We start from the raw sequence: 57671 nt of genomic DNA on the forward strand, positions 1-57671 counted from the left end.
GCAGCTGCTGTCCGGTGTGGTCGTGCGTGCGTATGTCGCGCATGCCGTGCCTATCGTTGACAGTGTTGACAGTGTTGACGGAATTGACAGTGTTGGCGTCCGGCGTGGGTGAGGTCGGTCTGCCGCCTTGCTCGCCTGGCGTCGGTATGGGGTAGTCGGCGGCTGCCGAAGTGTCGAATGTCGGCTGCGATGACGCTGCTGCCGCTGCCGCTGGCGAGTGGCTGGCATAGGAATCGTAGTCATGCCGGATGCCGGTATGCGTATCGTCCGGAATTGCAGAGACGTGGCCAGCAGAGTGGTCAGCGCTGCGGTGCTCGGAAGTCGTGGCCTGGGAAGGCTGCGTCGGTGCAGGCTGCCCTTCGTTGGGCGATGCCGTGGCAGCCGATGCTGGCGCAGGCTCGCTGGGCGGGACGATTTTGAACGCCGGGAACATGTGCTGCCCGGAAACCATATGCAGGGCGGCGAGCAACGGTTCATTCAGATCGTTTTGCAATGCCTGCTGCGTGGAGCTGTTGGCCACGCATAGCACGATGGTGGTGCCGAAGACGGCCTCGGGAATCACGCCTTCAAGCCAACCTCTGTCACGAGGCGTGAGCGAAGCATTGTGACCCAGCACAGCTAGGGCGTCAGCCCATATGCGCGCGGCCTGGGAGGCCGGGTCGTTCTGCTCGTCCGCCATAGCGACCCTCCTTACCGTGTTACCGTGCGCTGCTGTCCGTCGATTGGCGTTAACCCTTAAGATTTTGCGCTAACCCTAAATAATAAATACAAGCGTTATGTTTACTCCGAATGTCGGAAGTTATCCACAGCCTTGCGTGTTGCAAACGCTCGAATGTGAATAACATCGATGTTATTTGTGGATAAGTGCGGCCGTGATGTGCCGGTGCGGATAGGCTGAATTACGCCGTTTTATGGTTACCTCACGTTCACTTCATGTTCATTCGCAAGCCTTGCCAATCGACGCAAATGTGAAAAATCTCGCTATATTTTGACGAAAGGTCGGGGGTGAGAGTACCTTGGTAGAGCTTGACTCATGAGGAGCCATACTTTTGCATGGCTGAAAACCGGGAGCTTATTTATGAAGAGGACATTCCAACCGAACAACCGTCGTCGCCACATGAAGCACGGATTCCGTGCCCGCATGCGCACACGCTCCGGCCGCGCGCTGATCAACCGTCGCCGTGGCAAGGGCCGCAAGTCCCTTTCCGCCTGAACCCTGACGGCGTACAGGACGTGGAGCGACTGAAAAGCCACAGTGACTTCGTCACCGTGCTCAAACGTCGCCGAAAAGTCGTCGCAAACGATATCGTCGTGCATTATCTGATGCGCGGCGATACTGCATCTTTGAACCATGTGGAGCATGCGAAAAGCGTAGGGCTTGCGGACAATTCAGGTGATGGTGTCGCGTCGAGCCGGCGGCTTGGGCTTGCCGTCTCAAAAGCGGTGGGCAATGCCGTGATGCGCAATGCCGTGAAGCGGCGATTCCGCGTCCTGGCGCGTACGCACGAGAGCAAGCTGCCGCCTGATTGCGATATCGTCATGCGTGCGAAGCCCAGTGCGGCTTCGGCTTCCTATCAGGCGCTTGATGCGCAGGTGTCGAGGCTGTTTCACGACATCAGCGCGAAAGTGAAGGCGAAGTCTGGAACGGCTTCGGCTACCGGCGCGAAAACCGGGAACGCTTCGGCAGGAGATCGCTTATGACCTCGCGCCTGGCTCAGGCCTGTCTGAACTCCATTCGCTGGTATCAGCGTACGATCTCCGCGAACACGGCACCGCATTGCCGGTACTATCCAACTTGCTCCATGTATGCTTATCAGGCGATTGAGCGCTATGGCGTGCTGCGTGGAGGATTGCTTGCTGCGCTGCGCTTGCTGCGCTGCCGCCCTTGGAGCCGAGGCGGAATCGACGATGTTCCGCAGCGCTACTCCGTATTCTATCGATTTTCATGGTCCAAGGCCCATGAAGAACCGCGTTTGACGCCACTGGCCAACGAGTCATAAGGAGACGGCCACACCATGTTTAGTACCATGAATCCAGATAAATTCCTCTTGGACAGCGGTTTCTTCGGCTGGGTGTACAAGATTCTGACCCCGATCGAATGGCTTATGTCACAGATCATGGTCCTGTTCCACAGGTTCCTCGTGCTGCTCGGCATGCCATCCGAGGGTGCCTCGTGGATTCTGTCCATCGTGTTTCTGGTGCTGGTGGTCCATGCCTGCATACTGCCGATTTTCGTTCGGCAGATCAAGTCGATGCGCAAGATGCAGGCGCTGCAGCCCCAGATGAAGCACATCCAGAACAAGTACAAGGGCAAGAAGGATCCGGCGAGCCGCGAGGCGCTGAGCCGCGAGATGTCCAAGCTCTACCAGGACAATGGCGCGAATCCGGCCGGATCGTGCCTGCCGATGCTCATTCAGGGCCCGGTGTTCATGTGCATGTTCTATATGCTGTCGGCGATTCAGTATATCGCCAACGGCGTGCGTAAGCCGCTCGGCGCCTTCGATAAGGCCACCGCGGCAGACTTTGCCCACACGAGCTTCCTCGGCGTCAAGATCACGAACAACTTCGGCATGGCCGCGACCTCCGGCAAGATCGTCATCGGCATCTTCGTCGCCCTGATGTGCGCGGCGATGTGGTTCATGCAGTTCAACAACATGCGCAAGAACCTGCCGCGTGAGCAGATGGAGGGCCAGCAGTACAAGATGCAGCAGGCCATGACTTGGGTCTTCCCGATCATGTACATCTTCTCAGGCTTCACCATGCCCTTTGCCGTGCTGATTTACTGGCTGACCAACAACATAGCCAACATGCTTCGCTCGCTGTGGCAGGTCTACACCTTCCCGACTCCTGGGTCTCCTGCGGCCGAGGAGAAGAAGGTACGTGACCATGCGCGTGAGAACGCGCGCAGGAAGCGTGCCGGCGAAATCTCGCTTGAGGAACAGGAGCTGGTCCAGGCCAAGGAGCAGGCCGAGCATCGCGAAGATCAGGGATTCCAGCGCCAGCAGCCCAAGCGCAAGAAGCGCAAGAAGTAGACTGTGCTGACTGCCTGATTGGGCATAGCGGGGCGGGTCCGGGCCACAGCGAGACGGGCATAGCGCGGCCGGGTAGAACTTGGTGTGGCTACTGGTTTTGCTGGTGGTGCTGGTGTTGCACGTACGTTTGTTTCGGTGTTTCACGTGAAACCGCCCGCAATCGGTAGTCGGCAGGCGCATCGCAGAGCTTCCGCGAGTACACTGGACAACCAGAAACTTGTCAGCCACAATGGCATACATAACGCATAACGGGACACATAAGGGCATATAAAGGAGTTCATATGGCTCAGGAAGAATCGAAGACGATCGAGCAGCTCAGCCAAGAGGCCGATATCGCCGCCGACTACCTCGAGGGTCTGCTTGACATCGCCGATTACGATGGGGACATCGAATTGGGCGTGCGCAACAACCGTCCTACGGTGCAAATCGTGGCCGATGACAGCGATGACATCAAGCATCTGATTGGGCACAACGGCGAAGTCGTGGACGCGCTGCAGCAGCTCGCCCGACTTGCTGTCCAGCAGAAGACCGGTGATCGCTCGCATCTGATTCTTGATGTCGATGGCTATCTCAAGCGTAAGCGCCAGCATCTGCGCGATCTCGCGCTTGATGCCATTGACGAGGCGAGGGAGACCGGCGACGCCGTCGACCTCAGGCCTATGAACTCCTTCGAGCGCAAGGTCGTGCATGACCTCGTGCGCGAGGAGGGATTCAAATCGCGTTCGCATGGCGAGGAACCGCATCGCTATGTCAGCATCTATCTGCGTGCCTCGGATCAGGATCTTGCGGATGATGAAGATGCGGATGATGAAGTCGTTGATGGAGCGGTTGTTGATGGAGTAGCTGGGACGACTGACGAGGCTGAAACGACCGATCTGAATGTTGTTGCGGATGAGGAAACGGATGAGATTGTCGAGGCCGATGAGGCTGACGATATCGACGAGGCTGAAGCTGTGACTGAGGATAGTGCCGATACGGAAGCTGAAGCGTAAGTAAGACTGCACTTGCATGGTTGAATCGGTTGGGCTGCAATTGGTCGGGCTGTAATCGCGCAGAATCAGGCGGGGCTGTTGTACTGATTCGGGCTGTTGCTCATCTGCTGGTGCATGTGTGGTGATGCACGTCTGATAGTACGGTGTGTGGTTGGCTGATGCGTGGTTGCGGCGTCTCAAGGTCTGTCATGTTGTGTTTGGCTTCTGACAACTAGGCCTTGCGGTGCCGTGGTTCCTGTCGTTTTGGCCTCTATTTGTTCGGGTTGTTGTGGTGACTGCAGGTTGTGCGGTGAGGCTTATGCATGGAATGGCAGTCTGGCGACTTTCGGTTTTCCTGGCAAAATTATGATTCGAGATGTATTTAGCTAGCTACTCGAACAAGACAGTCGTAAGGTCACGACAGTGATGGCGACTGTGCTGTTACTTCCTCGGTCTTTTACTGCCTGTGTTTGCACCCACTTGGTTTTCATTCCTTCGAAGATTGGTAGTGTTTTACACAAACACAATATCTATATGTATGTGTATTCTCTTCGCGCTACGAGGCATGGTGATTGGTCAGTAAGGTTTGCTGAAATTATTGTGATGGAATTGCTTATGATACTTAGCTTGATTTTGGTGCTCAGTCTGATTTCGTTGAATACTGTGAAGTATGATTATCATGTTTTGCTGAAACTTATATTGTTTACGTATCGTTGTGTTGCTGCACCACGGTATCGTGATGCCACATTATTGTGATGCCACGATATAGCGATGTTGTTGTGTTGCTGCGTGACATGGGACTCGAGTATTGCACCTGCTGATAAGTAGGATGTGAGTAGTGTGGCTGTGGTTTGATAGATGACAGAGTTTGTTGTGATAGAGGAGCAATGCATATGGAGTATGAGGTGAAAACGGATTCTGAAATAGAGGAATCGGGTATCGCGCAGCAGGTTTTGGGTGATGCCTTCGCCCCTTGCCAAATGTTTCACGTGAAACTTTCTGAGGAGGGAGAGCTCCGCGGACTGATAGGTCCTCGTGATGTCGACATCATTTGGGAGCGACATATCCTGAATTCTGCGGCTATCGTGCCGTTTATCACACAGGCGACAGCAGGGCAGCGGTACAAGACGGTTGCTGATGTCGGGAGTGGCGGTGGTTTTCCAGGGCTGGTTACTGCTGCGTGCCTTCCTGATCACGAATTTACTCTTATTGAGCCTATGGAGCGGCGGTGCGAATGGTTGAATGAATGCGTAGCGCTCATGGGGCTTCACAATGTTCATGTACTGCGTTCTCGTTCTGAGGACATCATCGTGCAAATGAAGAAGGATCGCACGATTCATCCCTTTGCAGTAGTCACCTGTCGAGCTGTGGCACCCATGCGTAAGCTCAGCGCCTGGACTTTGCCGTTGCTGAAACCGCAAGGTCAGCTCATTGCCCTTAAGGGCAAATCGGCGCAGGAAGAAATCGAAAGGGGTGCTGCATCGATAGCAAAAGCACATGGATTGCACCCTTATGTTGTGGAGGCAGCAGTGGCTCCTGGCTTAGAACCCACACACGTTGTGATAGTCGATAAGCGATAGTGCGTTTGGCTAATCGCTGTACATGATATTGTGTGCTTTGCAGTGCTCAACGATGATTGACACTGTGCGTTACCGCTGATAGTACATTGCACATATTTCATGCGGTTGTGATGTGTTTGCGGTTACAGTTGAACCCGCAGCCTTTCTCTACTGTGCTGATTTCCTACCGTGTTGATTCAAAATTTTAAAACATGATGGTACAACGTGTGTGCTGGTGAATGCATGCCTTATCGATACGGTATGCAAATATGAGACAGTGCTCTGATGTAATGCAGCATCATCTAGGTTTTTAAGGCGAATCGAAATGGTATTGCCGTCTTCTTGTCTTTATATGTCATCGAAATGCTAATGGCACAATGCGGTTGGTGTAATTGTTGCCGGAGTCAGTGGTTTGCTCACAGTTATGAATTATGCTTTCTTGAGGCATAGTTATAGGTGTCATTGGCATGCTTTAGATTTTTCTGAGTCATCAAGGTTGCAGGCATACGTGTATTAGTTGGTTCTAGCCATAGGCAAAACAAGACTTCAAAACAGCAATGTATGCGCGTATTTCTTTCAAAGTCTAGTTCGACGGCGAATATGTAAGGCTATATTGTCAGACCATCGTAGGGATTGTCGTCAGACATTGCGCGTGTAAACGCACAGAGTTCAAACAGATGCACTAACAATGAGTCCACGGAAATGTTTCACGTGAAACATTGATATAGCGGTGTATAAAAATAGTTATCCACATTCAAACACTAACGTAAAAGTTGTCCACAATGAATGTGGACAACCAAAGAATTCAGAGAAACGTTGTAATTATTGAGCATTGAGCTCCGAATGATAGTGTTATGCACAGCATAGGGATTATTTATCCACAGTTATCCACATTTGTTAACATGTCGCGAACACGTCAATCTGTCCACCCGCATGACGAAACTGGAACAACTGTCATATTGTAGATAGGTGCATCAACGGATGATAAATGACTGAACAGCATCGAGAAGGAGAAACGTTGCCATGGAATCTGCCGCAGATACGATCAAGCGCATTTTTGGCGATTCACAACGTTCTCTTGGCGCGGAGATGTCTGAAACGACGTCGCGCTACGAACGACTTCGTAATGCGAGTTTCCCTCAGCCTGCGTCGACTCGGTTCATCGCGGTTGCCAATCAAAAAGGCGGCGTAGGCAAGACCTCAACGACAGTCAATATAGCAGCGGCCTTGGCACAAGCCGGTTCACACGTGCTCGTCATCGACATGGATCCTCAGGGCAATGCATCGACAGCGTTCGGAATACGACACAGTTCCGGAGATTCTTCAGTCTACGACGTTTTGGAAGGTCGACTTGATATATCTGAGGTGAAGCAACCCTGCGAAGCCTTTGATGGTTTGGAAGTCGTGCCGTCATCCATTGATCTCAGCGGAGCGGAACTTGAAGTGGCCAGCATGGAGGAGAGAACCTACCTGCTGAAACATGCTTTGGAGCGTTTTCTTGCACGGAGTGACGAGCATTTCGATTATGTTTTTGTAGACTGTCCACCGAGCCTTGGATTGCTGGTCATCAACGCCATGTGCGCGGTGAACGAGATGCTGATTCCCATCCAAGCGGAATATTATGCATTGGAAGGCTTGGGACAATTAATCAATACTATCGGCCTCGTGCAGGAGCACTATAATCCCGATCTGCTGGTTTCAACGATGCTCGTTACCATGTTTGACCGAAGAACCTTGCTGAGTCGTGAAGTATTCGAGGAAGTCAAAAAGCATTATCCCAATATTGTTTTGGAGACAACCATCCCGAGAACAGTGAAGATATCCGAAGCACCAAGTTTTGGGCAAACGGTTATCGGATATGATCCACGGGGAATCGGGGCTGTGGCCTACGTGGAGGCGGCTCTTGAAATCGCGCGGCGGTCGCCGTCGGTTCTGGCCGCAATTGAGTCGAAGCAAGGAGAACACTGATTATGGCACGGAAATCACGGTTGGGCAAAGGGCTGGGCGCGCTGTTCCCTGATCTTCCCGGTGAAACTCCGACTGCTGCAACAGCAGAATCGCGAAACAACACGGTAATGACCACGCCGAAGGATTCGGCAACGTCGGGAGACGAATCAGCGGTCCCTACTCCTTCCACGACGAAAAAGAGCAAACAGGATATTACGGCAAAGGAAGCTGCTAAAAAATCGACAGCTAATAGTGATTCTGCTAAAGCCCATCGTGAGACTAAAAAGCCTTTGTCTCCATTAATAGGCAAGAATGAGGAAGTGCAGCAGACACTTGCTTCAGCAACGAATGTTTCACGTGAAACATCGAGAACGAAGAAAAAAAAGAGAGCGAGCATACCTACGCTTCATGAGATGACTCATCCGAGCGATATGTTCTTTGGGACCGACTCTGGCAAGCCATACATTCCAGCTGTATCTGACAATCACGAGCAGAATCATGCAGGAACGGCCGCGACTTCCAAACCAGCTGCTTCCACTACGAGCGCGCCAAAAACATCGTCTGCTGTCGAAAGCACTGGCGCTGGCAAGAAACTGCATGAAAGCTCCGTTGAACTTGCCCCTGTTCATGGCGGATATCTTGCCGAATTGAGGCTGTCTGATGTAGGACCCAATATCCATCAGCCGCGTACGGTGTTCGATGAGGATGAGCTGAAGGAACTTGCCGATTCCATCACAGAGGTCGGTGTGCTGCAGCCTATTGTCGTGCGCAAGCGCCCCGAGGACCAGATTGCCGCTTTCCACGCCTCTCAGAAGGCGAAAGCACAGTCGCAATCACAAAGCTCAGCATCAGCTAATGAGCGCAATGGCAATGCTGAATCCACGGCAGTGGCCCATCGTCGGGTTCAGGATTCGCTATCGTCCATTATCGGCACGCCGGCGCAGGACCGTTTGGACAGCGAATACGAGCTGATTATGGGTGAGCGCCGGTGGCGCGCCTCGCAAATGGCCGGACTCGATACGATACCGGCTATTGTGAAAACCACGGCGGATGACGACATGCTCCGTGATGCGCTGTTGGAGAATCTGCACCGCGTCAACCTCAATCCTTTGGAAGAGGCTGCGGCATACCAGCAGATGATCAAGGAATTTGGGTTGACTCAGGCTGAGTTGTCGCATTCGATTTCAAAATCGCGACCGCAGATAGCCAATACGCTTCGGTTGCTGAATCTTCCGGGGTCAGTGCAGAAGCGAGTAGCCGCCGGCGTGCTTTCCGCAGGCCATGCGCGTGCGCTGCTGGGGCTTTCGACTACTGAGGATATGGATAAGCTCGCGACGCGAATCATCGCAGAAGGCTTGTCCGTGCGCAGCACCGAAGAAATCGTAGCGCTGAAAACCTTAGGCGAAGAGCAGCCTAAGAAGACAAAGCAAATGCGTAACAACCCATGGGCTGATTCGCCGATTCAGCACAATTTGGAGAATCATTTTGATACCAAAGTCGCCATCAAAGGCAATCAGAAACATGGCAGAATCGAAATCGTGTTCTCTTCGCCTGAGGACATGGATCGTATCGTCAGTCTGCTGATGCCGGGCAATGCCTCATCCATCTCCACCACCAACGAATCGGGCTGGGTGTAAGGCGAAGCCAACGCTGATCGTGGTGCGTAGAGAGTAGCGTGTAGTTCCAACTATGTTCTACATAAACGTATTTACGCTATGGCGATACGACTATATGCAGCAATGATAAAGAATGGGGCTGCGAACGAATGTTTTCGTTCGCAGCCCCATTCTTTATCGCACATGCCTACTGAATCCTGCGTCGTAGGCGCCTAGCATCGTATCGGTACTCAACCGGCAGCACAACCAGCAATGACCGTTATTCCGGCATCACGCGCTGAGTTCGGTCAGGTACGCCTGCGCATCGAGCGCGGCGCGGCAGCCCATGCCAGCGGCGGAGATGGCCTGACGGTACACGCTGTCGACGCAATCGCCTGCTGCAAAGACTCCGGGCAGCGAAGTGCGCGTGGAGTCACCATCAGTGGTGATGTAGCCATGCTCATCGAGCGCCAGAGCGCCGTTGAGGAACGCGGTGGTGGGATTATGCCCGATGGCAACAAAGACGCCGTTAGCGGGGATCGTCGTAGTTTCGCCGGTGGTGACGTTCTTCACCGTGACCGATTCGGCTTCCTTGTCGTTGCCGTTGACCTGCTCGACGACGGAATCAAGCACGAAGGAGATCTTGCTATTGGCCTTGGCGCGGTCGACCATGATCTTGGAGGCACGGAACTCGCCACGGCGATGAATCAGCGTGACCGAGGAGCCAAAACGAGTGAGGAAGTCGGCGTCCTGGAAGGCGCTGTCGCCGCCGCCAACCACGACGATGGGCTTATCACGGAAGAAGAAGCCGTCGCACGTGGCACAATAGGAGACGCCGCGGCCTGAATACTCGACCTCGCCGGGCACCCCCAGCTTCCTGAAATCGGAGCCGGTGGTGACGAGCACCGCGCGGGCCTGATAGGTGTCGCCGCCGTCGCAGGTGACGCTTTTCACGCCCGCCGTCAGATCGACGGATACGACGTCATCAAAGACGATCTCCGCACCGAATTTCTCGGCCTGATGCTGCATCGCATCCATGAGATCCGGCCCGAGAATGCCGTCCGGGAAGCCCGGATAGTTCTCCACTTCGGTCGTGTTCACCAGCTGGCCGCCGGGGGTTATGGCTCCGGCGATAACCAAGGGCTGGTAGCCGGCGCGGGCGAGGTAAATCGCAGCCGTATAGCCGGCAGGGCCGGAACCGATAATCACTGCGTCGCGTATGTTTTCAGTCATGGGCACCACGGTACCATCACCGGTGCTTGCAACTGAGCCTTGAGCGCAATGGAATGGTAATGCCTAAGGCTTGGCTCAGCGACCCTCACAGCCCTCAGCGATGCGGCTGAGCGCGATCCTGGCGCAACACCGACTCTACAAGCTGCGAATACAGGTCGGCCAGGTCGTAGCCGGCGGCGACCGCAGCCTGCGGCAGCAGCGAGGTGTCGGTCATGCCCGGGGTGACATTCGACTCGAGGAACTGCGGGATGCCATCGGCGTCCACAATGAAGTCAGTGCGCGAGAGGTCACGCAGGCTTAGCGTCCTGTGCGCGGCCAAGGCGGCATCCTGCGTGGCTTTGAGCACTGCGGCGGGAAGGCGCGCGGGCACATAGAAGTCCGTGGGGCCAGGGGTGTAGCGGGCGTCGTAGTCGTACGTGCCGTTCGGCGTCACGATTTCCAGCGGCGGCAGCACCAGCGGCTCGCCATCGATATCCAGCACTGAGACGGATACTTCGGTGCCGCTGATGGCCCGCTCGACCAGCGCGACCTCGCCGTAGGCGAAGCAGCTGACCATAGCCTGCGGCAGCTGCTTCGCATCGGTCACGAGCGTGCAGCCGAGCGCGGAGCCGCCCATCGTAGGCTTGATGAACAGCGGCAGGCCGAGCGAATCGACCAGCAGATCGATGACCTTGCCCACGCCCAGCTCGCGGAACATCGATTCGGGCAGCGTAACGGAGTGCGAAGTGCTCAATCCCGCGAGCTTGCGCACGACGTTCTTCGCGATGGGCTTGCTCCACGCGGTGCGTGAGGCCTTGGCCCGCGAGCCGATGTAGGGCAGCCCTTCCATTTCGAGGATGTCGCGAATCGAGCCGTCCTCGCCGTTGGCTCCATGCAGCAACGGCCAGACGATATCAGGGCGTGTGGCGGGGTCAGAGAGATACTGCAGCAGCTCGCTGTCCATGTCGTGGTAGCGCACCTGCCAGCCGGCGTCCTCCAGGAAGCCGCCGACGCGATGGCCGGAGCTGATCGAGATATCGCGCTCGTGGCTCAGGCCTCCGCAGATGATCAGCACCGAGGTTTCGTTGCGCGGCCGCAGGGTGACCGAAGCCTTGCCGGCAGCCTTGCCTGTGCTGGTGCCGGTTTTGCCTGCCGCAACCTGCCCGGCATGTGCCTCGCCCTCGTCGCCGAGGGAATCAGAATCCGCTGTCGCTTCGCTGGGGGGATTGTCCTTGATCGTTGCCATGACATTCGCCTTTCTTGCAATGGTGCAATGTATTCGTTGCTGCCTGTTTTCGTTATGAGTCTGAAAGGATTGCGTGCGAGGCGAGTCGAGTATCGCACCGCCAAAGCCGCACGCAATCGCGCTGCTACGGTCTACTGCACCTGCGGGCCGGGGTATTCGGGGTCGCGCGGGTCGGCATCGGGCACGCCGCCGGTGCCGAAGAGCTCGGTCGTCTCGCGCTCGGCGTCGATGACGCTGGCGAGGCGGCGGATGCCCTCGTGAATGCGGTCAGGCGTGGGGTAGCAGAAGGACAGCCGCATATGGTCGCGGCCTTCGCCGTTATTGTAGAAGCCGGTTCCGGCCACGTAGGCGACCTTGGCGGTGACGGCGCGTGGCAGCATCGCGCGCGAATCGAGGCCTTCGGGGATCTTGAGCCAGATGTAGAAGCCGCCCTTGGGCTTGTTCCACGAACAGTAGGGCAGATACTCGTGCAGCGCGGCGTCCATCGTATCGCAGCGCTTCTTGTACATGCCGCGGTAGTCGTTGATCTGCTTCTTCCAATCGAAGTTGTCCAGATACGTGGCGATGGTGAACTGGCTCATATTCGGCGGGCACAGCACCGAGGCCTCGTTGGCCAGCACGAGCTTCTGGCGAATGCCGGGGGGCGCGACCATCCAGGCGATGCGCATGCCCGGGGCGATGATCTTCGAGAAGCTTGAGAGGTACACGACGTTCTGATTGTCCATCGAACGCATCGCAGGGTAGGTCTGCCCGTCGAAGCCGAGCAGACCGTAGGGATTGTCCTCGACGATGAGCACATGGTATTTGCGGGCGATTTCGAGGACGCGCGGGCGCCGCTCGACGCTCAGCGTCACGCCAGCCGGATTGTGGAAGTTCGGCACGGTGTAGAGGAACTTGACCTTCTTGCCCAGCTTGCGCTGCTCGACGATGGTCTGTTCGAGGGACTCGGGGATGAGCCCGTTTTCGTCAAGCATGACGTTGACGACCTCGACCTGGAAGGACTGGAACGCGCCGAGCGCGCCAACGTAATTCGGCGCCTCGGAAAGCACGACGTCGCCCGGGTCGCACATGATGCGCGTGATGAGGTCAAGCGCGTTCTGCGAGCCGTTGGTGATGACCACGTCGTCGGGCTGCGCGTCAGTGATGCCCTCAAGCTCCATGATCTGCAGCACATCCTCGCGCAGGTGCGGGTCGCCTTGGGCGGAGCCATACTGCCAGGCCACATCGCCCTTCTCGACCATCATCTTGGCGATGAGCTCGGAGAGCTCCTTGAACGGCATGTATTCGAGGTAGGGCATGCCACCGGCGAGCGAAACCACTTCCGGCCTCGATGCCACGGCGAACAACGCTCGGATCTCGGAGGCTCGCATGGCCTCCGCGCGGGCGGCATACGAGCCGTACCAAGGGTCGTTCCTGATGACCTTCGAGGATGGAGGAGTGTCGGTTTCGGACATGCTAGAGCCTTTCTTCACGATGCGCGCACGACGTGTCGAAGTCGTGATCCGCGAGAAGGCATGCTGGCCGTGCGTGCTAGGCATGGCCAGCTATCTCGCGGAATTCAACGTATAGAGAAACTCTAGTCGACCGGGTGTAACTGTCACCAGTCGCGTGAGAAATGTCACGACTTCGACACGCGAGCGGGCGTGCGGTGGCGGTGCTGGGTGGCGGTGCAGCTTAGCCATGCCGGGCATCGGGTAGGATGCCGTGATATGAGAATTCGCTCCATCGAGGCCGCCGATGATGCGGCCGTCGCCGCGATCGTCCGGACCAGTCTGCATGCGGCAGGACTCGACATTCCGGGGACCGCGTATTTCGACCCGCAGCTCGACCGGCTCGCCGAATACTATGGCGCGCAGGAGAACCGGCATTACTGGGTGGCCGAGGAAGACAGCCGGGTCGTCGGCGGCGTGGGTATTGCGCCCGTTGCGGGGGCAGAAGGCGTCTGCGAGCTGCAGAAGCTGTATGTCGATGCCGCGTACCGGGGCCGCGGCTATTCCAAGGCGCTGATCGACACGGCGCTGCCCTTCGCTGCACAGTATTTTGACCGCTGCTACCTTGAGACGCATAGCGTGCTTGGGGTCGCTGGAGAACTATATCGCAGTTACGGCTTTGCGTTCCTGGACGGTCCGCTGCCCGGCGGCGAGCACGGTGCCATGAACCGCTGGGCCATCAAAGATCTGGGTGATTTGCGCGTATAACGAGGCTTAGCGTCAGTTTTGTAGTGCTAGCCCCCGTCCAAGCAGCGTCCAACGGTTAGAAGAGCTGCACGGAATCGATGTAGAGCTGATTGCCGGGTAGGCTGTCGGCAGGGACCCAGAGCAGGAAGTCCTGCGCGTTGACTGGCTTGGTGAACTTCACGTTCGTGGTGCCGCTGGCGTCGAAGGAGAACTGGGCGACCTGCTGGCCCTGCGTGGGATTGTTGGCGGTGTTGGCACGCAGGTACGCGGTGCCGCCCGAGGAGCGGATCTTGATGACAAAACGGTAGGCGTTCTGCGGCTGGCTCAGATGCATGTAGTAAGCGTATCCGCGCTGCCCGCCGGGGTTGGTGAGGAACTCCTGCTTGTCGATGTCGAAGGGCGTGCTGTTTAGCGGCACCTTGGGTGCGGGTACCTGCCCAACGTTCCTGTCAGCGGTGATGATGCTGGGCTGGGCCGGCTTCTTCGCGGCTTCAGGGGCGTTCGTGGTGGCTTTGGGTGTGGTCTTGGGGCTGGCCGCGTCCTTGCCGGCACCGGCGCTGGCCTTGTTATCAGGGCTGCCGGTGTTGCCGCCGAAGGGCACATCGTTGAGATTGGTGGTGGGCCATTGGTTCGTCTGGGAGCCGCCGACGGCGGAGGAGCCGTGATTGAGCAGTCCGTGCATCGCTAGGCCGAGCGCGGTAATGACGATGACGGCCACAGCCACGATGGCGACGACCTTGGTCGTAATCTTGCCGAACAACGGTGCGTCGGCGATGTCTTCGTCATCGCCTGCGGAGGGTTTCGGCGAATTCGGCTGAACCGTCGGGTTCGCAGCTCCTGCCACGCCAGCCGCAGGATTGGCCGATTGCTCGGTGCCATAAGAGTGAGTGCCATGAGCATGAGCGGCAGGCGTGAAGCTCGGCGGCAGCGCGGCCGCCTCCCGCTGGGCCTGCTCGGCTGCAAGCGCGCGCTGGGACTCGGCTCCCGGGGCGAGCGCGTGGCCGTCGCTGTCGATGACGGGAATGCGTCCGGTCGCCTCGAAGGAACCGGTTGCCGGGCTTTCCTCGAAGCCCACGGGGTTCACCATCTGCGTGGAGAAGTCGAACTGCATGGGCCCGGTGCCGGTGCTGTCGCCCTGCTCCGCGTTGAAATCGAAGTTCGAGAACAGCGTGCCATAATCCGGTTCGTCCGGGGCGATGATTTCGGCCATCTCGCTGGCCGCCACGTCGCGGAAATCGGGCACGTCGCCGAGCTGTGCATCGGCTGCCTGCTCGGTTTGGCCGAGCGCGGATTTGCCCTTGCCCCAAAGGGATCTGAAGCCGGTGCCCAAGGCGGCGATTCCGCCTGCGGCCCCGGCAGCCGAAGCCGATGCGCCCGGTGCGGCAGACGTATCTGCAGTACCGGCGGCTGCGCTGGATGCAGTGTCATACGATGGGCGGGCGCTGGTGAAGATCGCGTCAGGAAGCTCCAGTAGACGCCTTCCGTTATCGGTGAGCAGCGGCACAAGCGTGATGGAGGCCGGGCCGTCCGACGCAGGCTTCGTGAGGTCCAACGGCGTCAGCTGATTCACTGGCTTCCAATCGCCCAGCAGCGCGGAGAACTCGCCCAGCGTCACCATCGGCACGGCATAGCTCTCGCCCTCGCCGTGCAGGTGAAGGGCGCGCTTGCAGATAAGCATGAATTCGTCGGGGGTGTCCTGCGGAATGCGGGCGGGGTCGAATCCGGCAATCTGGCCCGAAGGGGTTTCGGTGAGCATTGCGTACAGCACTGCTGCGAGCTGCCAGGTGGCGAGCTGCTCCCCATGAATGCCCTGCGGCGGTTTGACGGTGTCGGCCATAATCGGGCCGAAAGGCACATCGGCGAGCTGAATGCCCCGGGAGGTGATGCGGATGGTGTCGGTATCCAGCACGAGACGTTCCGTGCCCCCGGCAAGCAGCTGCTGGGCGGTCTGCGCCGCCTCGCCCAGAATCGAACGCATCGCGGCGAAGCCGAGCATGCGATCCGCGCGTCCTTGGCAGTATTCGCGCAACGCCGATCCGGCGTCCAGCTGCGTGACGACGATGGCCACGCCTTCGCGTTGCTGCAATTGCAGCACGGGGGTGACATGCGGATTCTTCGACAGCACCAGCGAGGAGGCGATGTCGTTGACCTGGTCGATGGCTTCGGCGTCATTGACGATGAACAACTGGCAATCGCGAGCCAGCGCGCGGTCGTTCGCCTTCCAGGCATGCAGCCCCGGCTCGTCACGCAGCAGCGACACCAAGGTATAGCGGTTGATGACAACATCTCCCAGTTCAGGCTTCATAATTCCTTCAACTCCGTGGCGCGGCTGCAGCGCTGGCATTTGCGGCGCTGTGGATATTCTACCGGTGGGGATGGCCGAAATCTGGGCCTTGGACGGGCCTGAATCGCGGCTGACCAGCTCATGGGTTTTGGGGTCGAACATCGGCGGCGGCACCACTGCGGAAGACGTTGTGGAAGACGTTGCGGCGGCTGGCGCGGTAGCGCTGACGACGCGAGTGCGGCCGGCTGGTTCGTCAGCATTCGACCGGCGTGCGGCGTGCGGCTGCTCAGTGCCATGTGCACGAGGGCTGGGAGAGCCAGCCGAGCCGGCCGAACTGGACGGAGCCGTGCGTACGCGGCGGGCAAGGCGAGCGACCATCGCCCCGACCATCGCCGTGAACTCCTCCGTGCGCGCCAGCCACAGCACGAGCGCATACAGCACGCTCACCAGCACACCAAGCAGGAAGCATGCCGCGACGGCCTGCAGCCAGCTCATGCTGCCATCAGCGCCGATCGCCCCGCCTGCCTTGCCCAGGCCCATGCCGCTCATATGCGCGCCGACCAGCGCGTAGACCGGTCGGCTCATCCGCCATCCGATCAGCACCGCCACGGCAGCGGCTACGAGCGCCTTGGCGTAGGTGCGCAGGATGCGCCGGCCGTCCATGAAGCCGCCGAAGCGCTTGCGCAGCATGCGGGCCAGCAGCGGGAAGGCCAGCAGGTAGGCGATGGAAATCGATGCGCCCAGCAGCATCGCCCAATGCACTGGCGAGAGCAGCAGCACGCCGGCAAGCAGCACGACAAGCTGCAGACCGGACTGCAGCGCGATGAAGAGGAAGGGATGCTTGCCGTCTTCGAAGGCGTAGAAGGTGCGCTGGATGATGAGATAGGCGCTCGCCATGGGCAGGTTGACGGCCAGCGCCACCAGAGGTCCTGCCATCAGCGCCGCCTCATGCACGCTTATGGAAGGCAGCAGCGCCAGCGTGATCGGCGTGGGCATCACGAGAAACACCGCGGTGAAGAAGCACATCATCAGCCCGACATTGCGCAGCGACTGGCTCAGGCTCGCGCGGGCCGACGCGATATCGGCCCCGGCGACGGCGCGTGAGATGCGCGGGAACATGGCCGTAGCCACCGAAACGGCGATAAGCGAATACGGCAGTATGTAAATCGTGTAGGCGTTCTGGTAGCTGGCGTTGCCGGCGACATCGAACTGGCTCAGCCCCAGCAGCCGCGCAGCCCTGTCGGGCGCGCTGGTGGTGACGTTGGTGTTGATAATCGTGGCGAGCTGCTCGACGGCCACGATGCCCACGCTCCAGGCGGCGACAGGCCCCATCGCGCGCAGCCCGATTCCCTTGAGTCCCCAGCTCGGGCGGTATCGGATGCCGGCCTTGCGCAGCGGCAGGAACAGCACCAGTGCCTGGAAGGCGACGCCCAGCGTCCACATACCTGCTGTCAGTCCGATCTTGCCGGTGGTCCAGAAACCGAGCGGCTGGCGGTCGGCCCGGCCGAACAGCGCGATGAACGCCACGAAGCCGACGCTGCTGATGACATTCGCGCCTACGGAGCTCCACGCATAGGTGCCGAAGTGGTCCTTGGCGGCCAGAATCTGCCCGACGACGGTGTACAGGCCGTAGAAGAAGATCTGCGGCATGCACCACAGCGTGAAGGCGTTGGTCAGGGCGAGCATGTCGGAGCCGCCGCCGACATAGAGCCGCGTGAGCAGCGGCGTGCCGGCGGTCATGAGCAGCGTGACGGCGAGCAGCAGCACGACCGCGAAGGTGATGAGCTTGTTGAGCCTGTCCTCGGCGTCCTTCTGCTGCAGCGTGCGCACGATCTGCGGCACGAGCACCGCGTTGAAGATGCCGCCGGAGACCAGCGTGAACACCACCTGGGGAATCATCGAACCGGCCTGGTAGGCGTTCGCCGCCAGACCCGTCGTGCCGATGGCGGCTGCGAGCAGGATCGTGCGGATCTGGCCGGTGAGGCGTGAGGCTGCGGTTCCGGTCGCCATGATCAGGGAGTTGCGGCCAACTGATGAGCTCATTCGTCGGGATCTTTCTTGCGGTGGAACTGGCGCCACAGGCCCAGCAGGCCGAGCGCGACGGCGACGGCGACGAATACGAAGCCGCTGGTGTCGCTGATTTGCAGGGTGCTGATGATCGGCGTGTACTTGGGGGCGGAGAACTGCTTGCCGTCGCGGTCGAGCAGGGTCAGCCGGGCGGTGGCGCTGCCGGTGGTCGAGACGCGGATGGTGAAGGTCGTCTGTGTGCTGCCGTGCGCCGGCACGTCGACATCGGAGAAGCGTGTGGTGACGATTTCCATCGAATCGGTTAATGACGAGATGCGCACGCGGACCGGATAAGGGTGGTTGTTGCTGACGGTGACGGGCATGCTGGCAGTTTCGCTCACCACGGTCACCCGTTCCGTCGGGGTGATGGCGACGCCTCCCATGAGCTTGGAAGCCAGGTCTCGCGCCCCTGCGGTCATGCGCTCACGCACGGGGGCGTTGCCGCCTAGGGCGCGCAGCGCGAGGCGGTCGTGCACGGCCATGACCTGTGATATCCAGCCGGTACTGTCCTGCTTGCCGCTGGTGTTGGCGTTCTGCTGGGCCAGGGCCTGCGGACTGCCTGCATCGCTTGCCGAAGGGGAGCCGCTGGCGGTGGGCTGGGGGGTTGCGGAGGCGAGAATCGAGGCGGCGAAGCGCGAAATGTCGCCTCGGGTGCTGCGCAGTGTGCGCAGCGTGTCATCGAGCGCTTTCATCCCCTGCTGCGCGATGCCGCTGTCGCTGGGTGCCAGCGATGCAGCGTCGCTGCCGGAGGCGTATGGTTCGGATGCGGACAGCGCGTCCAGCGAGGTGAGGCCAAGCCAAGGTGCCTGTTCGATCGCGCCCATAAGCGCGTTGGCATCGGCGGCCGAGGCGTTGGCAGACAGGCACACCAGCAGGTTGCGTGCCGTATAGGGCTGCTCCATCTGGTAGAAGGCGCTCTGCGCCATGAAGCGGGCGATGCGGCCGGCGGGACTGGATTCGCCGTTCGCGCTCGCATTCGACATATGACCGTTCGCCAGGCTGCTCAGCTCGCGCTGGGCGGAGAGCACTGTCACATCGCCATCCCCGGTCGGCACGATGTATTTGCCTGTATGCACGGTGGCGGCGTCCTGGTCGTCGAAGCCGCTGCTGGCGATAACGGTCGAGAAGCCCTGGCGTTTGGCCTGGTCAAGCGCCTGCACACTCCATTGCCCCGAACCCTGCCACGCATATGCGGGCTGGCTCGCCGACTGGTCGCCCAGCGCGTCGCGCAGCTGCACGGTGGCGGTGCTCGCATTCCAGGCATCGGTGTCTACGCCGGCATCCGCATAGGCCTGCGGGTTTCCCTTGGCCGTGTATCCGGTGATGTCGAAATATCCGGGCTGCATGATGCCGACACTGCGCGGCGGCAGCGACAGCGCCTTGAGATATGCCGGGTCGGCCACGGCCTGCAGCATCGGGTGCTGGGTGAGCAGTTGCTCGGTGTCATGGGGCAGCCTTGTGCCATTGCGCAGCGTTACGGCATCGTTCGGCGTGACCTTGGCGGCCGCATCGCCTGTGCCGGTCAGCAGCGTGCCGGCGGCGTTGTCGTCAAGCTGCCAACTGTCGCCGGTCAGCGGCATGGTGACCGTGAGCCCTATGGCAGGCGTGTCGGCCGTGTTCAGGCCGTCCTGCGAACGGGTGAGAAACGATGTGGTCTGCGTCTTTGTGCCGTCCGTGCTGCTGTAGCTCAGCAGCAGCGGCTTGGGCCCCCAGTTCACCATGGCCTTGAGCCGGTCCTGATTCGCGGGCACATCGATGCTCACCGTGGCGCTTGCGCCCGGATTCAGCGCCGCGACGTGCGCCTGCCCGAGCTGGTCGGGCGTAGGGATGGGTGCCTCGCCCTGCGCCCATTGCTGGATGTCGGTGCGTGAGACGAAGCCGTAGAAGATATTGGTCGATAAGGCGACGGTGCCTTCCGGCAGCGCGTGAGACGTGCCGTTCTTGAGCGTGGCCTTGAGATGATATCCGGAGCTGGCGGTCACCACCGCCGTTGCCGATGCGATGACTATCGACACGCTCGCCGCAGCCTGCCCCTGCCCTTGATCGCTGCCGTTGCCGGTGTCGGCGAATGCGGACGGCGTCACAAGGCAAGCCGTCAGCAATGTCAGCAATGTCATCATGGCGACGACGAGCACTGCAAACCGGCTCGCAAATCGGTGCGCATGGGGATGCGGGCGTGCTGCGCCACATGCATGTTTGGTCAAATCAGGCCTGCCTGTTCAGTTTTCGGGCATACAGCCACGCGATTTTACGCTCATTAGGATAGCTCAGCACATTGTCCAAATCATCGAATCGCACCCAGATGGCCTCCTCGGCCTCATGATCGGGGTCGCCCTCCACGCTCAGCTCGCCGCTGACACGCCTGAGCGCAAAGTGGTGGACGAGCTTGTGCACGCGCTGGTTGGTGCCGGTGAACCAATAATCGATCGTGGCGATGGAATCCACGACCTCGCCTAGGATCCCAGTTTCCTCGCACACCTCGCGCACGGCCGTCTGGCGCGGCGTCTCACCCTTCTCGATATGGCCCTTGGGCAGGCACCATTCGAGATGTCCGCTGCGCGAATGGCGCGCGATGATCGCCACGCGGTCGAGTTCGTCGAACACCAGCCCGCCGGCCGAGTATTCGCGCACCACCGGGAGCTCCTGCGCGTCCAGCGAAGCGAAGGTCGTAGGCCCTTCGGCGCTGCGGTGCGCGGGCATCATCGCGGGCGTCATCGCGGGTGCTGGAGCATCAGACTGCGCGTCGTTCGCTGTGATTGGCGGCATTGTGATTGACGATATGGGTATCGACGGCGCTGCGGCTGCCGCGTCCACGGCTGCGTCAGCGTTCGCGTGATTGGAATTCGCGTGGTCGAAATCCGCAGTGTCAAGCGGCGCAGCAGGCTCGGCGGACTGCGAGGTATAACGCAGTTGATCGGCGGGATTCGCGTTTTGGGCATGGTCATCCGCGGCATGGCTGAGCATGCGTATCAGATCCGCGGGTGTAATCATGTTCTCCACCATACTCAACGCTATGTGCAGGTGGGGTAACGGTATGCTGGGAACAGCACATGTAGGAATGAGGAGAAGGATGAGCGTGGAGTTCGAAGTATGGCCTGAGGCCGTTGAATTGGGGCGGCTGTTCGCGGCTCAGGGCTATGAGCTGTCGTTGGTGGGCGGCCCGGTTCGCGATATGCTGCTGCATCGGCGCTCGCATGACCTGGATTTCTGCACTTCGGCACGTCCTGAGCAGTTCGAGCCGATTCTGCGGCATTGGGGCCGTGACGGCTTTTGGGACATGGGCCGCAAATTCGGCACGCTGGGAGCGATGCGTCGGCGCGAAGACGGCACCGAGGTGCAGGCCGAGATAACGACATATCGCAGCGATACGTACGATTCGGATTCGCGCAAGCCCGAAGTCGATTACGGCGATTCGCTCGACGGCGACCTGTCGCGTCGTGATTTCACGGTGAACGCGATGGCGCTGCGCGTGCCCGAGCTGGAATTCGTGGACCCCTTCGGCGGCGCGGCCGACTTGGCCAAAGGGCTGCTGCGCACGCCGGTGGACCCGTACCAGTCCTTTGAAGACGATCCGCTGCGCATGATGCGGGCCGTGCGCTTCGTGGCGCAGCTCGGCTTCCGCATCGAGGCCGGCACCGCCGAGGCCATCAGCGACATGGTGGAGCGCATCGGCATCGTTTCGGCTGAGCGCGTGCGCGACGAGCTGGTCAAGCTCATGCTCTCCGACCGCCCGCGCGAAGGCGTCGAGGCGCTGGTGGACTCGGGGCTGGCCGATATCGTGCTGCCGGAAGTCCCGGCGCTGCGCCTCGAAATCGACGAGCATCACCGTCACAAGGACGTGTTCGAGCATTCCCTGGAAGTGCTCGACCGCGCGGTGAAGCTGGAAACCGGCCCCGACGGCCCGGTGCCCGCGCCCGATACGGTGCTGCGGCTGGCTGCGCTGCTGCACGATATCGGCAAGCCGCGCACCAGGCGCTATGAGCCGGGCGGCAAGGTCAGCTTCCATCATCATGACGCAGTAGGCGCGAAGATGACGCGCAAACGGCTCAAGGCGCTGCATTTCGACCGGCACACCATCGACGATGTGAGCGAGCTGGTCAATATGCATCTGCGCTTCCACGGCTATGTGGACGAACCATGGACCGACTCCGCTGTGCGGCGCTATGTGAAGGACTCCGGGCATCTGTACGAGCGGCTGAACCGCCTGACCCGCGCCGACGCGACCACGCAGAACAAGCGCAAGGCCATGCAGTTCTCCGCGGCGATGGACGAGATGGAGCAGCGCGTGCGCGAGCTCAAGGAGCGCGAGGACTTCGAGGCGATCCGGCCGGATGTGAATGGCAACGAGATCATCGAGATTCTGGGCATCAAGCCCGGCCCGCTGGTCGGCAAGGCCTACAAGCACATGCTCGAATATCGCCTGGATAACGGCCCGGTCGAGCATGAGACGGCTGTTGCGGAACTGCATCGGTGGTTTAGTGAACAAGCTGCTGAGTCGTTAGGCGGACAACGCAGTGCTGAACCGTTAAGCACGCAGCCCAGTGGGCTGCGGGTAGGTGAAGTGAGGCCCCGCTAAGGGGCCGAAGGACGGTGCGCAGCACCGTTCGCTCACAGACTGACTAGTGGATCGAAAAAGCCGCCGCGGTCCTTGCCGGAAACCTACTGTGCAGGGTCGTGCTGGATGGCCTGGGGCAGCTTGGTCATTTTGTCGGCCGGCACGCAGCCTGCGATGCTGGTGATGTTGCCACCGGCGACAGGAACCTTCTTCTGCGTCTTGAGATCGTTGAAGGTCGCGCCCAGCACCACGTCGATAAGATTGTCCTGGCGGTCGTCCATTTTCAGGATGGCATCAGTGAAGTTCGCGCCGACCGTATACGCCTGCGGGATGGCGCCCTTGCCGAAGTAGATGGTGGTGCGCTCCACATTCTGCCGATTGTAGGTCTGGATGGCGGTCACTTTGAAGTTGCGATTCGCCAAGGCGTCACCGACGGCTTTGGCGAATCCGGTGAATTTAGTGCCGTTCAGCAGCCGCACGCTCACGCTCGCATTGTCCGCGTACTTGCTGGCGTTGCCGTCCTGATCCTTCGGCGCACATGGCACCTGGACGCCGTAATTCGGCTGTGCCGCGGGCGACGTGCTGGCCGCCCGGCCCAGAATGTGCGTGTAGAAGAGCGTGGCGATGATCAGCGCGACGACCAGCACTGTGGCAACAATGCTGAATACGATGGTCTGACGGTGGCGAACGTACTCCTTGCGCGCCTCGCGCTCATCGAATGCTCCGGTCATATCCCTGATCCTCTTTGCTCCAAGCCAGTATCTGAATGCACAGTGGTTGCATGCACGGTTGCATGCACCATGTCTGGATTCACAGTACCGTCACTGGCTGACGCCTCGCAGGACCCCATGGCCCGGCTCAGCGTCGTGAATTCCTCGATGGTCAGCGTCTCGCCCCGCCGGGTCGGATCGATGCCGGCTCGGGCGTAGGCCTCGTCGGGCACCAGGCGGCGCAACGCGGCGTGCAGCGTCTTGCGACGCTGGCCGAACGCAGCATCGATCAAGCGGAACACCCGTTCGCGCTCGCCGGGCTCATGCGGTTCTTCGGTGTGGGTGGTGTGGATGGTGTGGGTGTTGGAATCAGCGGTGTTGTTGATGCCATCGGTACTGTCGGCACTGTCGCTGTTGTCAGCAGCGCCACCGTCGGGATGGCGGTCACTGCTGCGCGAGAAGGCCACCAGCGCCGAATCGACGTTGGGCGCTGGCCAGAATACGTTGCGCCCTACGAGTCCCACCCGTTCGGCGGTGCCGTACCACGCGAGCTTCACACTCGGCGTGCCGTAGACCTTGCCGCCGGGCGTCGCCGCCAACCGGTCGGCGACTTCCTTTTGCACCATGACGAGAAAGTGGTCGAGATTGTCGAATCGCTCCAGCAGCGTCAACACAATCGGCGTGGCCACGTTGTAGGGCAGGTTGGCGACGAGGGTGAAACGTTCGCACGATTCGAGTCTTGGCAGATCGCTCGGCTGCAGGGTCAGCGCGTCGCGTTGCAGCACGGCGAAGCTGCCTTGCGCCTGCGGCATGAACTGCGCCACGGTTCGCGGCAGCCGTGCGGCCAACTCCGGGTCGATCTCCACGGCGTCGACTACGGCGCCGGCTTCGAGCAGCGCCAAGGTCAGCGAGCCAAGCCCCGGGCCGATCTCAAGCACATGGTCGCCGGGCTGCACACCGGCTTCGCGCACGATGCGCCGCACGGTTCCCGGGTCGATGACGAAGTTCTGCCCGTATTTTTTCGTCGGGCTGATGCCGGCTTCGGCCGCGATGCGGCGGATGTCGGCCGCGCCGAGCAGATGCCCGCTTGCGTCAGCTGCGTTTGCGGCTCCGCTCGGTTCATCGACCGGTAGCGGCGCGTGCTGCCCCGCATGGGGCGGCGTGGACGCCATCAGTACCATCCATACTTGTTGGAATGCGCCCATGCTGCAGACGGGCTGCCGTAGACACCTGAGATGTAGTTCAGCCCCCAGTCAATCTGGATGGCGGCGTCATCGCGCCAATTGGCGCCAAACACAGCCATCTTGTTGCCGGGCAGCGACTGCGGGATGCCGTAGGCGCCAGAGGAGCTGTTCTCCGCGTACCATTGCCAGCTCGATTCCCGGTTCCACAGGCTGACGAGGTCGCTCCAATTCTGGCCGGTCCAGCCATATTGTGCGGCTGCTCCGGCCGCGTAGGCCTGAGCCTGGGCCGCAGAGGGATGCCATAGCCCGGTGGGCTGGGGAGCAGGCGCCGGTGCGGGTGCAGGGGCTGGTGCCGGAGCGGGTGCGGGCTTTGGTGCAGGTGCAGGCGCGGCAGACGTAGGCGCAGTCGTAGGAGTGACCGGCTGTGCAGGTGCGGGAGACGTCGATGGCGTGTCGCTCGGGCTCGGCGTGGAGCTCGGCTGCTGGCTTGGCGTCGCTGTGGCATCGCCACTGGCACTGCTGCTGGGGCTGCTTGTGCTGGAATCCGACTTGCTGTCCACTTTTGCCTTGCTGTCGTCCGTCGATGTGCTGGGCTTATCCGGCCCTACGGCGACGATGCGATCGATTGCGACCTTCGTGGTCGTCTGCGACTGCACGCTTTCGCTTTCCGCCTTGCCGTCGACGTAGGTGACGTCGATCACGTCCTGGCGCTCGCCGTCCACGCCCTGGCGTTGGATCACCGTCTGTCCCGGCTCAAGCGAGGGGTCGATGATGGTCTGGGTGCTGAAGGGGATGGCAACAGTGCGCGTCTGCTCGCCGTGGGTGACGCGCTGTACGCGCAGTATGGTTTCGGTGCCGTCCTTCTCAACGCTGATGCGGTCGTTCTTGCCGGGCACGATGCCTTTGGAATCCAGGATCGAGGCGGCGGGGAGGCGTCCATCCGGTGCCTGGGAGGTCTTGCCGTCCGCGATGACGGTGACTGGGCCGTTGGTGTTGATGACCAGACCGCCGGTTAGCTTGTTGTAGATATTGCCGATGTTGACGGTGATTTTGGAAGCCTGATGTTCGTTCTCAGCGAAGAAGCCCAGCAGCTGATTGGCGCTGGTGGCCACCGTCCAGAAAGGAACTTCCTTGCCGTTGATCGTAATCGTGGTCTGATAGGCGCTGCGCACCGTGACCACGGCATGGTCGGTGAGGCTCCTGCCCGACGTGGATTGCACGAAATCGTGTGTTTTGATGTCCACATGCTGCTCCTGCAGCAGCCTTGCCACGCTCGTCGCATAGGTGCTGACTGTCCGGGTATCGCCGTTGACGCTCAGCGCGACGGTTTTGCGTGCCGTGAGCCCAAAGGTGAGGCCGGAGGCCAGCACAAGGGATACCACGCAGCAGATGATGCGGATGCGCCGGAGCGTCACAAACCGCTGCGGTGTCCACCGATATGCCATATCGTCCTCATTCCTGCTTTGCCGATGCGAGGCACGGCTGCGCCCCGCACGGATGCTACGGCTTGCATTCTACCGTTTTCTGGCCTCGCGGTCAGCAAGGAGCACCAAGCGTCAGCTATTTCCTTACATTTGCGCCGAAGCTGCGAGGAAACTGTGGCATGGCTGCGTTGGAGCTGCGCCGGTGCTGTAGCGGTGCTGTAGCAGGACTGTGAGTTGGCTGTGCTGAGCTGTGACAGGGTTGCGCTGTCGGTAGCGCGAGGCAGTGTGCCGCAGGCATTGTCCGAATTTCCCGGGGAAGTGCATCATCGCAGTTCCCCGGAGAAGTAGTGGGGGGCGGAAGAGAAGGGGATTTTTCCGCCCCCCTTGAGATGACACCGGTTGGGGTGGTGCCATCTCGACGGTCAGAAGTCTCCAGTTGGGGGGTTAAGACTTCTGACACCTTACTCGAGGGTAAGTTTCTTTCAATCGTATGGAATACGTAGCTACCACTCTACGCCATCCCTCACGATTTCGAGCCTCCTGTCGGGATCGAACCGACGACCTGCCGCTTACAAGGCGGCCGCTCTGGCCATCTGAGCTAAGGAGGCCTGCCTCGCTCCTGCGCAGGTCGCCGCACAACCGGCGGTGGCGATTTACGGGAACGAATGACAAGCATAGCAGCCGCACACAAAGTACGATAGCGTATGTCGCGTGTTGCTGCCCCACAACTCGGAGCTTACGTTACTCCTTTATGCGACTGGCATATAGCCGGATGCCGCTCGCGCGTGTCAGCCGGGCTAGCCCAGGCTGACAGGCTTGCCGCTTGCGCCGATCGACGGCAGCTGGCCTTCCTTGCCGACCTGGCTCGATGTGAGTCCGATCGAGTTCAGCACGGCCGTCTTCAAGTCCATGCCAAGGCTGGAAACCTTGGTCATGTCCAGCGTTGTGCCGTTGAAGGTCACGGTCGGCGTGGTCATGGCGCCCTTGTTCTGGCCCTCCGTGTTCCACAGCTCGGGGCGCTTCGGCGTGTAGGTGTTGATCGCGCTGAGCCAGTCCTGGTACTCGCGGCCGAAGGCCTTGCTCGCCACCGACTCGGGCACGCCGGCCTTCAGCGCTTGCTCCTTGAGGGCGTCGTCGCTGACGGGCTTGTAATTCTGGCCCTCCTCGGGCTGGAAGTTCGCGGCGTAGATGCTGGCGATGAAGCTCACCAGGTGGTCCGGATTGTCGTCGTGGCCGGCGATATAGGCGATTGCGCCGGATGCGCGGCTGGAATATTGGTCGGTGGACGACCCGTCCAGGAAGGACATCGGATACAGCTCAAGATTGATCTGCCCGGCATCCATCAGGGACTTGAGGGTGGGGTCGACCTCGCGGTTGAAGTTCGCGCAGCCGGGGCACAGCGGGTCGAAGTACTCGCCCACCGTCGGCACGCCCGCCACCTTCTTGCCGTAGCCGTCCTTCGAGATCAGGAAGCCGCCCTTGTCGTTGGCACCCTTCGGCGTGCTCTTTACGTTTTGCAGCTGCGAGTAAGCGTCTTGGACGGTGAGATTCTTCGTGGCGTTGCTTTTGTGGACGTTGTGGTAGACCACGATGCCGATGACCGCGATAAGCACCACGACGATGGCAACGACCACTGCGCCGATGATCGTCTGCTGCCGGCGCTCCTTGGCCGCCTGCTCGGCCTGCGCCTGCTGCGCCGCCGCGGTCGCGGCCTGGCGATCGGCGCGCGCCTGGCGCTTGGCCGCCTTGTTCTTGTTGTCCTGACTGTTCGTGCCTGCCATGCCTGTCCTTCATGCTGTGATGAATGTTCATGCTATTCATACTGGTGGAGGCCGTGCCGCGTGTCCAACGCGGACTCTCCACGACCTTTCACACAATTACCGCCGCCCATCATAACGGATGACCCTGTATGTTCGGGCAATGGGGCGTAAAAGTTTGCTGGTGTTTGGTGGGGCAGGGGCTTGGCGTTTGTGGCTTAGTGCTTTGTGCTGAGATTCGGCGGCGTGAGTTGGCGGAGGCTGGGCACGTCTATGTGTTGCCTATGTGTACGGCCTACGCGTACGAGGCCAGGGCCATCAGCGGCTCCCAGGATATCGGCTGGTTGGCTGCCAGCACGGCCAGCGCCGCCAGCGTTACGAGTACCCAGAGCGCTGGCATGAGCACGCGTTTCCTGAGCAGGCTTGTGCCTGTGTTTGCGCGTGGCGGTTCGGTGCCGGTTTCGGTGCTGTTCGCTGGGAGCTGCTGCCGCGCTTCGCCTGCGTATCCACTGCCCGCATGCGCCTGGTCTGCGCCTGTTGCGGCTGCCTTGTCTGCGCGCGGTTTCGGCGGTGCGGTGAGCAGCGAGCCGGCTCCGAGCGTAAGATTCGCCGAGCGGATGACGAGCACTGCAAACAGCCAGCCAAAGCCGCCGGCCGCGCCCAGCGCTGCGGCGCTTGCCGACCAGGTGCCTCCGGGCGGCAACAGGAGGGGCACCGCCCAATTATGCAATTGCACGTACACTTTGGCGACCGGCAGCGGCACAACGAGTGCGGCCACAGCCGTAATCAGCGCCGACGATACCAGCAGCAGCGCCGCGTGGCCGAGGGCTGCTGGCAGGGCTTTGACGATATGCCAGGGCAGCGTGGCCAGGCGCAGCGCGGTGTCGCTGCCTTTGCGCACTCCCCCGCGCCTGGCCTCGCGATCCAGCTGTGCGGACTCGTTGAAGCCGGCGGCGAACAGCATCCACAGCAGCACGGTAACGGTGATTAGCGCTATGACGGGCATTCCGGCCATGAGCAGCCCCACGGGGATCGTGAGCATCCACAGTGCGATGCGGCCGCGTGCAAGCGTTTGGGCGCGCCTGATATCCGCAGGGTTGGGAGGCATGGCTTCCGGAGCCGTAACGACTGGCTGCTGAGTGCCTGCCGGGTCTGGCGTGGATGCCTGCGCTGCGGCTGGCACTGCAGTCGCCGGTGCTGTCGATGCGGGGACAAATCGGGGCGCGAACTCTGGCGTGGGAGCTGGTGTTGATGTAGGGAGGACTGAAGTTGGGGCGAATGCCTGTGCATCCGCATCGTTCGGATATGTTGCGGCAGACGGTGTCAGCGGGACCGTCAACGGCATAGTGGCCGATGATGTAGCGATTGATGGCGCTGCGGTCTGCGAATTGATGAACGTGGTATCTGATGACACGAACTGCGTGGCTGCTTCATCAGGTGCTGCGAAGGCGGTCGAGCGACCCGCCAGGCGTTGCAACGCCGGACGTGTAGCAGGGTCGATTGCCGTCGTAGGCATAGCGGCATCGGCGTTATCCGGATTGCTGCGGCTTGCAGCGCGCAGATTGACGGTTTCCTCGCCCTGCGGATTGGGTATGCGTGCGAAAGGTGTCGTGCCGTCTTGCCGCAGAGAGACTGTGGGCGCTGCTGCAGATTGCTGCAGCGACGTCGGCACGGTACGTGTTTCGCCGTCCTGATTCGCAGGCACCAGCATCGTCGGCGCTGCATTGCTGCGGCTTGCAGTTGGCGTGTCAGTATGCGGCAGCAGTTGCGTCCCGGCGTCGTCACGGGGCCACAGCGAGCGTGGATTGTCCGGATTGACGGTCAGCGACGGCATGGCGCGAGTTTCGGCCTCCGGGCCGAAATCGCCGGACTCAAAAGGGCGCATCGCCCCGTTTCCCTGTGGCTCGTGCCCTTGCAGTCCTTGCTGCCCCTGTGAATTGCCGCCGTTCGGGGCGAGCTGATTGGTCGAGTCGGCGGTCTGGCTGTTCAAGCCGTTCTGCCCGTTCAAGCCAGCCGAGCCAGCCTGCGCATCCTCCCACGCGAAGGGATTGAGTGCATCAAGCGAGATTGCGCGCAGCAGCTCATCCGGCGAATTGCGTCTGCGCGGATTCGGGTTCAGCGCCGTGCGCAGGGCGGCCATCGTGCCCGCTGGCAGCCCGGTGAGATTGGCATTGCCGGAGGCCTCGCGTTCCAGCACGGCCATCATCGGCTTCGTGCCGAACACCGGGTGACCGGTAGCCGAGAACGCCAGCACCGAGGCAAGCGACCACCAGTCGGTGGCCTCGTCGGATTCCGCGCCGTCGATGATTTCCGGAGCGATGAATCCGGGCGTGCCCATCACCAGCCCGGTGCGGGTCACATGGCTTTCGCCCTCCCCCATCGCGATGCCGAAATCCACCAGCACCGGCCCGCTCGCCGAGATCATCACATTGGTCGGCTTGATGTCGCGGTGCACGATGCCTGCGGCATGCACTGCCTTGACCGCGTCAATGAGCTTGCGCGCCAATCGTTCCAGATCGTCGCCGGTATACCGGCCGTTCGCGTCGACATCCTGACGCAGATTCTTGCCCTCGATCAACTCGGTGACGATGAAGGCCAGCGAATCGTCAAGCTCCATATCCACGATGCTGCACACACCCGGATGCCGCACCTTCTGCAGCGCCATCGCCTCGCGGCGCAGGCGCTCGCGGGCCGTGAGCTGGTCGCGCTCGCGCCCTTGCCTGCCGTCGTCGGAGCCATAGCCGTTGCCATTGGCTGTCTGATTGCCGCCGTTGCCTATTCCATCATCGCCCGGCCCGACTCCCATCCCGTCGTCCGGACCCTCCTCGGCAAACGAGTCGCGCAGTATCTTCATCGCATAGGTCTGCCCGCCCCCGTCGCTCACCCGCCAGACAGACCCCATGGCACCGCCGCCCAGCCGCGAGACCAGCTCGTAGCCGCCCACAACCTCGCCAGGCTCCAGATTCATCGCGTTCAGATCGCTCATGCCTCCCATCCTAGCCAGAGGTCGCGCTCAACGATCTCGCGCTCGGGCTGCACTCGCAACGCCTCCTAGGGTTGCGTGCCCCATCTGAGCTCGCTCACTCCTGCCCTTAGCGTCACAAAAGGGGCACTGCTCCATACCGACTGCCCCTTTCGTGACGCTAATTTGAGTTAAGCGTCACAAATGGGGCACTGCGTCAAAGATAATGCCCCTTTCGTGACGCAAACCCCCGGTCTAGCGTCACAAAAGGGGCATAACGCACCGGTACTTATCCACAACACGCCGAGAGACCAACCCTTCGACCACATTGCCGTGATTTCATATGCTGCGATGGCGGTTTTGGATAGCGTCATGGTATGAGACGTCATGATGTGGTTGAAAAGATTATTGCTCGGGCGGAGTCGCAGGGCCGATTCTTCTCAGGGGCTACCCCGGCAGAGCGCAGGGCCATGATGCGCCGCGTGCATGCAGGGGAATTGCTCTGCATATATCGCAATGTATATGCGCGGACGGAGCATGCGCGCACGCTTAACCCCACACAGCGTTCTGTGCATCTTGTACGAGCCTTGGCTCTCCTGCATCCTGACTGGGTATTCGCTGGCATAAGCGCTGCAGCCGTCCTTGGACTTGAGCACTCGTGGTCGCTCCATCGCGCCGGGTTTGTCTATATTGCTGCACCGCACTCAGTCAACACAAACCGTCATCCGAAATTGAGATGTATCCATGACCCCGTCGTCAGACCGTATCGGTGTGAGAATGTGCTGGTCACCTCTCCTGCGCAGACGCTGGTGCATTGTGCGGCTCGCTATCCGTTCGTGCATGCGATGCCCATGGTCGATTCCGCGCTGCGGCAAGGACTGACGAAGAAGGACGCGGTTGCGGCGGCGTGCGGTCAGGTTATGAACAGGAAAATCGTGGATGCGGCTGAGATGGACATGCTGCTGCGCTATGCCGATCCCTTGAGTGAGAACGGCGGCGAGTCATTTTGCCGAGCGGTGACTATCGAGGAGGGGTTCCCGGCACCGCAGCTGCAGCAGGAGTTCGTTGACCCGCGTAATCCGTCAGTCATATACCGCGTCGATTTCGTGTGGTATCTGCCCGACGGCCGCATCATCGTGCTGGAATACGACGGCGCGGGCAAATATTCCGATACGCAAATGACGCAAGGGCGCAGCATACGGTGGGTTGTACACGATGAGCGCGAGCGGGAGGCAGCATTGCGGCGCGCAGGTGTGCACACGATTATCAGGACGGATTTCGACGAGGTAAGCAAGCGAGTCGGGCTAATCGCCAAACTTGAGCAGGCGGGCGTGCCGAGGCTTGGTGTCGATGCGCGAATGGCTGCATCAGCGGCCGGACCTGCTGCATTTGACTTCGAGCGGGCTTGAAGTCGTAGTCTCGGGGCTATCGGGCCGGATAGGCCGGCTTCGCGGCGGAAGGATGTTGACATGGCTAAGAAACAGACGGCAGGGCGTGAGCGATTGGGCGCATTCGCACCGCAATTCGCGACGTTCAATGATGATGTGCTCTTCGGCGAAGTGTGGAGCCGCGAGAATGAAATGTCGGCGCACGACCGCTCGCTGATCACGATTGCCGCGCTTATCAGCACAGGCAACACCGAGCAGCTTGGCGACCACTTACGCATCGGCAAAGGCAACGGCATCACGCGCGAGGAAATCGTGGAGGAGATCACGCAGCTGGCGTTCTACACCGGCTGGCCCAAGGCCTGGTCGGCGTTCAACCGGGCCAAAGAGGTCTGGGGCGAGCCGGAAGAGCCGGGCGGTGAGACCAGCGGGGCTGAATAGGGCTGAGTTTTCCGCAACGCATGCGCAGAGCTCAACCAACACGGCAACCAGACGCAACCAGACGACAACCCACACAAAGGAACCATTATGAACAATCCCAGCGTATTCCCCATCGGCGAGCCGAACAACGCATACGCCCAGTATTTTGACGGGCAGAGCTATCTGGCGCCGCTCGCATCCGACAGCACCGTGCAGGTGAGCAACGTGACCTTCGAACCGGGCTGCACCAATCATTGGCACATTCACCACAAATCCTGCCAGATTCTGCTGGCAGTGGGCGGCCGCGGCTGGTACCAGCTCGAGGGCCAGCCGGCACGCGAGCTCAAACCCGGCGAAACGGCCTACATCCCGCCGGAAACAAAGCATTGGCATGGTGCATGCGCTGACGAGCCCTTCGCGCATATCGCCATCATGGCCCCGCAGGAAGGCGCGTGGAACGAATGGCTCGAACCGGTCGACGCCAAGGCATACGCCGAGCTTCGGTAGGAACTGCTGCGGGGCAAGCTGAGACCAGTTGGGCCGCATCGTGTCGCCTCGCCGCAGCGATCGGCAAGGGCAAACGCACACAATCACGCAGGATTGCAGATACGGGATTACAGATAAAAGGGCACGAAATAAAGGAGCAACTATGGAAACGGTAACGCTACGCAATGGCGTGGAGATGCCGGTGCTGGGCTACGGCGTGTATCAGGTGACGCAGGAGGAGTGCGAGCGCTGCGTGCTGGATGCGCTGGATTGCGGCTATCGGCTGATCGATACGGCGCAAAGCTATTTCAACGAGGAGCAGGTCGGCGCGGCGATTGCCAAGTCGGGCGTGCGGCGCGAGGACATCTTCCTGACGAGCAAGGTCTGGCTTGAGCATTATGGCTACGATGCCGCGAAAGCGTCGGTGGAGGAGTCCATGCGCAAACTGGGCACGGACTACCTCGATTTGATGCTGCTGCACCAGCCGTTTTCCGATGCCTACGGGGCGTGGCGTGCGCTGGAGGACCTGTATGACGCAGGCCGGATTCGCGCGATCGGCATCTCGAACTTCTATGCAGATCGTATGGTGGAGTTCGCGAACTTCAATCGCATCGTCCCGATGGTCAACCAGATGGAGACCAATCCGCTCAACCAGCAGAGCGAGCTGCTTGAGTGGGCCGGCAAGTACGGCATCCGGCTTGAGGCGTGGGCGCCGTTCGGCGAGGGGCGCGGCGGACTGTTCGAAAATGAGACGCTCACGAAAATCGGTGCCAAGTATGGCAAAAGCCCGGCGCAGGTGATGCTGCGCTGGAACATACAGCGCGGCGTGGTCGTGCTCCCCAAGTCCACGCACCGCGAACGCATGCAGGAGAACATCGACGTGTTTGATTTTGCGCTCAATGACGAGGACATGGCGGCGATTGCCGCGCTCGACACCAAGACGAGCCAGTTCTTCGACCACCGTGACCCGGCGATGGTCGAATGGTTCGCACGCATGGTCGAGGAGCGCAAGCGCAACCACGACAGCGCATCAGAAAAGAAGAGTTGGTAGGAGGAAGCCGCATGAAAGCTGTTTCGTTCGGCCTTACTTGGTGCTGCGCCTCCTCTGTCGGCTGACCTCCGATTGACTTCAAGTACTTGAAGTCAATACGCTTCACGGTATGACCATGACTGATGAGGGCACTGACGCGCACGCCGCTGAGAAAACAGCTAAGAGCAGCGCGGGCGGCAAGCCTGCCGATGCGATTTGCCCGGCAGACGCACATTGCCCTACGACGCAGGCATCAGGAGATGCCCGCTTCACGCGCTGGCACTCCATCCGCGAGGCCTCGGCGTATTCCGGGCTGCCGGAAAGCACGCTGCGCTATTACGAGCAAATCGGCCTCATTCCGCTCATCGCACGCGACCCGAGCTCTGGGCATCGTGCCTACACTGACGATAATCTGCAAGCGTTGTCGACTATCGCGTGCCTGAGCGCCACAGGCATGTCGTTGACGCAGATGCGCGATTACATGGCGAACCGGTCAAACGGCGACGAGGGCGCGGAACGTGAAATTGAGCTGCTTCGTGGGCAGCAGAAAAAGCTTGACGAGGAACGGCGATTTCTTGCGGTTCGTTCAGAGTACGTTGCCCTCAAAATCCGCTACTGGCAGGCGGTCAAGGCAGGTGACGCCGATCAGGCAGCACGCATCGGCAGCGAGGCGTCGGCGAAAATCGGCGCATTGCGGCAGCGGGGTAGCGCAACGACCCAGGTGGAATGACTCACATCAAATCGACCGACTGCATCGTATTGAGCGTGCATTGAGCGCATTCAACCAATCCATTCAACCAGTTCATCAGAACACCTATCAATTACAAGGAGCAAACATAATGTCGAACATGCTGAACGAAAGCTACACGCTGTCCAACGGTGTCACCATCCCCAAGCTTGGCCTGGGAACATGGCTTATCGATGACGACAAGGCGGCGCAGGCGGTGCGCGACGCGGTTGCGATCGGCTATCGCAACATCGACACCGCCGAGGCCTATGGCAACGAGCGCGGCGTGGGCGAGGGCATCCGCACTTGCGGCGTGGATCGCAAGGACATCTTCGTCTCCACGAAGCTTGCGGCGGAAATCAAGGACTACAACGGTGCTGCTGCGGCCATCGACGAGTCGCTGCGCAAGGCCGGACTGGACTACTTCGACCTCATGCTCATCCATGCGCCGCAGCCGTGGAATGACTTCCGCGGCGGCGACTACGCCGAAGGCAACCGCGCGGCTTGGCGAGCTCTCGAAGACGCCTATACGGCCGGCAAGCTGCGAGCAATCGGCGTCGCGAACTTCACCGAGGCGGACTTGGAAAGCATCTTCGCAACCGCCACTATCACTCCGCAGGTCAATCAAGTGCTGGCCCACGCGGGCAACACGCCATTGGATCTGATTGGCCACTGCCAGTCGCGCAATATTCTCGTGCAGGCATACTCGCCGATTGCGCATGGCGCGATTCTGCACAATCCGCAGCTCGCCGCAATGGCCGAACGGTACGGCGTGAGCGTCCCGCAGCTGTGCATCCGCTATACGCTGCAGCTCGGCACCCAATCGCTGCCCAAGACTGCGAATCCGGAGCACATGCGCGCCAATGCCCAGGTCGACTTCGCGATCAGCGGCGACGACATGGACGCGCTCAAAGCCCTCGATGCCAAGGACTACGGCGAGGACGCCGCATTCCCCGTGTTCAGCGGCAAGTAAGCGGTTTCGGCGGTTTAGGTGCTGGCCGTCGGCAGCACGCGCACCCGCCGTTTTGTGCAGGTCATGTGCCTCAGGGTGCAAATCAGGGATGTTCAGGGTCGCTAGCCAAGGTGGGAGTGCTATCTTAGCAAGCGGACAGGCAGACAGAGCCGGGCCGAGTGTTGCAGCAACACGTCTCATACCGAGTCCCGGAAACGGGGCGACGCAGAGGACGGGGGTTTCAGCCGGGCTTTGCATCCGCCGGATCTAGACAGACCTCGGGCAACACGTCGGCGCCCAGCGCGGCGAGACGGTCCGAGAACGTTCAGGATGGCATAGCGACCGGGGAGAGTATGCGGCAGAGCACGCGCAAGACAATCAGCTTCATTGTGCCGGCGTTCAATATGGACGAATATCTGGACCGCTGCGTCGGCTCGCTGGTCGCCGCGCAGTCGGTTGACGACATCGAGGTCATCATCGTCGACGATGGCTCGAGTGACGCCACGGCCCAGCTCGCAGATGCCTGGGCCGCGAAGATGCCTGGCATCGTATGCGCGATACACCAACCCAACAAGGGCCACGGCGGCGCAGTCAACACCGGCGTTACGCATGCTCGCGGAGCATACGTCAAAGTCGTGGACGCGGACGACTGGGTGGGGGCGGACGCCTTGGAACGCGTGCTTGAGGTGCTGCGCGGGCAGCAGGGCAGCGAGGATCCCGTCGATCTGCTCATCACCGACTACGTGTACGACAAGGTCGGCAAGCGGCACAAGCACGTCGTGCGCTTCGACAATGTGATGCAGCCCAACGCAAGGCTTACGTGGGACGACTTGGGCCGTTTCGGCGTCTCGCAATACTTGATCATGCACTCGATCACCTACCGCACGGACGTCTTGCGCCGCTCGGGGCTGCGGCTTCCGGAGCACACGTTCTACGTCGATTTCATTTACTCCTATCAGCCTTTCCCGCAGGTGCGGACGCTGATGTACCTCGATGTGCCGTTCTACCATTATTTCATCGGCCGCAGCGGTCAGTCCGTGCAGACCGACGTGATGATTCGCCGCGTCGATCAGCTGCAGCTGGTCAACCGTGCGATGGCCGAAGCCACGCCCGAGCCGGATATGGTGCCCGAGGGCCTGTATCGCTACATGATTCACTTCTTGTCGATCAACAGCGTCGTCACCAGCGCTTTCCTGATTCTTTCGCGGGACTCGCGCAACTATGCGGCCAAGACTCGGCTCTGGCAGCGCATCGACACGATGTCGCCAGCCATCGGCCACGACGTGCGCCACAAAGTCGTCTCCCGCGCCATCAACCTGCCCGGCAAAACCGGTCGCTTCATCGTCCGTCAAGGCTACCGCGTGGCCGAGCGCATCGTCGGCTTCAACTAAGCGGCAGCGCGTGCGGGCTGGCTTGTGCCGGGCGCGTTGACTGCATCATTTGTGCCAAATTACTAGCAGCATTTGTCGTGAATGATGCCATAGCCCGCGTGCCTAGGCTTGATGCTGGCTAGCGACCGATACCTCAGGCCTATATCCCGGCTCAACACCCAGCCCAATACCGTCCAAAACCAATGCCGCAAACCTCACAACAGATTATGTGAGCAATTGAGCAGTTTGTGAATGAGACGACATCTGCCTGCACGGGTCCAGCCACAATAGGTAGGTACATGAACACAACGGCATAATGAGGTGCCGCTGGTCATAGAAGAACAAGGAGGCTCAACTATGCTGTCGATCAATATGGCTGACGTCGTGGCAGTGCTGCGGTCGTTGATACCGTATCTGGTGGCTGCCGGGGTATTGCTGCTGTTGGCAATCATCATCACCATCGCGGTCAACAAGAAGACGGTGCAATCCGTCGGTGCTCGCAAGATGATTCATGCCCAGTCGTGGATCGTGGCGCTTATCGGCATCGTCGCGGCATTTTCCATGATGCTGACTGGCCCGATGTCGACGCTGCTCAATAATGCGACGATTACTAAATACCAGCTCTCGCAAAGCACGGTTGCCAAGGCGAACACGCTGGCCAAGGACGTGCAGACCGAAGCGGTCACGATGCTGAAGAACGACGACGCCAATCTTCCGCTGGCAAACAAGAAGGTCAACGTCTTCGGCTGGGGTTCCACGAACCCCGTGTATGGTGGCACCGGCTCAGGCTCGATGTCGGAGCAGTACAAGACGACTTCGCTGCTCGATGGCCTCAAGGAGAGCGGTTTCCAAGCCAATCCAAGCCTGACTAAGCTCTACACCGACTATCGCAAGGACCGCCCGGTGGTGGGCATGTTCGCTCAGGACTGGACTTTGCCCGAGGTTCCTGCCGCACAGTACAGCGACTCTCTGATGCAGTCCGCCAAGGACTATTCGAATGAGGCGGTCGTCGTCATCACCCGCGTGGGCGGCGAGGGTGCCGATCTGCCCGAGAATATGAGGGCCAAGGGCATCACCTACCACGACAATTCCAAGGATTACCCCGATTTCCAGGATGGTGAGCACTTCCTGCAGCTCAGCCAGACCGAGAAGGACATGCTCAACCTGGTCACGAAGAACTTCAACAAGGTAACGCTGGTGTACAACGGCGCGAACACCTTCCAGCTCGACTTCGTCAATTCCTATCCGCAGATTCGCTCCGTGCTGTGGTGCCCTCCGGCCGGCCAGACCGGCTTCACCTCGCTGGGCGGCGTGCTCGCTGGCAGCGTCAATCCTTCGGGAAAGACCTCAGACACCTTCATCAAGAATCTCAAGAAGTCGGTCAGCTACAACAACTTCGGATACTTCGCCTACAAGAACGCGGACGAGTTCGCGCAATCCGTCACCGGCTTCACCGGCAAGACCACCAACGTCACGCCTACCTTCGTGAACTACTCCGAAGGCATCTACGTGGGGTACAAGTTCTATGAGACCGCAGCAAAAGAGGGGTTGATCAACTATGCGGACACCGTCCTCTATCCCTTCGGCTACGGGTTGAGCTACACCAGTTTCGAGCAGAAAATGGGCGATATCACCCATGGCAATGGCAAGGTCTCCTTCGATGTGACCGTTACCAACACCGGCAAGTCTGCTGGCAAGGACGTCGTCGAAGTCTACTATGACCCGCCGTATACCGATGGCGGCATTGAGAAGGCTGCGACCAACCTCGTGACCTTCGAGAAGACTAAAGAGCTCAAACCCGGCGAGTCGCAGAGCCTATCCGTCGCTTTCAAGGACAGCGACATGGCATCCTACGACCAGAAGGGCGCGAAGGCATGGGTGCTTGAAAAGGGCGATTACGGCGTTTCCATCCAGTCCGATTCGCACACGGTACTTGATTCCAAGACGGTGACGGTTGCCGACACCATCACGTACAACACCAAAGACAACACGCACAACGGTGACAAGATACCTGCGACCAACGAGTTCGACAATGCACAAGGAGACGTTGATTATCTGTCCCGTGCCGGGCATTTCGCCAACTAAGCAACTGCGACGGCTGCTCCGACCAACTTCAACATGAGCGACAAGGCCAAGGCAGAGTTCACGAACAACGGCAACTACAAGGTCGCCGATCACAACAAGTCCTCGGATGCGATGCCGACGACCGGAGCTAAGAATGGCATCAGGCTCGCCGACATGCATGGCAAAAGCTATGACGACCCGCAGTGGAGCAAGCTGCTCGACCAGCTGACCTTCAAGGATATGGATACGCTGATCGCTATGGGCGGCTACGGCACTCAAGCCGTCAAGTCCATCGGCAAGGTGCAGCTCACCGATGCAGACGGCCCCGCCTCGCTGAACAACAACTTCACCGGCGTTGGCTCGATTGGCTTCCCTGCCTCCACGGCGTTTGCTTGCACGTGGAACCGGGATCTGGCCAAGCAGTTCGGCGAGATGATTGGGCAGATGGCTCACGATATGCATGTGGCCGGCTGGTATGCCCCAGCGCAGAACATCCACCGCAACGCCTTCTCAGGTCGCACCTTCGAATACTTCTCCGAAGATCCGCTGCTTTCGGGCGTAATGGCGTCGAGTCAGATAGCGGGAGCCAAGGAGAAGGGCGTCTACTCGTTCATGAAGCATTTCGCAATGAACGATCAGGAAACGAACCGAACCGAGATGCTGCTGACCTGGTCCAATGAGCAGGCCATCCGCGAAACCTACCTCAAGCCCTTCGAGATGAGTGTGAAGGAAGGCGGCGCGAGTGCCGTCATGAGCTCCTTCAACTACATCGGGCCGGTCTACTCTGGAGCCAATCCAGCGTTGCTCAAGAACGTGCTGCGTAATGAGTGGGGCTTCCGTGGTTTCGTGCTCACCGATTATTTCGCCGGCTACGGCTACCAGAACGGCGATCAGGAGATTCGCAACGGCAATGATTCGATGCTTGCCACCACCGATATCACCAATCATGTGAAGGACAAGTCTGCGACCTCGCTGCTTGCGATGCGTCAAGCCTCGAAGAACATCCTGTACACGACAGTGAACGGCTGGCAGTACGCCAACGGCGAGCCGAAGGTGGCCACGCCGGTATGGCGCACCGCGCTCTACGTGCTGTGGGGCATCACTGCGCTGCTGGTGCTTGGATTCGAGTACTTGGCGATTTCTCGATTCCTCAAGCGTCGGAAGACCGCCGAGTCGGCTGAGACTGGTGTGCCTGCTGAAACCTCTGCTTCTGCCGAGGTCTGATATCCGCTAACGCACTGGATGGATGCGCTATTCACCGGTATCGTCCAGCACTTGAACTGCTTGGTTTCCTAACTTCTGCCTAGGGAGGCGGGAAGCCAAGCAGTTCAACACCTGACAGTCCATAATGTCAAAAATGACAGAGTTCAAAATAGCGATTTTGTTCAAAATTGCAGAGTTCAAAATGGCCAATCTGTTCAAAATTGCAGAGTTCAAAAATTGCAGAGTTCAGAATTGCGTAGCCCGGAATTGCGTAGCCCGGAAAATTGCGCAGTCGAAATTGTACACAGGCTGCGAACGGAACCAATAACCGATTGCGCGACCGATTGTGCGGGCGAACGGACAGGTTGTGCGGGAGTGCGGTCGTATCGGCGGCGCTGCTGGACGATTGCAGACAGGAACGCGAAGGAGGAGCAATGAATCTCGAGAAGCTTTCAGTTGAGGAGCGGGCGACGCTGCTGTCGGGCGGCTCGGAGTGGGATTCGCGCGGCAATGAGCGGGCTGGGGTGCCGAGTTTTGTTATGAGCGACGGGCCGCATGGGGTGCGGCGTCAGCTCGGCGAGGGCGATCACCTCGGGCTTGGGGCTTCGAAGCCGGCGACCTGCTTCCCCACGGCCGGGACCGTGGCCAATTCCTGGGATCCTGATCTAGCCGAGGAGATGGGCCGTGCCTTGGGGCGCGAAGCGCATGACCTCGATGTGAATGTGCTACTTGGTCCGGGCATGAACATCAAGCGCAACCCCTTGTGCGGCCGCAATTTCGAATACTATTCCGAGGATCCGCAGGTGGCTGGGCGCATGGCGTCCGGGCTGATCAAGGGCATCCAGAGCAATGGCATCTCGGCCTGTCCGAAGCATTTCGCGGTCAACAGCCAGGAGCTGCGCAGACAGGCGTCCAATTCGGTGATTGACGAGCGCACGATGCGTGAGCTGTATCTGACGGCCTTCGAAATCGCGGTGCGCGAGGCCGCGCCGCACGCCATCATGACTTCCTACAATCAGATCAACGGCGTGTACGCGCATGAGAACAGGCACCTGCTGCAGGATATTCTGCGCGATGAGTGGGGCTTCGACGGCATGGTGGTTTCGGATTGGGGCGGCTCCAATTCGGCTGTTGCCGCAGCGAAAGCGGGCGGTTCGCTGGAAATGCCATCGCCCGGCTATACCTCTGTACGCGAGCTGATTGCCGCTGTGAAAGCCGGCGAGCTGCCTGAAACCGATCTCAACGCGCGTGCGGCCGAGGTCGCCAAGATTGCGCAGCTGACCCATTTTGAGGGTGTCGGGCGCGACGATCTGCTGCGCGATGATATCGCCGCTGCACACCACGACGTGGCCCGCACTGTCGCCGAGAACTCCTTGGTGCTGCTCAAGAACGACGCCGTGCTGCCGCTGCAGCCCGGAGTCCGTTTGGCTGTTATCGGCGACATGGCTTGCACGCCGAGGTTTCAGGGTTCCGGCTCGTCCAAGGTCAACGCCACGCGCGAGGAGAATCTGCTCGACGAGCTCAAGGCGTGCGCAGGCGTCACCGTGGCCGGTTATCGGCAAGGCTACGAGCGGCAGGGAGCGCACAATCCTGCGCTTGTCAACGATGCCGTTGCGCTGGCTGGCCGGGTCGATGTGGATGCCGTCATTGCGGTCGTCGGGCTCGATGAACGCAGCGAATCGGAGGGGTTGGACCGCGCCACCATGGACATGCCGCAGGCGCAGAACGAGCTTATCGCTGCGCTGAAAACCGCAGGCAAGCCGATTATCGTCGTGCTCGTCGCCGGTTCGCCGGTTGAGCTGCCGTGGCTTGACGACGGCATCAACGCGGTGCTGTATGTCGGGCTTTCTGGCCAGGCCGGGGCCTCGGCCGCTGTGCGAGTGCTCACCGGCGCGGTCAATCCGTCCGGGCATCTGGCGGAGACGTGGCCGCTGCGCTACAACGACTGCCCGAGCGCTGGGTGGTACCCCGAGACTGGCCGCGACGTGATTTACCGCGAGGGCCCCTTCGTCGGCTATCGCTATTACGAAACCGCGCACGTCCCGGTCCGCTTCCCCTTCGGCTACGGACTGAGCTACAGCGATTTCACTTACTCCGGCCTGAGTTTTGATGGGCACAGCATTGACGAGCACAGCGTTGATGGGTACGGTGCGGACGGGCGCGGCGTGAGCTTCGTGGTGACCAACGATTCCGACATCCCCGGTGCGACCGTCGCGCAGCTCTACGTTGCCGGTCCTGCTGGGCCCGAAGGCGGCGTGCTGCGGCCCGCCCGTGAACTCAAAGGCTTTAGGAAAATCCGCCTTGGCGCTCACGAAAGCAAGGTCGTGCACATCGCCTTCGACCGCTATACCTTCCGGCATTACGATGTTGCCGCCGGAGCCTGGCGCACGCAATCCGGGCAGTGGATGCTGATGGTCGGCACGAATGTCGAAGATCTGCCGCTCACGGCCCCATTCACCGTGACCGGTGACGACAAGCAAACCGTGCCAACTGATACAGTGCCCTCCGACCGCGCCCTCGGCCATTACCTGACCGGCGACGTCAAGCATGTTACCGATGCCGAAGTGGCTGCGCTCTTCGGGCATGAGATGATCCTCTCAGGCGCTCCGAGCGTGTTCGGCGTCAATGACCCGATCTCCTCATGGAAGGATTCCAAAGGCTTTGCGGCTCGCACCATAGCGCGGACGCTGATCAAACGCGAGGCGAAGATTCGCGAGAAAACGGGCGCACCCGATCTCAACGTGCTTTTCATCCTCAACATGCCGCCGCGCGCGATGAGCAAGATGACGCAAGGCATGGTCGACTCCGCGATGGTCGACGCCGTCGTGCGCATAGCCAACGGGCACACGTTGCGAGGAGCCGGCGCCTTCATCGCGGGATTCTTCCGCAACCGCCGCGCCAACAACCGTCTAGCGAAGGAGCTGAGATCATGAGGGACACGACAAGCAAGGAAGCGGAGCAAGCACCATCCGCAGTCCTCGCCGATGAAGGCAACAGCAGTGTGGCGAGCGAAACGCAGACTGACTCCACTCCGAAGCGTGCCACCCCGAAGCGCGGCGGCGCGATTCGCGCGTGGATTGACGCTCATCCGAATATCTGGGAGTTCATTCTGTTCAATGTCCTCTCGAACATTTCAACGATCACGCGCTTCGTGGTGGCATGGGTCGGCACGGCAGTCTTCGTCTCCGCGATGGGACTGACCGCGCCCTTCGGCTTCCTCATCTTCAACTACACCTCCGCGGGCTCGCACGGCCTAGGCGGATTCCTGACCTTCCTGCTTGCCGAGGTGCTCGCGCAGATCGTGAACTTCATCGTGCAGATGAAATGGGTGTTCAAATCCGATTCCAGCTTCGCCGATGCCGCTTGGAAATACGCCATGCTCGCGGTGCTCATCGTCGTGGTGAATCTGGTGCTGCCGGGTTACGTGACCTCGCTGTGCATCGGCTGGGGCATGAATTCGGGCGTCGCCGCGACCGTTGCCTCGGTGGTCAACACGCTGCTGGCGGTGATTGTGAGCTATCCGCTGCTCAAATTCTGGATTATGCCGAAGAAGTAAGGCGGGCCCAGTTCACACTTTTTGGCGCTGCCAGAAAAAGTGTGAGCCAAACGCACAATTCGTGTTCGGCTCCGCATCATAGGCAATGCATAAGCAATGTTGAAATTCTGTCATATGTATGGCAAGAAGTTAACATCTTCCATGTGCGATTGGCTCACACTTTTTGACCACGCTTGAAAAAGTGTGAGTCGATTACTGCGGCAGCAGCACCGTGAGCGTAAACCAGTGGTCCTTGGCTTGTATCGACACCTCGCCGCCGTACTGGCGCGCAACGTGCTGGATGGATTTCACGCCGAACCCGTGACCGCGGTGCTCGCCTTTGGTCGTGCGCAGGTTGCCGTCGGCATCCTTGCGCAGCGCGGAATCGTAGTAGTTCTCGATGCGAAGCACAGTGAAGCGGTTCTGCGCGTAGAGCGCGAGCCTGATCAGCCGCTGCTGCAGGTCATCGAGTCGCGACGTGGCTTCGATCGCATTGTCGATGGCGTTGCCGAACAGCGTTGCGATGTCCATCGAGGACATGGAATCCAGCAATTTGCCGTCGGCCACTGCGGTGAAGGTGATGCCGCGCTGCACGCAGGTGCGCGACTTCGAGGTCAGAATCACGTCGAGCACTGGGTTGCCGGAATGCTGCTGTGCGCTGTATTCCTGCACTGAGGCCTCAAGCTGTGCGAAGCCCTCGTTGAGGCTGCTCGGGTCGGCACTATGCGAAGCCTCCGCGCGCAGCACGGCGATCTGGTGCTTGAGATCGTGAGTCAGACGCCCCATCGATTCCAGATTCTCCTTGGACTTGAGATACTCCTGATGCTGGCTTTCCAGCCGCGCGTCGATGGACGCCAGCTCGGCATTGGTCGTCAGCCGGCGCGACTGCACCTGCTGGGCGTAGAGAATCGCGAAACCGCACAGGTCCACCAGCGTGCGGATATAGAAGACCTCCTGCCCCACGCTGCCCGAGAACGGCGTGTTCGTGGAGACGAAGCTCAGGTTGCTCATCGCAAAGGTGACGATGGTGATGGCTACGGTAGCCACCGTCGAGGAGGCGGCGGGAACCGTGGGCTTGCTGCGGCTGAAATTGCCGCGTTCCAGCCCCCACGCCAAGCCGAAGCACACCGCGTACACCGCCAACAGCATGCCGATCGAAATCCACGGACGGTCCTCATCATGCATATCGATGTGCAGGAAGGTGGCCAGCTGCCAGTGCAGCGAAGCGACCAGCTCAGCCAGCACGAAGGCCCGGGCATTGATGTAGAGCCCCTCGCGCTTGCCGGTTCGCCCGCCGAGCACGATGATCAGGTACATGCCGGCGAAGGCCAGCAGCATGCCAAACACCCACAGCAGCCGCGGCAGTATGCCCGCCAGATACTGCACGGCCACCATCGCAGGGAGCCCCAGCGCAGGCACGAGTGCGGTGCGCGGCGGCGAGGCGCGCCGGTAGATGATCGAAAGGTACACCACACAGGCCAGCCACTCGCAGACGGCGGTGTAGAGCCGCGGAATATCGGGCAGGGCGTTCGTAATCGTGTCGCTCATCGCAGTCCGCCGCCCAGATACTCCGTCAGTGTCGTTAGGAACGCCTTCTTGCGCGGCCGGCTTACGCGCAGGCGCTCGCCATTGGTCATGACGCAATCCTGCCCCTCCACCGCGCTCACATGCCGCAGATTGACCAGATAGCAGGAGTTGGAGCGGAAGAAGTGCTGGCCGGACAGGCGCTCCTCAAGCTGCGTGAGCGTCCCGGATATCGAGATTTTACGGCTCGCAGTATGGATGATGATGGTGTGGCGGATGGATTCGCAGTACAGGATGTCGGCGAGTTCCAGCCTGATCCGGTCGGCTCCGGCCTCGACCAGCATCGAGCCGCTCCCGTGGCTGCGCACTGTGGCGATCGAGCGCTTGAGCTCCTGACTGAATGCGAACCACGGCACGGGTTTGAGCAGGTACGACAGCGCCTGCACCTCGTAGCCGCTGATGGCGTACTGCGGGGCAGCGGTGATGAAGACTATCACGACATTGCTGTCTTGCTGGCGAATGGCGCGCGCGGCGTCCAAGCCGTTCATACCGGGCATTTCGATGTCCAGCAGCAGGATGTCGTAGATCGGCGTGTAGCTGCTGACGAGCTCGGAGCCGTCGCCGAATGCCGAGACGATGAAACGCTCGCCTTCCTCGCGCTGATAGCGGTTGAGATAGTCAAGTATCGTCTGGCAGGCGGCCGGGTCGTCTTCGGCCACGCCGACTCGAATATCGCGCATTTCGCCTCCGCGGTAGTTATGACAATCTACTTATGACAATCTACGTGCCGTTCGGGGCCGCAGTGTCGCATGGCATCCTTACATCAGTACCACAGCGTATCTCAGTACCGCATTGTGCCTCAGTGCCAGTGTCGGTGCCAGTGCCACACCGTGCCCCGTATCGACGTACCATCGATTCAGTACTACGGTAGCGCGGATGCGGGCAAACGGCATGGCGTTGCGCCCACGGGCGTGGCTGCGACCGCAATCTGTCGATTTCGCGGCATGTTTTGGGTCGGTTCCGGGTCGGTTCTATGTTGGTTTCGCCTTTGGCATCGATGTTCGGATGAGCCGCATGGAGTGCGTCGACGGCCTTGCGAGGGCGCAGCTGTACCGGCAAAGCGGTGCGTTACAGCGCCGTAGCCACCCTTCGCGCTACGCTGATGGGTGAAACAACAATCCAATGTATGTACAAGGAGAAGAAATGCTCGACGGATTCAAGAAGTTTATCGCCCGGGGCAATATGGTGGATATGGCAGTCGGCGTGGTTATGGGCGCCGCTGTGACTTCCGTGGTCACCGCAATCGTCGAAAAGGTCATCAACCCGCTGATCGCGATGATCTTCGGCAAAGAGGATATGAGCGGATTGCTGGCGTTCACTGCCAACGGCTCCACGGTGTCCTTCGGCGCGGTTCTCGGCGCGCTCATCAACTTCCTGGTCGTCGCTGCAGCCGTGTACTTCTGCATCGTGCTGCCGATCAACAAATTCCGCGATATGGCCGCAGCCCGGCACGGCGTGGAAGACGAGGAAGAGGAGCCGCTCAGCCCCGAAGAGCAGACTGTGGCCCTGTTGCAGGAGATTCGCGACGAGCTGGCCAAGGGCAACAATGCGGGAAGCATTCTGAAGTAGTAGCGCGTCCCTGCCCGGGCCGGTGTGCTTCGGGTTGTCCGCTATCAATCAGCTATCAATCATCGAGTGAACCATCGATCATGGGTTCACGAACAGAGGCCTTGGCGCATAATGCGTCGAGGCCCCTGTTCGTTGCTCGCCTATCGGCCGCATATTGCTCGCCTATCGGCTCATGGCATATCTCCTCGGCGGCATGCTTGGCACCGCAGGTTCGCCTCTCAGCGTTCGAGCGTGAAGCCCTGGCCTTGCGCGACAGGGCCGACTGATTTCGTCAGATTGGCGGGGTCGGTCGCCTTGGCGGTCGTCTGAGTGCTGAAGGCGTCCACGGGGCGTTCGGTGTGGCGCAGATCGTAGTACTGGTGCACGATCGCGTCGTAGTCGGGCAGCGGTTCGAGCACGCTGCTGTCATCATCGGGGTAGACGTTCTCGAAGAACTGCATCGAGCGGGGCATGCGCGGCTTGAGTGCCGGAGTCTGATCGGGCTCGCCGATTGCCAGTCCCAGAACCGGGTAGGTGTATTCGGGCAGCTGCAGCGCGTCGATGATGGCCTGCGCATCGTTGAGCAGCGAGCCGAGGTACACGCAGCCGAGACCCAGCGAATTCGCCGCCGTCTCCATCGCGTGCAGGGCGAGCACGGCATCGTTCTGCGCCTGGGAGAAGCGATAGCTCGTATTGAGTGTGAATGCGTCGCTGTGCACGTCGACGCCGCCGCGTGCCGCAATGGCCGCGTTGCGATGCTCGTCGAGGACGAACACGTAGAGCAGCGGCGCCTCGCCGATGTAGTGCTGGTTGCCGATTTGCGCCATGCGCTGGCGCAGCGATTCGTCGGTGATGCGGATGGCGGACCAGTCGCTGAGGTATTCGCTGGAAGCGGCATGCTGCGCCACGGTTTCCAGCGTCGCGATGACCTCTTCGGAAATCGGGTTCGGCTTGAACTTGCGGATGGAACGGCGTTGCAGCAGCGTTTCGATAACGGGATTGGTGACGGTGCTGGTGGCCAGGCTGTCGGCGGCGGCGGTCTCAGCGGCAGCGGCGGTCTCAGCGGAAGTATTGGAAGTATCAGACATACCGTTATTCTCGCAAGCGGCCGTCCCATTCGGGCGAGGGTTTAGCTGTGGGGAAAGAGCGGGGGCTGGCTTGGCCGAATAATCGACTCGCCAGCGTCGGCCGCTTTACCCGCCCTACTTGTTCTGGCGCTTGACCTGTCGATGCGAGACGAAGGCTCGCGAGCCCGTAACCGATAGCTGGGAGAGAATCGCGCCGAATGCCGCTGACAGTCCGGCGAACAGCAGGGTCATCAGCAGCCCTTGCTGGGCATCGTCCTCGGAACTGCCGGAGTGCCGGCGCGCGGCTCCCTTATTCCACAAGGTCTGAAATATCTTGCCGGCAACCAGCCCGGTCAGCGCAGGTACGGCGGCCTTGAAGATCTTGTCGCCGAGGGTGTCGGGGTCGTTCTTTAGCGCGTGTGTCATCGCATCCACCTTGCTGTCGACGGCGCCCAGGCCATCGACGATGCTATTGGCCGATTTCCCCAGACGCACTTCGGAGTCCTTGCTTGTGTCGCTCATAGTCCTATAGTAATTCACCTGGCGTGCGACAAAAACAGGGTACGCGTTGCGATGAGCGCAGAGCGGGCCGGGTTGCGCAATTATGTTCCAGCTCCGGTGTGCAGTTGCGCAGGCCGAGCGCGAGGACGGCGCGTGGCTGGTATAAGGGACGACGCGCAGCCCAGATATGCGACCATCAGATATGTGGCCGGTACAGCATGTACTACAGTAGGGCTATGAACGATTTTCACATTTCAGGCAACGGCGCCTCTCAGACCGGTCATCTGGTGCTGCTGCGCCATGGTGAGACCGTGTGGAGCGTGTCCGGGCAGCATACAGGGCGCACTGATCTCCCGCTGACCGATGCCGGCGAGCGACAGGCCGTCGAAGCTGGCGCGCGAATTCGGCAGGCATACCCGGAGGGCTTTGGTTCGCAAGTATTTTCCAGTCCCTTGCGCAGAGCCAGTCAGACAGCGCACGATGCCGGATTCGGCGATGCGCGCGTATGCCCTGGCATCGCCGAATGGGATTACGGCCGCGCCGAGGGCCGCACGCGCGCTCAGCTCAGCGACGCCTTGGGCCGCAGCTGGAATCTGTGGCGCGACGGCACCGAAGCGCTGGGAGCCGAGCTGGAGGGGGATCGCGTTGAGACCCTGCCGTCCGGCCAGCAGGTGAGCGTGCATAACGGGCCGGGCGAGACCATCGCGCAGGTCGCGGCCCGCGCCGCCGAGGTCGCGCGGGAGATGCTGCCGATCATTCTGGCCGGTCAGGACGTGCTGCTCGTCGCCCACGCGCATATCCTGCGCATCTTGACGACCCAGTGGCTCGGCGTCGACCCGCATCTCGCCAGGCTGCTGCGCCTCGACACCGCGCACTATTCGGCGTTGGGCGTGTACAAGGGCGATCCGGTGATCGAGCACTGGAATCTGTAATGAGCCTTTACCTCAGCGAGTGTGAGTTGCCCCACAGGCTGAGGTGATTGGCCCAATATATCGTGTGTGACTCGCCTTCGGCGGCTGGCAATTTTTGGCTGATGCCAACGGATTTCGCCGCTGGCATCTCGGCAGTTTTGCTCCTAGGTCAGCGTTTGCAGGGCAGGGGGAAATACGGTATAATGAAACTGAACACAAGGCTGTGTTCTGGCGGTCATAACGCGATGTAGCGCTCTGATGCGCCGAGTATAGGAAATGAAAGGATTCGAAGATGAATCGCATAATGAAGTCAGCGATGGCGATTGTCGCCGTCACCGCCATGTCGTTGGGGGCGCTCGCCGGATGCGGCGGGTCGGGTGCGTCCGACAGCGGCAAAGGCAAGGTGTACTTCCTCAACTTCAAGCCGGAGGCGGCCGACCAGTGGAAGGATCTCGCGGCGACGTACACCAAGGAAACTGGCGTGCCGATGACCGTGCAAACGGCGGCCTCCGGCACTTACGAGCAGCAGTTGAAGAGCGAGATGGCCAAAAGCGAGGCCCCGACGCTTTTCCAGGTCAACGGGCCGGTCGGCTATGCGAACTGGAAGTCGTACACGGCCGATCTCAAGGACACCGAGTTGTACAAGCAGCTGCAGAATCCGGATGTGGCGCTCAAGGATGGCGACAAGGTCGTCGGCATACCTTACGCGATGGAGACCTACGGTCTGATTTACAACAAGGACATCCTCAAGAAGTACTTCGCGATGCCTGGGGCCAAGGCGAAGTCGGTCAAGGACATCGACTCCTTCGCAAAGCTCAAGGCAGTGACTGACGACATGCAGGCGCGCAAGGGCGACCTTGGCATCAAGGGCGCCTTCACCTCGGCCGGATTCGATTCCAGCTCGGATTGGCGCTTCAAGACCCATCTGGCGAACATCCCGCTCTACTACGAGCTGAAGAAGGACAATATCACCACACAGCCCGCGACCATCAAGGGCACGTACATGCCCCAGTTCAAGGATATCTTTGATCTCTACCTCAAGGATTCCACGACCGAGCCGACCCAGTTGAGCTCGAAGACCGGCGATGATGCAAACTCCGAATTCGCTCTCGGGGAGGCGGCCTTCTATCAGAACGGCACATGGGCCTGGAGCGATTTGCAGAAGGCCGGCATGGATGCCAGTCAGGTGAGCATGCTGCCGATTTACATCGGCGCTCCGGGCGAGAAGGACCAGGGCTTGGCCACGGGGTCCGAGAACTACTGGTGCGTCAACGCCAAGGCCTCCAAGGAAGACCAGCAGGCCACCAAGGACTTCCTCAAGTGGGTCATCACGTCGGACGCAGGCAAGAACGCGCTGAGCAAGGATATGGGCTTCACGACGCCATTCAAGACCTTCGCGGACATCAAGGCGGACAACCCGTTGGTTCAGGCTGCCGTTGACGACCAGAAGTCCGGCAAGACCCCGGTCAGCTGGAACTTCACGCTGATGCCGTCTGAGCAGTGGAAGAACGCTTTGGGCAATGCGATGCTTGAATACGCGCAGGGAACCGGCTCGTGGGATGCGGTCAAGTCTGCATACGTCGACGGCTGGGCCAAGGAGTACCAGGCCGCGCACGCGGGCTGATGCGCTATCTGTCAGCTATGCGTTGGGCCGGCCTTCGACTGCTGCGATTGATGTCGCTGCGCGGAGGCCGGCCTGTCTATTGTGTCGCTCACCGCCTTTGCGCTAGAGGCAGCAATATGGGAAAGCGGTATGGGGCAGTGGTATGGATTGGATGCAAGGAGCTAAGGTGCGTCCTGAGGCAACAAATCTATGAAGCAATGACATGAATAGCGTCCTATGCGACAAACGTTTTCATTACTTTATGTAGAGTGAAAATCCAGTAATATCAACGATTCTTACTAACTGCTGAAAAGAAATACAGAAAGAAACGACTTAGAATGACAACGTTTTGACTCTGGAAGGCAAAGATGATAGTGTCATCTCAGTCAATCAAAGAACAGTGATGTTCCGGAACTGACGCATACAAATCAACAATGAGTCAATACAACACGACAATAGGCGTCGCACATGGCTGTGCAGCCTATCTCAAAGAAGAGAGGAGGTTCTGTCGTGATTACTATGGCTGGCAAAACGATACGTAAGTGGTGGGCATTATTCGCCCTGCCTACGTTCGCGTCCTTCCTGATTGGTTTCATCGCACCGTTCGTCATGGGTATATATCTGAGCTTCTGCAGGTTCAGCACAGTGACGGACGCGAAGTTCGTAGGGTTGCAAAACTATACGGCGGCAATTGCCGACAGAGAGTTCTGGCGCTCGCTGGTGTATACGGTGGCCTTCACCTTGGTAACGGTGGTTGTGGTGAACATCGTCGCGTTCGCCATCGCCTATATGCTGACGAAGGCCGTCAAGGGAGCGAATATCTTCCGCTCCGTGTTCTTCATGCCGAATCTGATCGGCGGCATCATCCTGGGCTATATCTGGCTGCTGCTGCTCAACGGCGTGCTGGCGCACTGGAGCCGCTCGATTACCTATTCGGGCACTTACGGCTTCTGGGGCATGGTCATGCTCTATTGCTGGCAGCAAATCGGCTACATGATGATCATCTACATCGCAGGGCTGCAAGCGCTGCCCGGCGACGTCATCGAGGCTGCTGCGGTGGACGGCGCAAGTTCGCGTCAGACCATGTTCCGCATTACGATTCCGCTCATGATGCCCTCGATTACCGTGTGCACCTTCCTGACCATGACCAACGGCTTCAAGATGTTCGATCAGAACCTGGCGCTGACCAACGGTGCTCCGTCGAACACCTCCGAGCTGCTGGCCCTGAACATCTACCGCACCTTCTACGGGCGCGCAGGCTTTGAAGGCGTGGGTCAGGCGAAGGCGGTCATATTCTTCCTGATTGTGGCCGTGATTGCCATCGTCCAGAACCGTCTGTCCACAAGCAGGGAGGTGACAGCATGAGTGACAAAATCAAGCACCCGGGCCTGTGGGGAGTGTTCTTTACGGTCGTGTCTCTGGCGTGGATATTCCCGATTGTGCTGGTGGTCATCAACTCGTTCAAGCAGAAGGCATACATCTCGCGCAACGCCTTCTCGATTCCGACAGGCAAGCAGTTCGTCGGGTTCGAGAACTACGCGCGCGGCATCGAGCGCACGAATCTTATAGCCAGCTTCGGCTGGACCGTGGTCGTCACTGTCGGCGCAGTCATCCTGATTCTGCTGTGCACTTCGATGTGCGCCTGGTGGATTGTGCGCGTCGACAATTGGGTGGCGAGAACGCTTTACGTGCTCTTCCTGTTCAATATGATTGTGCCGTTCCAGATGGTCATGTTCACGCTTTCCAAACTTGCCGACATGCTCAGCCTCAATACCCCGTGGGGTCTATGGTTCGTGTATCTCGGCTTTGGCGCGGGCTTGGCGGTATTCATCTTCACCGGCGTGATCAAAGGCATTCCGCAGGAGCTTGAGGAATCCGCGATGATTGACGGTGCAAGCGTGCCGCGCATCTTCTTCCGCATTGTGCTGCCAATCATGAAGCCAGCGGTCGTCTCCGTCGCGATTCTTGAGACGATGTGGATTTGGAACGACTTCCTTCTGCCGTACCTGACCTTGGATATGCGCAAGTACAAGACGATGTCAATCGCCATCCAGTACCTCAAGGGCGGCTACGGCTCGGTAGATATGGGCGCGATGATGGGCTGCCTGGTGCTGGCGATTGTGCCAATCATCATCTTCTACCTGATCTGCCAGAAGTACATCATCTCCGGCGTCATGGCCGGGGCAGTCAAGGGCTAGATCGCTCGCTGCAGAGTCGCATGTGGCATGGCGGCTGACAGCCCGGGAGCCGATACCGTCGTATGGTTCCGGATTGCTGGCTGAGCGTGCCAGATGCAAAGGACTCGTGCGGCAGCATACGGCAGTCGTGAAAGCTGCCAGACCCGTAACTAAATACGTGACAGTGGCACTGAGCGGCACAGACGCTGAGTGCACAAAATAACAACAATGACACACAAAGGAGTATGGCATGAAACGAATAACCAAGGCGCTGGCGGCTTCGCTCAGCGAGCGATGCTGGCAGGGATGGCAGCGTGCGGCGGGAGCTCGTCGAGCGATACCGCGCAGGCGGATGGCATCTATTTCCTGAATAATAAACCTGAGATGGCGCAAGCTATGAAGGATCTCGCTGCCAGCTACACCAAGCAGACCGGTGTGCCGTTCACAGTGCAGACCGCAGCCTCGCAGACCTACCCGCAGACGCTGAAATCGGAGATGGCCAAGAACCAGCCGCCGACGCTTTTTGATGTGCTTGGGCAGGTGGACTTGAATACGTGGAAGGACTATGCCGCCGATATGACCGACTCAGAGGTCTATAAGCAGCTCAAGGATCCTGCTATGGCGCTCAAGTCTGATGACGGCAGCCAGGTGCTTGCAGTGCCGGTCGTCCAAGAGACCTTCGGCATCATCTATCGCAAGGATATTTTGAAGAAGTACTTCGAGATGCCCGGTGCAAGCATCAAGAGCGTCAAAGGCATCAAGAACTTCGAGACGCTGAAGACGGTCTCCGACGAGATTCAGAAGCACAAGGACGAGCTCGGTGTCAAGGGCGCGTTTACGTCGATGGGCTTCGACCCTTCGACCAACTGGCGCTACCACACGCATCTCGCCAGCGTTCCGCTGGCCTATGAGTTCGAGCAGGATCATGTCACCAAGCAGCCGGCCACGATCAAGGGCACGTACCTGCCTGAGTTCAAGAACATCATCGACCTGTACCTCAAGGATTCCACTACGCCGACCAGTGCGCTGAGCAGCAAGACGATGGATGACGCCTTGGCAGACATCACCACCGGCGACGCGGTCTTCTTCCAGAACGGCTCGTGGGCATGGCCTGACCTCGTGGATGGCGGCTTGAACGCTGATCAGATTGGCGTGCTGCCGATCTATGCTGGCATTCCCGGCGAAGAGAACTACGGCATGTCGACTGGTTCGGAGACCTTCTGGTGTGTCAATAAGAAGGCGTCCGCCAAGTCGCAGAAGGCCACCAAGGACTTCCTCAAGTGGCTTATCACCTCGGATGAGGGGCGCGAAGCCTGGTCGCACACGATGGGCTTCAGCGCGCCGTTTAAGACCTTCACCGGCAAATACGTCACCGACAACCCGATCATGAAGGCTGCCGACCAGTACACCGCCGCAGGCAAGAAGAATCTGCCGTGGGCCTTCCTGTATGATCCGAGCCAGCAGTGGAAGGACAACCTGGCTAACTCAATCCTCGGATATGCGCAGGGCACCGGCAATTGGGACGGCGTCAAGAGCTCCTTCGTGGACGGCTGGGCGAAGGAAGTCGCGACCTCGAAGAGCAACAGCTAATGTGACTCGCATTCCCAAGCCGTTGTGGGGCGCGGGAATACCATAGACCAATCGCCGAGGCAATCTTGTTCACATATGATGCGTATGAGAGACCCCCGGCGATTCGGCTGTCATGAGGCAGTTGCGTACCGTTGATGGCTCGTGATTGCCGCTAGTATCGCAATAATTATCGTTAGTACAGCTATTACCGTTACAAGGAGTACTGCAATGCCGCGCTTCCCGCAGCTCGACACCCATCCAATCATGAATCCCGAAGCCGTAATCCAAGGCGACCATTGGCGCATCGGAGTGCTCACCGAGTCGCTGCTCCGCCTGGAGTGGCAGGATGACGGGGTTTTCGAAGACCATGCCACGCAGATGGTGGTGAATCGCGACTGGGGTACAACGCCGAAGTTCACCCACACCGTGCGCGACGGGCGGCTGGTGCTCGATACGCCTGCGCTGCGGCTGACCTACGACATGAAACCCTTCAGCAAGGAGGGCCTGAGCGTCGTCATCAAAGGCGTGAACTCCAATCGCAACACATGGAATTACGGCGAGGAGCAGGAGGGCAACCTGTGCGGTACGGCGCGCACGCTCGACGAAACGAATGGCTCGACGCCGCTCGGTCTGGGTGTGGTTTCGCGCGACGGCTGGGCGGTCTTGGATGATTCGGCCTCCAATATTTTGACCGAAGCTGACTCGGTGAACGGCGAGGACAATACCTTTGGCACCTGGGTCGTGCCGCGCCCCGGCACGGGCCACGATCTGTACGTGTTCGGCTATGCGCACCGCTATATCGAGGCGATACGTGACTTCTACCGGCTGACCGGCCCCACGCCGCTGCTGCCCAGATTTGCGCTGGGCAACTGGTGGAGCCGCTATCATCGCTACACCGAGCGCGAGTACCTGCAGCTGGTCGAGCGCTTCGAGCGCGAAGGGCTGCCATTCACCACGGCCGTGGTCGATATGGACTGGCATTTGGTCGACGCCGTCGACCCGAAATATGGCTCAGGCTGGACCGGCTACACATGGAACCGCTCCTTCTTCCCCGACCCGAAGCGCTTCCTCGACACGCTGCACCAGCACGGGCTGAAAGTCACGCCCAATGTGCACCCGCGTGACGGCATCCGCGCTTTTGAGGATGGATACGCCGAAGCCGCACAGCAGATGGGCATCGATCCGGCAAGCGAGGAGCCGATCGAATTCGACCTGACCAGCCCGAAGTTCATGAAGGCCTACTTCGATCTGCATCACAAGCTTGAAAGCGAAGGCATCGACTTCTGGTGGCTCGACTGGCAGCAGGGTGGCGTGACGCGGCAGAAGGGCCTGGACCCGCTGTGGATGCTCAATCATCTGCATTATCTGGACTCCGGCCGTGACGGACGCTGGCCGCTGACCTTCTCGCGCTACGCCGGTCCCGGCTCGCACCGCTACCCAGTTGGATTCTCGGGCGATACCGTGGTGAGCTGGGAATCGTTGCGTTTCCAGCCTTATTTCACTGCTACAGCAAGCAATATCGGCTACGGATGGTGGAGCCACGATATCGGCGGCCATATGTTCGGCCGTCGTGATGAAGAACTGGAAGCCCGTTGGTATCAGTTCGGCGTATTTAGTCCCATCAATCGCCTGCATTCCACCGATTCGGCCTTTAATGGCAAAGAGCCATGGAACTTCCGTACCGAGGTGCGCGATTCGATGACTGCCTCGCTGCGTTTGCGGCACGAGCTGATTCCGTATCTGTACACGATGAACTGGCGCGCGGCGAGCGAAGGACGCCCGATTGTCGAGCCGATGTACTGGCAGGCCGCAGACAATCCCGATACTTATGATGTGCCGAATGAGTTCCGCTTCGGCACCGAGCTGGTGGTGGCGCCGATTGTCGAGCCGATCGACCGGGAGGCGCAGCTCGCCAAGACGGACGCATGGCTGCCGCAGGGCATATGGTTCGACTTCTTCACTGGGCGACGCTATGAAGCGCCAGCTATGGAGGGCCGCAAACTTGAAGTTTGGCGGCCGCTTGAGGCCATACCGGTCTTCGCAAAAGCCGGTGGCATCGTGCCTATGCAGCCGCTTGATGAGGCTAATGGACCGATCAACTCGATTGACAATCCGAAGCATGTGCGCGTAGTTGCGTTCGCCGGAGCCGATGGGGCATTCACGCTTGTCGAAGACGACGGAAGTCGAGGCGTTGAATCCGCGGTGGCAACGACCGAACTGGCGCTGCACTGGGTCGCTGGCAGCTCCGCCACGTTTACGATTGGCGCGGTGCAGGGCGGTGGCGCTGATGGCGCTGCCGTTGCGGGTTCCATCGTCCCCGAGCGCCGCTCGTGGACCATCGTGATACGCGGCGTGGAGCCAGCCAAGGTGTCGGCCCGCGCCGGCGGCAAGGCCATCGAGGTCATGACCGCGTACGACGAGCGCACATTAAGCCTGAACGTTGAGATTCCCGAGGTTGCGAGCAATGCCGCCGTGGAAATCCTCTTCGACGGCGAGCTGGCGCTTGCGCACGACACCAGCGCCGACGACGCCTTCCGCGTGCTCTACAACGCGCAGATTGACTGCTTGGCCAAGGACAAGGCCGATCGGCTCGTGCGTGCCGACGGCGCTGCCGCACTCAACGCCCTGCACACTTTGGAGCGGCCCGCCAACGGCGAGCATCGTCATGATTTGTTCGTCTCGCATATGCCCGAATCGGTGATTCGCGCCGTTGCAGAACAGTTGCTGCGTGTGTGACTGCTGTCGCATGCATCTTGAGCGGAGCCGAATCTGGTTTCTTGGCTCCGCAGCGGCAATTGCAGCACCGTGTCAACCAACAGACTGTGCCAATCAACATACTATGTCAACCAACAAGCCA

General features: G+C 60.2%; 38 protein-coding genes, 1 tRNA gene and 5 pseudogenes (1 of these 44 only partly in view). 27 read left to right on the plus strand and 17 right to left on the minus strand.

Going from position 1 to position 57671, the window contains the following annotated elements; genetic code table 11:
* Nucleotides 1-679, minus strand: partial view of a chromosomal replication initiator protein DnaA gene (gene dnaA / locus LKK40_RS04630; protein WP_304309594.1) — the 5' portion only. The gene continues 1094 nt to the left of window position 1, outside the view; 679 of the gene's 1773 nt are visible here — the first part of the coding sequence; the start codon lies at nt 677-679; its stop codon lies beyond the left edge, outside the window.
* A gap of 399 nt (nt 680-1078) precedes the next feature.
* Between dnaA and rpmH the strand changes: the two genes are divergently transcribed.
* The 8 genes and pseudogenes from rpmH (at nt 1079) to LKK40_RS04670 (ending at nt 9146) form a co-directional block, all read left to right on the plus strand.
* A complete protein-coding gene (gene rpmH / locus LKK40_RS04635; RefSeq protein ID WP_152580064.1) occupies nt 1079-1213 on the plus strand; it encodes a 50S ribosomal protein L34 in 135 nt (44 codons plus the stop codon).
* Between the two features lie 20 nt (nt 1214-1233).
* Complete coding sequence (gene rnpA, locus LKK40_RS04640; protein ID WP_304309596.1) at nt 1234-1701, plus strand: ribonuclease P protein component; 468 nt, start codon at nt 1234-1236, stop codon at nt 1699-1701.
* Nucleotides 1698-2000 (plus strand): membrane protein insertion efficiency factor YidD, encoded by a 303-nt coding sequence (yidD, locus tag LKK40_RS04645; protein WP_304309598.1) that lies wholly within the window; start codon nt 1698-1700, stop codon nt 1998-2000. The genes rnpA and yidD overlap by 4 nt, the downstream gene beginning before the upstream one ends.
* Nucleotides 2001-2027: 27 nt before the next feature.
* The gene (yidC, locus tag LKK40_RS04650) at nt 2028-3032 is read left to right on the plus strand and encodes a membrane protein insertase YidC (RefSeq protein ID WP_273328771.1); all 1005 of its coding nucleotides are present in this window, start codon (nt 2028-2030) and stop codon (nt 3030-3032) included.
* Between the two features lie 281 nt (nt 3033-3313).
* Nucleotides 3314-3844, plus strand: a pseudogene (locus tag LKK40_RS04655) (protein jag); the annotation flags it as partial.
* Between the two features lie 1052 nt (nt 3845-4896).
* Entirely contained in the window at nt 4897-5583 is a 687-nt protein-coding gene (gene rsmG / locus LKK40_RS04660) for a 16S rRNA (guanine(527)-N(7))-methyltransferase RsmG (RefSeq protein WP_304309600.1), read from the plus strand.
* Between the two features lie 1002 nt (nt 5584-6585).
* Nucleotides 6586-7530, plus strand: coding sequence for a ParA family protein (locus tag LKK40_RS04665; RefSeq protein ID WP_273328758.1), 945 nt, complete (start codon nt 6586-6588; stop codon nt 7528-7530).
* A 2-nt stretch (nt 7531-7532) separates the two neighbouring features.
* Nucleotides 7533-9146, plus strand: coding sequence for a ParB/RepB/Spo0J family partition protein (locus tag LKK40_RS04670; protein ID WP_304309602.1), 1614 nt, complete (start codon nt 7533-7535; stop codon nt 9144-9146).
* 249 nt (nt 9147-9395) lie between these two features.
* Here LKK40_RS04670 and trxB read toward each other — a convergent pair whose 3' ends face one another.
* The 3 genes from trxB to LKK40_RS04685 all read right to left on the minus strand — a co-directional run bounded on the left by trxB (nt 9396) and on the right by LKK40_RS04685 (nt 13016).
* The gene (gene trxB / locus LKK40_RS04675) at nt 9396-10337 is read right to left on the minus strand and encodes a thioredoxin-disulfide reductase (protein WP_304309603.1); all 942 of its coding nucleotides are present in this window, start codon (nt 10335-10337) and stop codon (nt 9396-9398) included.
* A gap of 94 nt (nt 10338-10431) precedes the next feature.
* Nucleotides 10432-11562 (minus strand): D-alanine--D-alanine ligase family protein, encoded by a 1131-nt coding sequence (locus LKK40_RS04680; RefSeq protein ID WP_304309605.1) that lies wholly within the window; start codon nt 11560-11562, stop codon nt 10432-10434.
* 131 nt (nt 11563-11693) lie between these two features.
* Complete coding sequence (locus LKK40_RS04685; protein WP_304309606.1) at nt 11694-13016, minus strand: PLP-dependent aminotransferase family protein; 1323 nt, start codon at nt 13014-13016, stop codon at nt 11694-11696.
* Nucleotides 13017-13271: 255 nt separating this feature from the next.
* Here LKK40_RS04685 and LKK40_RS04690 point away from each other — a divergent pair, with 255 nt between their 5' ends.
* Nucleotides 13272-13760 carry a GNAT family N-acetyltransferase gene (locus LKK40_RS04690; RefSeq protein WP_304309608.1) on the plus strand — a complete coding sequence of 163 codons (489 nt, stop codon included), beginning with the start codon at nt 13272-13274 and terminating at the stop codon, nt 13758-13760.
* A gap of 55 nt (nt 13761-13815) precedes the next feature.
* Here LKK40_RS04690 and LKK40_RS04695 read toward each other — a convergent pair whose 3' ends face one another.
* From LKK40_RS04695 to LKK40_RS04705, 3 genes are all read right to left on the minus strand, one after another.
* A complete protein-coding gene (locus LKK40_RS04695) occupies nt 13816-18066 on the minus strand; it encodes a murein biosynthesis integral membrane protein MurJ (RefSeq protein WP_304309609.1) in 4251 nt (1416 codons plus the stop codon).
* Nucleotides 18063-20174, minus strand: coding sequence for a DUF6049 family protein (locus LKK40_RS04700; RefSeq protein ID WP_304309611.1), 2112 nt, complete (start codon nt 20172-20174; stop codon nt 18063-18065). The genes LKK40_RS04695 and LKK40_RS04700 overlap by 4 nt, the downstream gene beginning before the upstream one ends.
* A 121-nt stretch (nt 20175-20295) precedes the next feature.
* The gene (locus tag LKK40_RS04705) at nt 20296-21081 is read right to left on the minus strand and encodes an NUDIX hydrolase (RefSeq protein WP_434735130.1); all 786 of its coding nucleotides are present in this window, start codon (nt 21079-21081) and stop codon (nt 20296-20298) included.
* An 85-nt stretch (nt 21082-21166) separates the two neighbouring features.
* Between LKK40_RS04705 and LKK40_RS04710 the strand changes: the two are divergent.
* Nucleotides 21167-22573 (plus strand): annotated as a pseudogene (locus LKK40_RS04710) (CCA tRNA nucleotidyltransferase); the annotation flags it as partial.
* A gap of 176 nt (nt 22574-22749) precedes the next feature.
* Here the strand turns inward: LKK40_RS04710 and LKK40_RS04715 are convergent.
* The 6 genes and pseudogenes from LKK40_RS04715 to LKK40_RS10755 form a co-directional block, all read right to left on the minus strand.
* Nucleotides 22750-23376 (minus strand): LytR C-terminal domain-containing protein, encoded by a 627-nt coding sequence (locus tag LKK40_RS04715; RefSeq protein WP_304309615.1) that lies wholly within the window; start codon nt 23374-23376, stop codon nt 22750-22752.
* A 107-nt stretch (nt 23377-23483) separates the two neighbouring features.
* Nucleotides 23484-24527, minus strand: a pseudogene (rsmA, locus tag LKK40_RS04720) (16S rRNA (adenine(1518)-N(6)/adenine(1519)-N(6))-dimethyltransferase RsmA); the annotation flags it as partial.
* Nucleotides 24527-25984, minus strand: coding sequence for a G5 domain-containing protein (locus LKK40_RS04725; RefSeq protein WP_304309617.1), 1458 nt, complete (start codon nt 25982-25984; stop codon nt 24527-24529). The pseudogene rsmA and the gene LKK40_RS04725, both read right to left, overlap by 1 nt.
* A gap of 513 nt (nt 25985-26497) precedes the next feature.
* Nucleotides 26498-26571 (minus strand) — tRNA-Thr (locus LKK40_RS04730).
* Between the two features lie 189 nt (nt 26572-26760).
* Nucleotides 26761-27744, minus strand: coding sequence for a DsbA family protein (locus LKK40_RS04735; protein ID WP_304309619.1), 984 nt, complete (start codon nt 27742-27744; stop codon nt 26761-26763).
* Between the two features lie 1993 nt (nt 27745-29737).
* Nucleotides 29738-30574: pseudogene (locus LKK40_RS10755) on the minus strand (serine/threonine-protein kinase); the annotation flags it as partial.
* Nucleotides 30575-31461: 887 nt separating this feature from the next.
* On the opposite strand from LKK40_RS10755, the gene LKK40_RS04745 reads away from it, so the two are divergent.
* The 10 genes and pseudogenes from LKK40_RS04745 to LKK40_RS04790 all read left to right on the plus strand — a co-directional run bounded on the left by LKK40_RS04745 (nt 31462) and on the right by LKK40_RS04790 (nt 43875).
* On the plus strand, nt 31462-32091 hold the full coding sequence (locus tag LKK40_RS04745) for a hypothetical protein (protein WP_304309622.1): 630 nt from the start codon (nt 31462-31464) through the stop codon (nt 32089-32091).
* A gap of 60 nt (nt 32092-32151) precedes the next feature.
* The gene (locus LKK40_RS04750; RefSeq protein ID WP_304309624.1) at nt 32152-32508 is read left to right on the plus strand and encodes a carboxymuconolactone decarboxylase family protein; all 357 of its coding nucleotides are present in this window, start codon (nt 32152-32154) and stop codon (nt 32506-32508) included.
* 87 nt (nt 32509-32595) lie between these two features.
* Entirely contained in the window at nt 32596-32994 is a 399-nt protein-coding gene (locus LKK40_RS04755) for a cupin domain-containing protein (RefSeq protein ID WP_304309626.1), read from the plus strand.
* 142 nt (nt 32995-33136) lie between these two features.
* Nucleotides 33137-34024, plus strand: a complete 888-nt coding sequence (locus LKK40_RS04760) for an aldo/keto reductase (protein WP_304309628.1) — start codon at nt 33137-33139, stop codon at nt 34022-34024.
* A gap of 109 nt (nt 34025-34133) precedes the next feature.
* A complete protein-coding gene (locus LKK40_RS04765; protein WP_304309630.1) occupies nt 34134-34733 on the plus strand; it encodes a MerR family transcriptional regulator in 600 nt (199 codons plus the stop codon).
* 109 nt (nt 34734-34842) lie between these two features.
* Nucleotides 34843-35703: an aldo/keto reductase gene (locus LKK40_RS04770; RefSeq protein ID WP_304309632.1), complete on the plus strand. Its 861-nt coding sequence runs from the start codon at nt 34843-34845 to the stop codon at nt 35701-35703.
* A 332-nt stretch (nt 35704-36035) separates the two neighbouring features.
* The gene (locus tag LKK40_RS04775) at nt 36036-37073 is read left to right on the plus strand and encodes a glycosyltransferase family 2 protein (protein ID WP_304309633.1); all 1038 of its coding nucleotides are present in this window, start codon (nt 36036-36038) and stop codon (nt 37071-37073) included.
* A gap of 336 nt (nt 37074-37409) precedes the next feature.
* Nucleotides 37410-40340: pseudogene (locus LKK40_RS04780) on the plus strand (glycoside hydrolase family 3 N-terminal domain-containing protein).
* A 413-nt stretch (nt 40341-40753) separates the two neighbouring features.
* Complete coding sequence (locus tag LKK40_RS04785; protein ID WP_304309635.1) at nt 40754-43252, plus strand: glycoside hydrolase family 3 C-terminal domain-containing protein; 2499 nt, start codon at nt 40754-40756, stop codon at nt 43250-43252.
* On the plus strand, nt 43249-43875 hold the full coding sequence (locus LKK40_RS04790) for a PTS cellobiose transporter subunit IIC (RefSeq protein WP_304309636.1): 627 nt from the start codon (nt 43249-43251) through the stop codon (nt 43873-43875). The genes LKK40_RS04785 and LKK40_RS04790 overlap by 4 nt, the downstream gene beginning before the upstream one ends.
* A 192-nt stretch (nt 43876-44067) precedes the next feature.
* Here LKK40_RS04790 and LKK40_RS04795 read toward each other — a convergent pair whose 3' ends face one another.
* Together LKK40_RS04795 and LKK40_RS04800 are read right to left on the minus strand one after the other, a co-directional pair.
* On the minus strand, nt 44068-45402 hold the full coding sequence (locus LKK40_RS04795; RefSeq protein ID WP_304309637.1) for an ATP-binding protein: 1335 nt from the start codon (nt 45400-45402) through the stop codon (nt 44068-44070).
* On the minus strand, nt 45399-46118 hold the full coding sequence (locus LKK40_RS04800; RefSeq protein ID WP_304309639.1) for a LytR/AlgR family response regulator transcription factor: 720 nt from the start codon (nt 46116-46118) through the stop codon (nt 45399-45401). The genes LKK40_RS04795 and LKK40_RS04800 overlap by 4 nt, the downstream gene beginning before the upstream one ends.
* 463 nt (nt 46119-46581) lie before the next feature.
* On the opposite strand from LKK40_RS04800, the gene mscL reads away from it, so the two are divergent.
* Nucleotides 46582-47007: a large conductance mechanosensitive channel protein MscL gene (gene mscL, locus LKK40_RS04805; RefSeq protein WP_304309641.1), complete on the plus strand. Its 426-nt coding sequence runs from the start codon at nt 46582-46584 to the stop codon at nt 47005-47007.
* A 218-nt stretch (nt 47008-47225) separates the two neighbouring features.
* On the opposite strand, the gene LKK40_RS04810 is transcribed toward mscL, so the two are convergent.
* Together LKK40_RS04810 and LKK40_RS04815 are read right to left on the minus strand one after the other, a co-directional pair.
* Nucleotides 47226-48074 (minus strand): nitroreductase family protein, encoded by an 849-nt coding sequence (locus tag LKK40_RS04810; RefSeq protein WP_304309643.1) that lies wholly within the window; start codon nt 48072-48074, stop codon nt 47226-47228.
* A 114-nt stretch (nt 48075-48188) separates the two neighbouring features.
* The gene (locus LKK40_RS04815; protein ID WP_304309645.1) at nt 48189-48575 is read right to left on the minus strand and encodes a DUF4235 domain-containing protein; all 387 of its coding nucleotides are present in this window, start codon (nt 48573-48575) and stop codon (nt 48189-48191) included.
* A 215-nt stretch (nt 48576-48790) separates the two neighbouring features.
* On the opposite strand from LKK40_RS04815, the gene LKK40_RS04820 reads away from it, so the two are divergent.
* The 6 genes from LKK40_RS04820 to LKK40_RS04845 all read left to right on the plus strand — a co-directional run bounded on the left by LKK40_RS04820 (nt 48791) and on the right by LKK40_RS04845 (nt 57550).
* Complete coding sequence (locus tag LKK40_RS04820; RefSeq protein ID WP_304309647.1) at nt 48791-49486, plus strand: histidine phosphatase family protein; 696 nt, start codon at nt 48791-48793, stop codon at nt 49484-49486.
* Nucleotides 49487-49757: 271 nt separating this feature from the next.
* Complete coding sequence (locus tag LKK40_RS04825) at nt 49758-51089, plus strand: ABC transporter substrate-binding protein (RefSeq protein ID WP_304309649.1); 1332 nt, start codon at nt 49758-49760, stop codon at nt 51087-51089.
* 489 nt (nt 51090-51578) lie between these two features.
* Nucleotides 51579-52433: a carbohydrate ABC transporter permease gene (locus LKK40_RS04830; protein ID WP_152580101.1), complete on the plus strand. Its 855-nt coding sequence runs from the start codon at nt 51579-51581 to the stop codon at nt 52431-52433.
* The gene (locus LKK40_RS04835; RefSeq protein ID WP_304309653.1) at nt 52430-53266 is read left to right on the plus strand and encodes a carbohydrate ABC transporter permease; all 837 of its coding nucleotides are present in this window, start codon (nt 52430-52432) and stop codon (nt 53264-53266) included. Before LKK40_RS04830 ends, LKK40_RS04835 begins: the two co-directional genes overlap by 4 nt.
* A gap of 363 nt (nt 53267-53629) precedes the next feature.
* Nucleotides 53630-54835, plus strand: a complete 1206-nt coding sequence (locus LKK40_RS04840; protein ID WP_304309655.1) for an ABC transporter substrate-binding protein — start codon at nt 53630-53632, stop codon at nt 54833-54835.
* Nucleotides 54836-55042: 207 nt separating this feature from the next.
* Nucleotides 55043-57550, plus strand: coding sequence for a glycoside hydrolase family 31 protein (locus LKK40_RS04845; RefSeq protein WP_304309656.1), 2508 nt, complete (start codon nt 55043-55045; stop codon nt 57548-57550).
* Nucleotides 57551-57671: the final 121 nt, after the last annotated feature.

Origin of the sequence: Bifidobacterium tibiigranuli (assembly GCF_022655035.1) — a bacterium.
Lineage (GTDB): Bacteria > Actinomycetota > Actinomycetes > Actinomycetales > Bifidobacteriaceae > Bifidobacterium > Bifidobacterium tibiigranuli_A.

Excerpts from the sequence above, each read along its gene's own strand:
- LKK40_RS04665 (WP_273328758.1), top strand. The coding sequence starts at position 6,586 with ATGGAATCTGCCGCAGATACGATCAAGCGCATTTTTGGCGATTCACAA.
- LKK40_RS04770 (WP_304309632.1), top strand. The coding sequence starts at position 34,843 with ATGTCGAACATGCTGAACGAAAGCTACACGCTGTCCAACGGTGTCACC.
- yidD (WP_304309598.1), top strand. The coding sequence starts at position 1,698 with ATGACCTCGCGCCTGGCTCAGGCCTGTCTGAACTCCATTCGCTGGTAT.
- LKK40_RS04840 (WP_304309655.1), top strand. The coding sequence starts at position 53,630 with ATGGCGCAAGCTATGAAGGATCTCGCTGCCAGCTACACCAAGCAGACC.
- LKK40_RS04815 (WP_304309645.1), bottom strand. The coding sequence starts at position 48,575 with ATGAGCGACACAAGCAAGGACTCCGAAGTGCGTCTGGGGAAATCGGCC.
- LKK40_RS04835 (WP_304309653.1), top strand. The coding sequence starts at position 52,430 with ATGAGTGACAAAATCAAGCACCCGGGCCTGTGGGGAGTGTTCTTTACG.
- LKK40_RS04705 (WP_434735130.1), bottom strand. The coding sequence starts at position 21,081 with ATGATTACACCCGCGGATCTGATACGCATGCTCAGCCATGCCGCGGAT.
- yidC (WP_273328771.1), top strand. The coding sequence starts at position 2,028 with ATGAATCCAGATAAATTCCTCTTGGACAGCGGTTTCTTCGGCTGGGTG.
- LKK40_RS04755 (WP_304309626.1), top strand. The coding sequence starts at position 32,596 with ATGAACAATCCCAGCGTATTCCCCATCGGCGAGCCGAACAACGCATAC.
- LKK40_RS04690 (WP_304309608.1), top strand. The coding sequence starts at position 13,272 with ATGAGAATTCGCTCCATCGAGGCCGCCGATGATGCGGCCGTCGCCGCG.
- LKK40_RS04680 (WP_304309605.1), bottom strand. The coding sequence starts at position 11,562 with ATGGCAACGATCAAGGACAATCCCCCCAGCGAAGCGACAGCGGATTCT.
- LKK40_RS04810 (WP_304309643.1), bottom strand. The coding sequence starts at position 48,074 with ATGTCTGATACTTCCAATACTTCCGCTGAGACCGCCGCTGCCGCTGAG.
- rpmH (WP_152580064.1), top strand. The coding sequence starts at position 1,079 with ATGAAGAGGACATTCCAACCGAACAACCGTCGTCGCCACATGAAGCAC.
- mscL (WP_304309641.1), top strand. The coding sequence starts at position 46,582 with ATGCTCGACGGATTCAAGAAGTTTATCGCCCGGGGCAATATGGTGGAT.
- LKK40_RS04765 (WP_304309630.1), top strand. The coding sequence starts at position 34,134 with ATGACCATGACTGATGAGGGCACTGACGCGCACGCCGCTGAGAAAACA.
- LKK40_RS04670 (WP_304309602.1), top strand. The coding sequence starts at position 7,533 with ATGGCACGGAAATCACGGTTGGGCAAAGGGCTGGGCGCGCTGTTCCCT.
- LKK40_RS04785 (WP_304309635.1), top strand. The coding sequence starts at position 40,754 with ATGAATCTCGAGAAGCTTTCAGTTGAGGAGCGGGCGACGCTGCTGTCG.
- LKK40_RS04845 (WP_304309656.1), top strand. The coding sequence starts at position 55,043 with ATGCCGCGCTTCCCGCAGCTCGACACCCATCCAATCATGAATCCCGAA.
- trxB (WP_304309603.1), bottom strand. The coding sequence starts at position 10,337 with ATGACTGAAAACATACGCGACGCAGTGATTATCGGTTCCGGCCCTGCC.
- LKK40_RS04715 (WP_304309615.1), bottom strand. The coding sequence starts at position 23,376 with ATGACCGGAGCATTCGATGAGCGCGAGGCGCGCAAGGAGTACGTTCGC.
- LKK40_RS04760 (WP_304309628.1), top strand. The coding sequence starts at position 33,137 with ATGGAAACGGTAACGCTACGCAATGGCGTGGAGATGCCGGTGCTGGGC.
- LKK40_RS04775 (WP_304309633.1), top strand. The coding sequence starts at position 36,036 with ATGCGGCAGAGCACGCGCAAGACAATCAGCTTCATTGTGCCGGCGTTC.
- LKK40_RS04795 (WP_304309637.1), bottom strand. The coding sequence starts at position 45,402 with ATGAGCGACACGATTACGAACGCCCTGCCCGATATTCCGCGGCTCTAC.
- LKK40_RS04825 (WP_304309649.1), top strand. The coding sequence starts at position 49,758 with ATGAATCGCATAATGAAGTCAGCGATGGCGATTGTCGCCGTCACCGCC.
- LKK40_RS04750 (WP_304309624.1), top strand. The coding sequence starts at position 32,152 with ATGGCTAAGAAACAGACGGCAGGGCGTGAGCGATTGGGCGCATTCGCA.
- LKK40_RS04820 (WP_304309647.1), top strand. The coding sequence starts at position 48,791 with ATGAACGATTTTCACATTTCAGGCAACGGCGCCTCTCAGACCGGTCAT.
- LKK40_RS04800 (WP_304309639.1), bottom strand. The coding sequence starts at position 46,118 with ATGCGCGATATTCGAGTCGGCGTGGCCGAAGACGACCCGGCCGCCTGC.
- LKK40_RS04725 (WP_304309617.1), bottom strand. The coding sequence starts at position 25,984 with ATGGCATATCGGTGGACACCGCAGCGGTTTGTGACGCTCCGGCGCATC.
- rsmG (WP_304309600.1), top strand. The coding sequence starts at position 4,897 with ATGGAGTATGAGGTGAAAACGGATTCTGAAATAGAGGAATCGGGTATC.
- LKK40_RS04685 (WP_304309606.1), bottom strand. The coding sequence starts at position 13,016 with ATGTCCGAAACCGACACTCCTCCATCCTCGAAGGTCATCAGGAACGAC.
- LKK40_RS04695 (WP_304309609.1), bottom strand. The coding sequence starts at position 18,066 with ATGAGCTCATCAGTTGGCCGCAACTCCCTGATCATGGCGACCGGAACC.
- LKK40_RS04735 (WP_304309619.1), bottom strand. The coding sequence starts at position 27,744 with ATGGCAGGCACGAACAGTCAGGACAACAAGAACAAGGCGGCCAAGCGC.
- LKK40_RS04790 (WP_304309636.1), top strand. The coding sequence starts at position 43,249 with ATGAGGGACACGACAAGCAAGGAAGCGGAGCAAGCACCATCCGCAGTC.